This is a genomic window from Tepidibacillus infernus, from assembly GCF_048898065.1.
GTDB lineage: Bacteria > Bacillota > Bacilli > Tepidibacillales > Tepidibacillaceae > Tepidibacillus_B > Tepidibacillus_B infernus.
Genome location: NZ_JBLWFI010000001.1, coordinates 1845828 through 1892377 on the forward strand (window position 1 = coordinate 1845828; position 46550 = coordinate 1892377).

Below are 46550 nucleotides of genomic sequence, written 5' to 3' on the forward strand. Positions count from 1 at the left end.
CTTTCTGAGCGCATATTCCAATGTGATTGTGGTTTTGTGGCAGATAGAGATTGGAACGCTTCTATCAATATCAAGCGTGAAGGATTGCGACTGTTAGTATAATCATAAATAGAGCATGGAACAGGCTTTATAGCTAAGTAAATTTCGTACCGTTAGGTGCGATTACCTTAGAAGCCCCCACCTCTAAGCGAAACGTAGGTGGCGGGTAGTTCACTACGTCATCGTTCATTTGTACCCCCCTCTTTTTTAAGTTCATACTCGCGTTCGCCTATCTTTTTAAAAAGTCTATCTTTTCTCTTTTTCGCCATCTTAAACAAAAGAAGTTGTTTTTCTGGATCACGTTTTCTAAATGTCGAACTTGGTTTTCTTTCTAGTATAATATACCGATTATCGGTAATATTCGCTATGAATATTCTGAAAAAGCGAAAAAAAACACCTCATGCGGTGTTTTTTTCTTAATATGTATGGTGGAGGCGAGGGGAATCGAACCCCTGTCCGAAAATAACGCCACATCAGCTTCTCCGAGTGCAGTTACTTGATTTGGATTTGCTTATCCGACTGCCAAGTAACAAACGTTCGAATAAGCTAGTCTGATTGGTCTCTTCGGCCACCTACAGACGGAAGGCGAACCGCGTATCCCACTAAAGTTGAGCCCTAGTCACGCCACATGGGCGATGGAGTGGTAGAGCCGCAAGCTGAATTAAGCAGCTAATGCGAAGTTATTGTTAGTTTTGCCAGTTATTATTGGCTTTCGCGTTTTAACGAGGCCGCTGCCCCTCGACTCGCTACTGATGCTCGAACTATCCCCGTCGAATCCAAAACGCCCCCGTATTAGAGGTGAGAAGTGAATGATTAACTTCAACCACTTACTACATACTATAGTATATCATGATTGATATACTTTTAAAAGTTGAACCTTTTACCATCAATATTTTTGCTTTTCTCGCAGAGCACGCGCCATTTCGCGATTAGCATCTCTTTTTGCAATGTCATGCCTTTTGTCATACAATTTTTTACCTTTAGCTAAAGCTAAGTCTAATTTGGCAAACCCATTGCGTAAATATAGCTTAAGAGGAACTAAAGAATACCCTTGTTCTTTAGTCTTGCCAATTAATTTTCTAATCTCCTCTTTATGAAGAAGTAATTTTCTTGTTCTTGTCGGTTCATGATTAAACCGATTCCCATGTTCAAAAGGGCTAATATGCATATTATGGATAAAAACTTCCCCATTAGAGATACGAGCAAAGCTGTCCTTTAAATTAGCTTTTCCTGCACGGATGGATTTAATTTCGGTTCCAGTAAGCACGATCCCAGCCTCATAGGTATCCTCTATAAAATAATCATGGGTTGCCTTTTTGTTTTGTACGACAACTTTTCCATCCTTTTTCCCCATTTCGTGCTCACCTCTTACATATGATATCGTTAGAAAAATATTATATCAAAACCACAATGTAAAATCAAAAGGGAAACCGTTGTCCGTTTCCCTTCTTTTCATATTTATTCAAATCTAATTCTTCGTTATGATCGAGTTCTTTTCTTTTTTGCCTTTTTCTTTTTATCATTTTTCGCCACGATCACTTTACTTTCAGTTTTATCAGTAGATCGTTTCCCTTTTGGTTTTCTGCTGTTTCGTTTTCCACTCTCAATTAATTTAGGCCTTTTCATTTTATTGGCGGATTTTGGTTTCATATCTACAAGTTCAAAGTCAACTGTGTGCTCATCTAGATTTACATTCGATACACGAACCTTTACCGTATCGCCAATTCGGAATATTTTTCCTGTTCTCTCACCAATTAATGCATACTGTTTTTCGTGAAAATAATAGTAGTCATCGATTAAATAGCTGACATGGATTAAACCTTCAACAGAATTTTCCAACTCTACAAACATACCAAATGAGGTGACACTGCTAATCATTCCTTCAAATTCTTCACCAATTTTATCAAGCATGAATTCTGCTTTTTTCAAATCATCTGTTTCTCTTTCTGCATCAACCGCTACTCGTTCCCTTTCTGAGGAGTGTTCAGCAACAATTGGCATCATACTTTGCAAGTATGCATGTCTTTCTGGTGAAAGAGCTCCTTGTTCTAATACTTCCCGAATAATTCGATGGATCTGTAAATCAGGGTATCTACGAATTGGCGAAGTAAAATGGGAATAAAATTCGGTAGATAGACCAAAATGGCCTAATGGTTCTGCGTCATATCGTGCTTGCCTCATCGAACGTAAAAGTACTGTACTTATAATGGTTTGTTCTGGCGTATCTTGAATTTCCTCAAGGACGGTTTGTAATGCACGTGGATGAATTTGATTGCTTAACCCTTTTACCACATAACCAAAATTGGTGATAAACTCCGCAAAAGCAAATAGTTTATCTGGATCTGGATCTTCATGGACACGATATAAAAAGGGTACTCGTAACCAATAAAAGTGTTCTGCCACTGTTTCATTCGCTTTTAGCATAAATTCTTCAATAATTTGTTCGGCAATCGAGCGTTCACGTTTTCTTATCTCAATTGGTTTTCCTTCTTCATCAACGATGATTTTTGATTCCTCAAAATCAAAATCAATCGCACCCCGACTCATTCGTTTATTACGCAAAATAAGTGCTAAATCCCTCATCATTTTAAAATCATCGATCAGACCTTTATATCTTTCCATTAATTCTGGCGGTTCTTCTTCAAGTATTTTTCTTACATTGGTATATGTCATTCGCTCATTTGTACGTATAACGCTTGTAAAGATATCGTGATTCACAACTTCCCCGCGGGGAGTAATCTCCATTTCACAACTCATCGCTAAACGATCCACTTGCGGGTTTAAGGAACAGATACCATTAGATAACCGATGAGGTAACATAGGGATGACTCGATCTACTAAGTAGACGCTTGTTCCTCTAAAATAGGCTTCCCGATCTAAATGAGATCCTTCCTTTACATAATAAGAAACATCCGCAATATGTACTCCTAATAAATAATTTCCATTCTCTAATCGTTCAATAGAGACAGCATCATCTAAATCTTTTGCATCCTCACCATCAATCGTGACCATTTTTTTATTTCGAAGATCACGTCTATTCTTGATCTCATCTTCTGAAATCGAATCAGGTACTTTTTCTGCTTCTTGCATCACTTCATCGGAAAAAGCTTCTGGTAAGCCATATTTGCGAATAATCGATAAGATATCGACACCTGGATCATTTTTATGGCCCAAAATCTCAATAACTTCCCCTTCTGGACTCATTCTTCCTTCAGGATATTTAGTGATCCTAACAACTACCTTATGCCCTTCAACAGCCCCATTCACACCGGCTTTTGGAATAAAAATATCTTGGTAAATTCGCTTATCATCTGGAATGACAAAACCATAATATTCCCCTTCGGTAAAGGTACCTACAACTTGACGATTTGCTCGTTTTAGAATGCGTACGATTTCACCTTCCCTACGAGTACCAGAGGTTTTTAGGCTTATCCTTGCCAAGACATGGTCACCATTCATCGCACCATGCATATCGTTTAGGTGAATATAGACGTCTGATTCCCCTTTATCCTCAGGAATGACAAAACCAAATCCTTTTGGATGACTCTGTAACTTCCCTTTGATCAAATTCATTTTTTCAGGAAGACCATAGGTGTTTGCCCTTGTTCGTACAATTTCACCATTTTCCTCTAATTCATTCATCAATTTAACAAACTCTTTAAAATTTTGAGCACCTTCAATAGCGAAGACCTCTTCTAATTCTCTGATCGTCATTGGTTTATATAGTTTTTCTCGCATAAAATCTAAAATATTATCTTTCGTCGCTTGCATAACGTAACACCCCTATAATTGAGGAAGATTGTTGTATCCTATATTATTGACTAATTTGCGATATAAATAAGTAAAGATCCTCAAAAACTTTTTCCCTTTCTTGATCAATAGTCAAGATATGTGTTGATTGTTCATACCATTTGATCTCTTTTGTTGATGAGCTTATATGTCGATAAATATAATTTGCACTTTCAGGGATTACCGTTTCATCACGTTTTCCTTGCATAATGAAAACAGGGCAATGAACACGGGGTAAATCATGTTTGACTTCTTTTATCAAGCGATGGAGACTTTCTACACATTTTATTGGAGTCCGATCATAGCTTGCTAGATTTTCCTCAATCTGATCCACCTTTTTTCCCTTAACCTGATATGCTTTTATGTATTTAATCCACCTAGCAAAAGCCATCCGTTTGTCATGGACAAAAATGGGTGCTGCCATAGGAATCACTGCTAGTAATGGTTTTTCCATCGCTAATTTTAAAGATAAAATACCTCCCATCGATAACCCAATCGAAATTATCTGATCATATCCTTCGCTTTTCATAAACTCATAAGCTTCTAAGACACTATTCCACCAATCCTCTTGATTGGTTTTTGCCATCTCTTCCGGAGAAGTTCCATGCCCTGCTAATAACGGTGCATATACAGCATAACCCTTTTGCTGGAGAAAATCCCCTAATAATCTTATTTCAGCAGGAGAACCTGTAAATCCATGTATCAAGAGTAGCCCTATCCTTTTATCCCCTTGATAATAAAAAGGTTCTGGACTCTTTTTAGTGATTTTCATCAATACCACCTTCCTCATCGCCAAGTAAAAATTGACTTGCCTCCTCGATTACCAATTCTTTTTTTCCTCATCTCTGCAAACGATATGTCTCGATTTCGATAAAAAAATAAGTATCTTTTCCTGGAACTTTATGGTTTCATAGATGTATTGCCTCAAGGAATAAATCTCCATCTATCTTTAAGCGTTTACGAAACTTCTCAATAAAGCATTTAGGATTCATGTAGAAACTTGGAATTAAAAGAAAGTTACTTTCTTTTGTATTAAAAAAACAGCAAGAGTACCCTGCTGTTATCTTAGTGTATTCATATTTTCACACATCATCTATTGCACTTTCACAATGTAAGCAACAAGAATGGAAAGAATAATAAAGCCTACAGCTAACCCAATGGTTACTTTCTCAAGTACCGCATCTAGACCACGTGCCTTTTGTTTACCAAATAATTGTTCAGCTCCACCAGCAATACTTCCAGATAATCCAGCACTTTTACCAGACTGAAGTAGAACAGAACCTATTAACCCTAAAGACACAATGACTAATAGAATTTTTAGAAAAATGGCCACGATCAACACCTCCTTAAGGAGTTTAACATATGTAATTTAACATAAATCAGGACAAAGTTCAAGTTTTAATTCCAAGGTTTCTGACGATGAAAATAGGGAGACCAAAAACAGCCTCCCTACTTGGTATAAATTTGGGTTTTCCCCAAAAACTATTGACGCAATTGACGTAATACGGTTTGTAGGATACCACCATTACGATAGTATTCTACATCTACTACACTATCTAGGCGAGTTAATACTTCGAATTCGAATGTACTGCCATCTTCACGTGTTCCTACAACCTTTAGCATTTGGCCAGGTTTTACATCATTGTCTAAACCAAGAATATCAAAGGTTTCTGTGCCATTAAGATTTAAGGATTTCCAGCTTTGACCGTCGACAAATTGAAGTGGTAATACACCCATACCAACCAAATTACTACGATGAATTCGCTCAAAACTTTCAGCAATGACTGCTTTCACGCCTAAAAGGTTCGTTCCTTTTGCCGCCCAGTCACGGGAACTTCCAGTGCCATATTCCTTACCAGCTATAACGACCAATGGAATTCCAGAAGCTTGATACTTCATTGATGCATCATAGATCGACATCACTTCATCGTTTGGTAGATATTTGGTTACTCCTCCTTCTGTTCCTGGAGCAACTTGGTTACGAATACGGATATTTGCAAAAGTACCTCTCATCATCACTTCATGATTACCACGACGGGAACCATAGGAGTTAAAGTCTTTTGGATCCACTCCATGTTCAATTAAATACTTACCAGCAGGACTATCTTTCTTGATATTCCCTGCAGGTGAAATATGGTCTGTAGTCACAGAATCACCAAGTAAAGCAAGTACTCTTGCTCCTTTAATTTCTTGAATATCGTCAAGCTCTGGGCTTAACCCTTCAAAGAATGGAGGATTTTGAATATAGGTCGATCTTTCATCCCACTCATAAAGTTTTCCTTTTGGAACCTCAATTTTATTCCAACGCTCATTTGCTGTAAAGACTGAGCTATATTGTTTGCGGAAGATTTCTGGATTCATTGATTTAACGATCGCCTCTTGAATTTCTTGATTTGTCGGCCAAATATCTTTTAAATAAACAGGCTGATTGTTTTGATCATAGCCAATTGGATCTTTTGTTAAATCAATATCTACTGTTCCAGCTAACGCATAAGCAACAACTAATGGTGGTGAAGCAAGGTAGTTTGCTTTTACTTGTGCATGAACACGTCCTTCAAAGTTACGATTCCCTGAAAGGACAGAAGCAACCGTTAAGTCATTTTCTTCAATCGCTTTACTTACTTCATCTGGCAAGGGACCACTGTTACCAATACATGTAGTACAACCATAGCCAACAATATCAAAACCTAATGCTTTAAGGGATTCCATTACTCCAGCATTATTTAAATAGTCAGCAACGACTCTTGACCCTGGAGCTAATGAACTTTTAACATAAGCTGGTTTTCTTAGTCCGCGTTCAACAGCTTTTTTGGCAACAAGTCCTGCACCTAACATTACACTTGGGTTAGATGTATTGGTACAGCTAGTAATGGCAGCGATTACAACAGATCCAGTGCCCAACTGAGTCTTTTCGCCATTTGGATGAGATACTTCAACTGTTTTCTCAATGTCACTATCAGAAAGGCCTAAACCACCTTTATCAATCGGGTTACGAATCGCTTTATTCCATGCTTCCTTCATCTGAGCCAACTCAATGCGATCTTGAGGACGCTTTGGACCTGCTAAGCTAGGAACAACAGTAGATAGATCGAGTTCAAGCGTATCTGTAAAAACTGGGTCTTCCATTCCGTCAGTACGGAACAAGCCTTGTGCTTTTAAATAGGCCTCAACAAGATTAATTAACTCTTCATCACGGCCTGTTAGTCTAAGATAATTTAAGGTTTCATGATCTACTGGGAAGAATCCCATGGTTGCACCGTATTCAGGAGCCATATTTGCCACTGTTGCACGGTCAGCAAGACTAATATTACTTAATCCATCCCCATAGAACTCAACAAATTTTCCAACAACGCCTTTTTTACGGAGCATTTCGACAACAGTTAGTGCTAAATCGGTTGCAGTCGCTCCCTCTGCTAATTGACCTGTCAACTTAAAACCAATTACATCTGGAGTGACAAAATATAAGGGTTGGCCAAGCATTCCTGCTTCTGCTTCGATACCGCCAACACCCCAACCAACGATTCCTAAACCATCGATCATAGTGGTATGGGAGTCAGTACCCACTAAACTGTCAGGGAAAACAATCGTTTCACCATTTTCCTCTTTTGTCTGAACCACTTTTGCCAAGTACTCAAGGTTTACTTGGTGGATGATCCCAGTTGCTGGTGGTACAGCTCGGAAATTATTAAATGAATCTTGTGCCCAACGCAAAAATTTATATCTTTCTTCATTACGTTCAAATTCAATGTTCATATTGTATTCTAATGCATCTTCACTACCAAATCGATCTACCATGACAGAATGATCAATGACTAGATCTACAGGTACTAATGGGTTAATTTTTTCAGGATCCCCACCTACATCAGCCATCGCTTTGCGCATCGCTGCTAAATCAACGACTGCAGGGACACCGGTAAAATCTTGTAATACAATACGAGCTGGTTTAAATGGAACTTCTTTATCCTTTCCAGCCCCTTTGTCCCAATTTGCTAGTTGCTTTACATGTTCTTCTGTAATTGCTTTTCCATCAACTTGACGTACGGCTGCCTCAAGCAATACCTTGATGGAAAATGGAAGTTTGGATACCTGTCCTATTCCTTTTTCTTCAAGGGCTTTGAGAGAATAGTATTTGTACGTTTTATCTCCCACTTGCAATTCGGAACGAACAGAGAATACATCTTGGTTTGCCATAACCGCTTTCCCTCCCTGATTAAACTTTGTAAAGATTAGTTTTACTGTATGAAACTAAGTTTCTTTTCTATCTGTATCGACTATATTATACATGTTTTTTGGCAATTCGGACATATCTTTTTTTTCATAATTTTTATTTTTCCAATATTCTTTACGCTTTTATATCGTTTCTGTATAATTTTTATTAGTGAAAACTAAATTTTATACTATAAAACTTAGTACTTAATTGATAGTGATTGGAGCGAACGAAATGGAAGGGCAACCATCGGAAAAAAAATCAACGGTTCGGGCAGTAGAACGTTCATTAGATATTCTTATGTGTTTTGTGGACGAGACAGAATTAAGTCTAACTGAAATAGCAAAACGAATCGCTCTCCATAAAAGTACGGTATTTCGATTACTTCATACGCTAGAACAAAAAGGGTTTTTAATTCGAAATCCAGAGACAGAAAAATATCGTTTAGGCTATCGAATCTGGGAACTCTCTTCAAATCTAATGGGATTAAATGACCCTGCCACTCTTTTATTACCGGAAATGGAGCAATTAAGAGACTTACTTGGAGAAACGATTAGTCTATATGTTAGAGATGGTTATGAGAGGATTAGAATTCAGTCAGTAGAAGGAAATCAATCGATTCGTAGAGTTGCCCCAATCGGTGCAAGGATGCCTCTTTCCGTTGGAGCCTCGAGTAAAATTCTACTTGCTTATGAAGATTTAATAACTAAAGAAAGTCTTCTGAAGCAACTTGAAACATTGTATGGCATCAACACCAATCTCTTTAAACAACTTCTAGAAAAAACAAAACAAAATGGCTATGCTACTAGTTTTGAAGAACGAGAAACAGGAGCAGCCGCTATTTCCGTCCCCATTTTTAACCGTTCTGGCAAATTAGTTGCAGCCCTTTCAGTGTCAGGCCCAATCAATCGGCTAACTCTGACTAAAATGAAGGAAATGGTTCCAATCTTAAAAGAAACCGCCCTCAATATGGGAAAAAAGGTGAGATGATACTTGAGAAAAATCCCCTTTTTTAGATCTGCCTAATAAAAGGGGATTAAATAATCTGTTATCCTTCCATGGCCTGGACGCATAGGGCCTTTATACTTTATGTCGTAATATGCTTTCATGATTTAAAGCATATTATTTTCAGGATTTGCTCCTAATGGCCCTGTACACAAGGTTAAACCGTTATTTGGACTATCTACTAGATTGATCAAACGATCTAAATTTTCTTTATTCGTTATGATTCTAGGAAGGCCGAAAATAGACCAAGGTGGAGTAAAAATGATCTAAGGTAACCTTATCATCATCATCGCCATACCAACGAAAAGTCATTTTCAATACGATCACCCTCTTAGTAATTTATTATCCAAAAAAGATGACCTAATAACAGTTGGCTATTCAACCGATTATAGGTCATTATTTTACTCTATTAAATTATAGTAAGGCAGCTTTTTTTAAAATTTCGATTAATTCTTGCTTTTTCTCCTCACTTAATGGCCTAGCTGGAGGAAGTACATAAGTTGAGATATCCAACCCTCTTAACCGTGTAGCTTCTTTAACAACATTTACAAATGGAGAATCTAACTTATACATAAGAGGTAGATAGGCTAATCGTTGATGTAACTCAATTGCAGTTTGATAATCTTTATTTTGAAAAGCTTGATAAATTCCTACTGTTAATTCAGGTGCGAAGTTACCACTTGCTGAAATCGCTCCATCTCCGCCTAATGCTAGAGTGTTGAACAGATGATCATCAAATCCAGCAAGAACTGAAAAATAAGGATACTTTCCTTTCACTTTTAAGATCATTTCCCGAATATGTCCTGCAGTATCTACTGTTTCTTTAATTCCCATAATATTAGAATGTTTTTCAACTAATTTCATTACAATTTCAGGACTCAAATCTTGTCCAGTTAAATTTGGAAAGTTATAAAGAAGGATTGGAAGATCGACAGAATCTGCGATTTCACCATAATGAGCCAAAAGGTTTTCTTCAGTAAGTGGCCAATAATATGGGTTAATAATCACAACACCGTCTGCTCCTATTTCTTTACTATGTTGGCTTAAGGTAATGATTTCACGCGTATTGGTTCCACCTGTTCCGATTAAAACGGGTACTCTACCTTTTACATATTCTGTAGCAAAAGCAGCTACTTCTTTTCTTTCTTCAAAGGACATTTGGCTGAATTCGCCACCACTTCCTAAGAAAAATAGGCCATTAACACCTGAATCGATCATAAAATCAATTAATTTACCCATTCCTTGACGGTCCAATTTTAAGTTTTCATCAAAGATTGTTGACACCGGTGGGATAATACCATGGAATAACTTTTCTTTCATCATCTAATACACCTCTATATTACCTTATAATAGACTAAATAGCTTTTAATTCTTATGCAAACCATTCGAGTGGTATTGTAACTAATTGAGGGAATAACACTAATAAAAGTAAAACGAGGACTTGAACTAATAAAAACGGCCAAATTCCCTTCGTAATATCTATAATGCTAATTTTACTAATACCACATCCTACATATAAAACAGTACCAACAGGAGGTGTAATCAATCCAATAGATAAATTGATGACCATTAATAACCCAAAATAAACTGGGTCAATACCAACTTGTGTAACTACTGGTAATAGTACAGGTGTAAAAATTAAGATAGCCGGTGTTAAATCCATTACAGTTCCTACTAACATTAAGAACACCATAATGATTAACATTAAGATAGTCGGATTTGTTGTAAGACCTTGCATAAAGCTTCCCAATTCTGCAGGAACTTGAGCCACTGTAATTACATAAGCTGAAACAATCGCAGTGGCGGCTAGAAACATAACTACTCCAGTTGTTTTTGTTGTTTCAATAAAAACCTTAGATAAATCTTTGACTTTCATTTCTCGATAACCAAAACTAATAATTAAAGCATATACAGCCGCAACTACACCAGCCTCTGTTGGTGTAAATACGCCTCCACGTAATCCAATAATAATAATTAGTGGCAATAACAATGCCCAAAAAGCTCGTTTAAAAGCTCTCCATCTTTGAGCTGTGGTTGCTTTTTGCATCGTTTGACTATTATCTTTTTTAGCAACAAAATACCAAACGGTTACTAATCCACCTGCTAACAAAATCCCTGGGACAATCCCAGACATAAATAATCTTGTAATGGAAACGCCTCCAATAACTCCAAAAAGAATCATTGGAATACTAGGCGGAATAATCGTACCAAGTATACCAGTAGAAGCTACTAAACCAGTTGATCGGTTCACATTATACCCTTTTGACACCATCATCGGAATAAGAATAGCCCCAAGCGCAGCAGTATCTGCCACTGCTGAACCCGATAACCCTGCAAAAATAACTCCGGAAATGATCATTACATATCCTAATCCACCACGAATATGACCAACTAAAGAGCTTGCAAAATCAACAATCCTTCTAGAGACACCACCAACATTCATGATTTCCCCAGTTAAGATAAAGAAGGGAATCGCCATTAACGCAAAACTATTCGCACCATTAATGAGGTTTTCAGCAATAATTTGTGTATCAAAAATCCCTAACGCGAGCATCATAGCTATCGCACTGATTAACATAGAAATAGCAACTGGCACACCGATAAGTAAGAAGAAAAATAAGCTACCTAGAAATAACCAAATCATTTGCTATTTTCCCTCCTTTAACCTTGTAGTCGTATCAAGTTCTGTTTTTACCCATGGAGGAGGATCTTGAGTAAAGAATACAAAACGGATAGTTTGTACAATACTGATGCCAATCATTACAACAGCTGCAAATAAACCTGCTAAATAGATAATATTGATTGGAATTCCTGTTGCTGGTCCGGTAATTAATTCGTTTAATTTCATCATTTTTAATAGCCCATCAATAAATAGCCCTAAAACAATAATAATTAAAAGATTAGACACTAAATGTAATAACTTCTGAACACCCAATGGAACTCTACCTACTAGTAGATCTACTCCTAAATGACTTTTATCTTTTAATGCTACTATAGCACCTAAAAATACTACCCAAACAAATGCAAACCGGGCTATTTCTTCAGACCAGGTGAGCCCAGAATTAAATCCGTAGCGGAGAACGACATTTAGGAAGACAAGGATAACCATTAAGCCAAGTACTGAAATAATAATGGCATTTAAAATACCATTTAAAACTTTTAATAACTTCTCCATCTCGCCTCACCTCATTAAAAGGATAGTATTGCCATGGGAGAAACAATTTCCCATGGCAAATATATTTCTATTATTTTAAATCGCGAACTTTTTGAACGAATGCTTCTGCCCAATCGAATTGTTTATATAGATCTTGATATACAGGGTCCATTGCTTTAACCATTTGCTCCTTAAATGCTGCATCTGGAACGATAATTTCTAAACCTTTTTCTTTTAAGAAATCTTTTACTTCGTTTTCAGATTTTAATAGAAGTTCCCATTCATAATTTGCAGATTCTTGTGCAGCTTCTAAGATAATTTGTTGAGTTTCTTTGTCAAATCCATCAAATAGTTTCTTGTTCATTAAATAAACATTTGGGCTGAACATATGATTAGATTCTAATACACTTGTTTGAACTTCATAGAATCCAGATGCTTTTAAAGTTGCATATGGATTTTCTTGTCCATCGATAACCTTTTGCTCTAATGCTGTAAATACCTCTGATAATGGAAGAGGTTGAACGCTGGTTCCTAATGCTTTACCAGTGTTAACGAAGATTGGAATATTAGGCATTCTTAAACGGAATCCCTTAAAATCATCCATAGACTTGATAGAACGATTTGCAGAAATTACTCTAAATCCGTTAACAGTCCATGCTAAAGGTTCTACACCTAACTTTCTGAATTCTGCTTCGATTTCATCGCCAACTTCACCATCAAGCGCTTTTTTTGCATGATCATAGTTATCAAATAAGTAAGGCCACTCTACAGCACCTATTTTTGGATTAGCTGTTTGTAATCCCATACCTGTTATCGCCATTTCTACAGTTCCATTACGTACTCCATTTGTAAATTGTGCTTCATCACCAAGTTGGTTACTTGGATAGATCTCTACTACAACTTTACCATTTGTTTTTTCTTCAACGATTTTCTTAAACTTCTCTTTTAATGCTATATTTTGAGGATGATCTTCGGCAAAATAGTTGGCAATTTTTATTTTTTGTACACCATCTGATGTAGCCTTCTCTCCACCTGTTGTCCCTTGGCTACAAGCCACAGACACTAGCATTAAAACTGCAACTAAGCCTAATAATAAAAACTTTTTAAATTTCATTATTATTTAGCCCCCTTAAATGTGATAAAATTAAATTTGGTTTTTTATAGAACATTACTTTGAAGAATACCCTTGTTTGGAACCCTCCTTTCAAGTGATAAATCCTTTTCTTCAAGTAATGTTTTTTTAATTCTTTCTAGCTTTTTTTACTTCATCTACGAACTGGGATGCTTTCAATTCCAATTCACTTAAGTAAGACTTATCGATGTTTTTTCTGGTATTCACTAATGAACTTCCTATACCTGCAGCCACTCCACCGGCCTTGATGTATTCAGCAACATTGCTTAAATCCAATCCCCCTGTAGGCATTAATGGAATATGGGGTAATGGACCGTGTACATCTTTTAAATACTTTGGTCCAAATACATTGGCAGGAAAAACTTTTATGATATCAGCACCATTTTCGTAGGCTGTTACGATTTCAGTTGGGGTTAAAGCTCCTGGTATACTAATGACACCATAACGTTTAGCCAGACGAATCGTGTCTACATTTACTGTTGGAGAGAAAATGAATTTCGCTCCAGACATAATCGCAGCTCTGGCAGTCTCTGGGTCAAGGACCGTTCCAGCACCAACAATCAAATCCTCTCCCAATTCTTCAGACACTTTTTCAATAAGAGTTAAGACCTTTGGGGTTTCTACTGTGATTTCTAAAGTTTTTACACCACCATTTTTTAATGCTCTAGCAATAGGAAGAATGTTATTTGGATTTGCTCCTCGTATGATGGCTACTACCCCATTTTCCTTTATTTGTTGCAAAAGCTCCATTTTTGTCACTCCTAACGGTTTACATCGTTACTTTTTTCGGTATAGAGTTCTTCTAACTCTTCTCTTTCAGGTAAACCTTCTACGTCCCCATTAACCATGACCACAAATGCACCTACTGCGTTTCCTCTTCTAACTGCCTCGAATAAGTCAAGACCATCGAGTAAACCAGAGATAAATCCTGCAGCGAAGCCATCACCTGCACCTACTGGGTCTACTACTTGTTCAACAGGGAATCCTGGAACATATTGACTTTCATTTTTTGTAAAGTAATAAGCGCCTTTATCCCCAGCTTTAATAACTGCAATTGAGGCACCGTGCTGAATAAATAACTCTCCAAGCTTTTGAGGATTCTTTTCCCCAAACATAAATTCCCCCTCTTCAACACCGGGTAATATAATATCTGCTTGTGAAGCAATTTCTAGTAGAGTTGCTCTAGCTTTCTTTTCATCCCATAATTTTCTTCTTAAATTGGGATCAAACACGATTTGTACCGAATTCTTTTTCGCAATTTTAATCGCTTCAAAGACCATCTCATAACAACTTTCGCTTAAAGCAGGAGTAATGCCCGTAATATGAAGATATTTTGCTTGTGCAATATATTCTTCATTTAGGTCATCCTTATTCATTTTGCTAGCCGCAGAGTTTTTTCGGTAATAATAAACTCTTAAATCATTTGGCCTTCTAAACTCTTTAAAATAGAGACCGGTAGTTGCCAAAGGGTCTTCCTTAACATAACTAACATCGACACCCTCCCCGCGAATAAAGACAACCATTGCCTTGCCAAATTCATCTTTACCTACTCTACTAATCCAACCAACACGATGACCTAATCGAGATAATCCAATGGCAAAATTTGATTCTGCTCCAGCAAACTTTCTTGAAAACTCATTAGCATATCTCATTGGGCCACTTGAATCTGGGGTCATGAGAACCATTGTTTCTCCAAATGTTACTACATCCATAATAAGTCTCCCATTTCCAATTAAGCGTTAGCTAAATATTGATAAATAGATTCTGGAATAGGCACCCCATTTTTCAATCTTTCATCTTCATTGCGTTGTTCAGGTTCACCAGGTACCATCACTTTATTAAATCCTTCTGCTGGTTGTGATTCATGAATTTCATTGATCATTAGATCCATATTATTCAAGAATGAATCTGTATCCGTAAATACTGCTGGATTGATTGCAGCAACAAAATGACCTAATTTACGCATCTTGTTATATTCCCCATACATTGTGGTAATGTGTGGTCCAAAACCTGCACCTACAAGAATACCTGAAAAAATATCAACAACCATTGCTAACCCGTAACCTTTAGGTCCAGCAAAAGGTAGTAAGGCATTTACTTTTTCTGGATCGGTTGTCGGCTTACCATTTTCATCTACTCCCCAATCTGCTGGAATAGACTGGCCAACTTCTCTTGCATGAAGAACCTTTCCAAAAGCAACATTGCTAGTAGCCATGTCTAAAATGACTGGTTTGTTTTCTTTGGCAGGGAAACCAAAAGCAATTGGATTTGTACCAAAGAAAGGTTTAGCTCCGCCAAAAGGTACAACAACTTTGTCAGTATGAGTCATTGCAATCCCAATCATATTCTCCTGTACAGCTTGTTGAACAAAGTAAGATAATGCACCGCAATGGCTACTGTTGATAACTCCAACCATTCCAATACCACTTTTCTTTGCCATATTGATCGCATAATCCATAGCTTCTTTAGCAACCACATGCCCCATTCCATCATCACCATCAAAAATAGCTGAGGAAGGACCAGTTTCCTTTACACTAAATTTAGGATTTGGATTGATTCCACCTTCATTGATTCTTTTTACATAGTGTTCTGTTCTTAAAACACCATGGGAGTAAACCCCTCGTAAATTTGCATGAACTAGCACATCAGCAACAACACTTGCATGATCATTTGGTATGCCAGCATTACTTAATTTTTTCACCACAAAATTTTTTAGTTCCTCATGGGAGATAATGATATCTGCCATTTCTAATCATTCCTCTCTTGTATTTGTTTTTATTTGTAATTTTTATATTTTACTCTAAATTTGTATGTCGTTTACGCAATTCATCATTTAAGTCGGCATTTAAGCTTGTTTCACTTTGTAATAGATAAATGATAATCGCATCTAATAGAAGATGAACTGCCTGATCAAATTGATTGCCAAGAGGCTGAATCGTATCAGGTTCTTCAGGTCTACGATATTTTGTTGCAGCAGGAATTTTTAATATAAAGTCACTTATTCTAGCTATCTTAGAAGACTCATTTGTAGTTACAACTCCTACTTTTGCTTCAATTTTTTTAGCTTTTAAAGCAAACTGATAGATAGTATCAGTTTCACCAGAGCCGGTAATGGCAATAAGTACGTCCCCTTTTTCAATACTTGGTGTAATTGTTTCGCCAATCACGTAGACATGATACCCACTGTGCATTAGTCTCATAGCGAACGCCTTTGCCATAAAACCAGAACGGCCTTCTCCATAAACAAAAATACGATTTACTCTCTTTAGATAGTTAGAAAAAGATATGGCTTCTTCTTCCTTTACATTACTTAAAACATTCTCCATTTCCTCAACTATAGTGTCAATGAGCTTTCTCATAACTCTGATTGATCAACTCCCTTATTTTTAAGGCAACTTCATCAGGTTTTTTCGCCTTTGTGATTGCGCTTCCAATTATTAGAATATTAGGACTATTTTTTACAATGGTAGGTAAATTGTCTATGTTTATTCCACCTGCAACAGCAATTTCAAAACCAGAGATTCCTTTAACAAGATTAAAAATATTGTTATCTAAAGAACTTTCCTCCTGCATATCCTTGCCAATATGTAGAGATATAAGATTCACACCTAAGCCCTTTAATTCGTAGATTCTTTTCTTTCCTTTTATACCTAATAAATCAATCATTACTCTTTTATTAAACTGGTTTGCTATATCCAAGGTATCCTTAATCGTTTTGTCAGCTGAAAATGCCATGACTGTCGTAATATCAGCACCTGCCTCAAAAGCTTGAATGGCTTCATATTTCCCTGCATCGCAAGTTTTCATATCTGCCACTATTGTTTTTGAAGGGTAAGTCTTTTTCATTTCTCGAATAATGGCCATTCCGTATTCTTTAATGATCCCTGTACCAATTTCGATCCAATCAACCATGTTTGCTGTTTTCTCTACTAATTCAAAACATCGTTCTTTTGTTAATCTGTCTAAAGCTAGTTGGATCTTCATCTTTCCACAATTTCCATTTCCCCTAGATACGCTAAAACATCTTCGTAGTAAGGAAGCCCTTCATTGTCACCGGAAACGCTTACCACCATTGATCCAATCGCATTAGCGAATCTAAGTGTTTTTTGTAAATCCCACCCCTTGAGAACTCCATAGATAAAACCTGCGTCAAAGCCATCACCAGCACCAACCGTATCAACAACCTTGCGAGGTATTAAGGCTGAAACTTCAATATATTGATCACCGTATGAACCTATAGACCCTTTTTCTCCACGTTTAATGGCCACGTAGGATGCGCCGAACGACTTAAATTTTTTGATGACACGCTTCGCTTCTGTTTCACCTATTAAAAGTTCTGCTTCTTCTTCACCTGTTAAGACAATATCTACATATGGGAGAAATTGAGATAGTTTTTCTTTTGCTTTTTCTTTACTCCAAAGCTTTAAACGAATATTAGGATCAAAGGAAATAAGTAAACCATTTTGTTTGGCTAAGGTAATCGCTTTCATTATCACTTCAAAATTTTTTCCACCAATTGCTGGAAAAACTCCTGTAATATGCAAAAGTTTTGCTTGTTTAAAATAATCTTCATCAAGTTGATCAGGGGTAAGGCTAAATGTAGGAGAATCCCAACGATAATAAAATGTCCGACCACTGCCATCTTCCATAATCTCTTTAAAATTCAAAGAGGTAGGGAATCCATCAACAAGTTTAACCTGACAAATGTCAATTCCTTCTCCCCTAATCTTGTTAAGAATATAACGGCCAAATTCGTCATTTCCTAAACGACTAATCCAGCCTGTTTTTAATCCCAATCTTGCACAACCAATTGCAACGTTTAATTCGGCTCCTCCAATTTTCTTAGTAAACTTCTGTACAAATCTCATAGGACCTGTAGTTGACGGGTTGAAGGTTATCATTCCATCTCCTATAGTAATCACGTCCAACATGCTTTCACCACTTTCAGTAGAAATAATGCCGTGGTTCTACTAATCTACTATTTAATTTTTAATTAGCAGAATCACAGTTTATTTTAACAGTTAACAAGAACGTCTAATCATAAGCTTAGGCTCAAAACGATGAATATTGATTTCATTGATGTTTTCTTTGTCATCTATTTTGTCTAGCAAGAGTTTTGCAGCTTTTTTTCCCATTTCAAATGCAGGTTGAGAGATTGTCGTTAACGGTGGATCAAAAATATTAGCAAAGGGTACATCATCTACTCCAATAATTGCTAAGTCTTTTGGAATGGTTAAATGATTTTCTTTTAAGTAATTTAGAACCTCCATTAAAGCCAAATCGTTTCCTGCAAGTAAAGCAGTAGGTGGTTCTTTAAGGTTTAGCATTTCAGCTAGTCCGTCTTTAATTTTTTCAACTTCAAGTCCCTTAATATATTCATCCCTAATAGGTAGATGATGTTCTTTTAAAGCCTTAACAAAACCGTTAATCCTTTCTACCCTTGGTGTGATATTTCTTATTAAAGAAGTTGTAATAATACCTATTCGTTGATGACCCCGTTTTACAAAGTGTTCAACAGCCAAAAATGCAGCTTTCTCGTTATTTAAAAGAATAGAGTCTACATTTACATGGTCTACAAAACGGTCTACAAATACGATTGGGTAATTCTCATCTACCATAGATTGATATAATTCCAGATTTCCTCCAGTAGGGAAAATAATTATCCCATCTACTTGTTTTGCTCGTAGCATATTGATGTAATTTTCCTCTTTAATCGGGTCATCATCTGCATTACATACAATCACATGAAAATCCCGCTCTCTACATGCATCTTCAATTGAACGAATCACTTGTGTTGAAAATGAATGTAAAATATTCGCTACAATAACACCAATTGTAGATGTTCTTTTTTGTTTAAGACTTCTAGCTACGAAATTTGGTTGATAGCCAAGTTCTTTAATGGCATCCTCAATTCTTTGTTTCGTTTCATGTCCCATATAGTCATAACGTTTATTTAAATACTGTGATACGGTACTTTTTGACACACTAGCATGTTTGGCCACATCAGCCATCGTAACTCTCTTCATAAGAATCTCCTCTTAAGATAAACCGATTTACTAAATCGGTTTAGTAACTTCATGTCTCAATTATATGAAAATTGAAAGCGCTTTGCAATAATATTTTTTTTAATTTCTGAAAAAAGTTTTTAGGGAAAAGTTTATTCCTATTCATTTGTGGAAAAATTTCATCAAAAAAAGCGAGGATACCCTCACTTCTATAAGTGGTAAGAAAACCATAAAATGATAGCCAATCCGCTTCCAAAGACTGAACTAACAAAATTGACCAGATCATTATTCATCCATCGCCAGCCATGGTGATAGATAGTTTTCTTATGGCAATGTTCTTTCCTTTCTGTTACTTTCTTGCATACTTGACAAAGATAATGTTCTTGAACAGTTGCTCCCAATACACTATCAAATAGAGCACCGGCAACACCACTTATGCCTGTAATTAGCAAAAAAGGAACCGACCCGATGACTAAGGAACGATGTTCAATCCATAAGAGGAGCAATGCTATGATACTAATAAAGAAGGAACCACTAATAGAGCCAACCACGCCTAATGCAGAAACTGCTCCAGATGTCCCTTTCTCCACTCGTTTCCCATTTAAAATAAAACGTGGTCTTGTCTTACTTAATACCCCGATTTCTGTTGCCCAAGTATCTGCATTTACCGTGGCAATGGTGGCTACAAAACCAATATAAATCCAATCCTTTTGTAGAAAGTACCCAAGCATTGTTAGAACTGCAGCCCATCCACCATTAGCTAATGCTTGCCATACATCCCTTTTCCCCGTTTTTTCAAAAACTTCTGCGATCGGATCCTTTTCTCTTTTACGGTAGAAGGAAAGCAGACTTGAAGAAGCAAAAAAGAATATAATGAGAAGATACCAACTCAATTTTTGCCCAAAACCAAAAATACTTGTCCCTATTAAAATGGCACCAACTACTCCACTTCTAGACAATGCCTGTTTTTTAAAACCTATATATCCAACAATAAAGCTAAATAAAAATCCTAAGATAAACATTTCCATCTATTTTGTTTCTCCCTTCTCCGAGCCCACTCTTCTATTCCACTCTTTTTCTGTCAATCCCATTTCCCAATCTATCTCTATTCTTCTTTCCTACTTCATCCACCTTCTCTCGAATTGCTGCTACAATGATTCCTAGAACCAAATTATCAAATCCCCTCGTGATCACAATAAGAGGGATACCCCTTTGGCAACAATCTAAACAGTAAAAAAAAAGTCCGTGAAAATTGCAGCCAATGGAAAATAACTCTTTGTTTTTTTGCCTTTACACTTTACAATGAAAATACAGAGGTAATACATACAACTTTAGACAATACCCAGAGGAGAGTCGTCTATGAAAAAACTTGCTAAAACGAAAACCACTATTTGCCTGTTATTTCTATCTATCATCTTTATATTGACCTCTTGTTCTCCCAGTAATTTATCATCTAGCTTTATTTCTGACAAAAAAGATGTAGGAAAACAAGTAACCAGTAAAGAACAAGGCAATACAAATCAAGAACAAACTACTAAAGATGAAAATGATCAAAACAATGGAACCGACCAAAGTGAAAATATAGACCAACCTACAACCCCTGAGCCAACAAAACCAGCTTTTACCTTTGAATATCCAGATGCTGTTCGTGGAATCTATGTTACTGCCCATTCTACTGGAAGCTCCCGTTTCCCTAGCTTACTCTCTTTAATTGACAAAACCGAATTAAATACCATGGTGATTGATATTAAAGATGATTACGGCAATATTACATTTAAACCTGATCATCCAGCTTTTGAACCTTATAGTAAAACTATTATTAAAGATCCTAAGCAGTTAATAAAGACGCTTGAAGAACATAAAATTTACCCTATTGCGAGAATTGTTGTCTTCAAAGACTCTACCCTAGCAAAAATGAAACCAGAATTGTCCTTTATTGATAATGGTTCTGTATGGAAAAATGGTCGTGGGGAATCCTTTGTCAATCCATTTCTTAAAGAGGTTTGGAAACATAATGTTGAAATCGCCAAAATGGCTGTTGAATTAGGCTTTCAAGAAATTCAGTTTGATTACGTAAGATTCCCTGAAGGCTTTGAAAAACGCGATAAAACACTAACATATTCAATGGGTGAATACAAAGGTCGTAAACCAACTAAATTTATCGAAATAGAAAAGAACTATCAAAAACAACTTGAAGATTACAATCAAAAGTTAGAAGAATTACAAGCAGGTTATGATCAATTGGTTGAAGAACAAAACCAATTAAAAACAACACAAGCAACAGAAACAGAAATTAAAAAACTAGATGAAATGATTACAATAAAGGAACAAGAATTAAAAGAGTTACAAAGTAAAAAACCAATTGGTCCTGTGTTTACAGATCGTGAGCGAGCTACTCAATTACGTGTAGATGCAGTTACTGATTTTGTCACATATGCAAAGAAAGAATTAGAACCTTACAACGTGAAAGTAAGTGTTGACATTTTTGGCTATTCTGCTACCCTACCTGAAGCACCAGGAATTGGCCAAAACTTTAGTAAAATTAGTAGCAATGTAGATGTGATTAGTTCAATGATTTATCCTTCCCATTGGGGACCAGGTTATTTTGGAATTAGTAAACCCGACTTATACCCATACCAATTAGTTACTGAGTATACAAAAAAGGAAAATGAGGTTTTAGGTAAATTAGGGGATAAGAAACCTGTTTCCCGCCCTTGGATTCAAGATTTTACTGCTTCATGGCTAGGAAAGGGAAATTATAAATCCTATGGCAAAAAAGAGATTGAAGAACAAATTAAAGCTTTAAAAGACAATGGAATTAATGAATTTTTAATTTGGAATGCTTCGAACAAATATACACCAAACGTAGATTATACACCGTAGGCAAACCCAAAAACAACAAAACGAAACCAATTATAGGCTCGAAGAAAGACATGGATGACGGAGCAGATTTGCAAAATACAATTCTCTATTATTATTCCAAACCATTTAAATCAACTTGATTTGGCAAAACAAATTTATAATTTTCTTGTTCAAGCTTGTTTAAAATTTGATCTAATGCTTTGGCAGTGACCTCTTTATCATGCATTAAGATATTTGCTCCATCATGGATCGTCGAAACTGTCTGTTTTACCACATCTTCAGGATTTTTTAACTCCCAATCTAAAGAACCAACACTCCAATTCATCGGTTGCATCTTCTCTTCTTTTAACACCTTATAAGTTTCTTCTGAATAAATGCCAAATGGTGCTCGGAAGTACTGAGGTTTTTCCCCTGTAATACTTACAATTAAATCATTCAATTTGACAATCTCATTCCTAGTTTGTTCTGGAGTCAGCTTTCTTAAATTATTATGTTCCCATGTATGGTTGCCAATGAGATGACCGCGTTTTTGGATCTCCAATAAATTGTTTTTAAACTTTTCTGCTTTCTTCGGGCTTGGTTGATAATTGTACCCGTAATTAAAACCATTAATAAACCAGATAGCTTTTGCGTTATATTTATCTAATACATTTAATATTTCTATTGTATTGTCTCCAACTGGCCCATCGTCAAAAGTAAGTAAAACGATCTTTTGTTCTGTTGGTTTATTTGCTTGGATTTTAAATGTTTTTGGATTGACGACATAAACATTTTGATCAGTTTGCGTTTGTTGATTTACTTTTTGGTCTTTTCCTTGATTACTAGCCTGATTATTTTCTTCTTCAGTTACTTGATTTGTTTGTTCATTTATTTGTCCTTTGTCCGTTTCTACTGTTGAATTCTCATTTTCCTTCGGTTGAACTGGAGCTATCGTGTTGTTAGAGCAGGCAGACAAAATCAGGGTAAAGAGTAGGATAAAAAGTAGTAGATGTTTTTTCATGGTGTTTCTCCTCTCAACTAAGTATGTATGTGTTGTCTACTCTATTTTAGCACAAGGAAGTATTTCCCATTGTAAAAATTTTAATGATTTTTTCATTATATAAATGAAAAAGAGTAGCACTTGAAAAATGCTACTCTTTGAGATGTTACCTTGTTGTAATGTTCATTAAAATTTTAAATTATAAAATGCTTGTTTACCACCAAAACGGCTGATGTAGGATAATTCATCTTCGATACGAAGTAATTGATTGTATTTTGCCACACGGTCAGTACGGGAAGGTGCACCTGTTTTAATTTGCCCTGCATTGGTTGCAACGGCAATATCAGCAATGGTGGAATCTTCAGTTTCACCAGAACGGTGGGAAATTACTGCTGTGTATCCTGCCCGTTTTGCCATCTCAATGGCATCGAAAGTTTCAGTTAATGTCCCAATCTGATTGACTTTAATAAGAATGGAATTACTTGTTCCCATTTCAATCCCTCTAGCTAAACGTTCGGTATTTGTAACAAATAGATCATCGCCAACCAATTGGACTCTTTTACCTAAACGTTCAGTAAGCTTTTTCCACCCTTCCCAATCATCTTCAGCAAGACCATCTTCGATTGAAATGATTGGGTATTTGTTTAATAAATCTTCATAGAAGTCGATCATTTCGTCAGTGGTTTTTACGACACCTTCACCTTCCAAATGATACTTACCATCTTTGTAAATCTCAGTTGAAGCCACGTCTAATGCAAGATAAACATCTTCGCCTGCTTTATAGCCTGCTTTTTGAATCGCTTCAAGAATGGTTGTAATGGCTTCTTCATTCGATGAAAGGTTTGGTGCAAAGCCACCTTCATCACCAACTGCAGTATTTAAACCTTTTGCTTTCAATACTAATTTTAAGTTGTGAAAAATTTCAGCACCCATCCGTAATGCTTCACGGAAGTTTTCAGCACCAACTGGCATAACCATAAATTCTTGAATATCTACGTTATTATCTGCGTGTTTACCACCATTTAAAATATTCATCATTGGTACAGGAAGGGTTTTTGCATTAAATCCACCTAAGTACGTATACAAAGGAACCCCTAATGCATCAGCAGCTGCTCTAGCAACAGCTAAAGAAACACCAAGAATTGCATTTGCTCCTAGTTTCCCTTTGTTAGGTGTACCATCTAATTGAATAAGAAATTCATCAATGCCCACTTGGTCAAGCGCATCCATACCAATAACCTCAGGTGCAATAATGTTATTTACATTTTCAACGGCTTTAAGTACCCCTTTACCAAGATAACGGTCTTTGTCCCCATCTCTTAATTCTACCGCCTCATGGGCACCAGTAGATGCACCTGATGGAACAATCGCTCTACCAAAGGCACCAGATTCTAAGACCACTTCAACTTCTACCGTTGGATTTCCGCGTGAATCTAATACTTCGCGTGCATAAACATCAGCAATAATTGTCACAATCATACACTCCCTATAAAATAATTGATTTTCCTGTCATCGCCTCAGGCTGTTTTATCCCCAATAACTTTAACATCGTTGGTGCTACATCTGCAAGTACCCCACCATCACGTAATTCAACACCTTTTTTCGTTAAGATAAAAGGTACTGGATTTGTTGTATGTGAAGTAATTGGATTTCCTTTGTCATCAATCATGTGATCAGCATTTCCATGGTCAGCAATCACAATGGTTACTCCCCCTTTTGCTAGGATTGCCTCCACTACTCTACCCAAATTCTCATCTACCGCTTCGATTGCCTTGATGGTGGGTTCCATCTTTCCTGAATGGCCAACCATATCTGGGTTTGCAAAATTGAGAATGATCACATCATGGTTTTCAGCTTCTATTTCTTTTACAACTGCATCAGTCACTTCATAAATACTCATTTCAGGTTTTAAATCATAAGTTGCAACCTTTGGTGAAGGAATTAAAATCCTTGTCTCACCTTCAAATTCAGCTTCACGACCTCCACTAAAGAAATAGGTGACATGTGGATACTTTTCAGTCTCGGCAATCCGTAATTGCTTTAATCCTTCACGACTTACGATTTCTCCAAAGGTATCATCTAAGTTCGTAGGCTTATATGCGACATAGCCTCCTACTGTCTCACTAAAATGTGTAAGAGTCACATAATATACATCTTTGGGGAAACTAGGACCTCGATCAAATCCGCGAAAATCACTGTTCGTAAACACTTGCGAAATTTGAATCGCACGGTCTGGTCTAAAATTAAAGAATATTACTGCATCTTCTGATTCAATTAATCCTACTGGTTTATCATTATCATCTACAATGACTATAGGCATAACAAATTCATCAAATACGCTTTTTTCATAGGACTCGCGAATTGCCTTGATTGGATCTGTATAATGTGGGCCATCTCCATAAACCATGGCACGATAAGCCTTTTCAGTTCGTTCCCAACGCTTATCACGATCCATTGCATAATAGCGCCCTTGAATGGTTGCGATTTGTCCAACTCCAAGTTCATTCATTTTTTCTTGAAGCTGGCGAATATATTCAATCGCACTATCTGGTGCAACATCACGTCCATCAAGGAATGCATGAACAAAAACTTGCTTTACCTCTTCCTTTTTTGCTAATTCTAATAGAGCAAATAAATGATCGATGTGACTATGCACACCACCATCAGATACTAAGCCATACAAATGCAACTTTTTGTTTTTTTCTTTTACGTGCTTTATTGCATTGAGAAAAACTTCATTTTGGAAGAAAGTACCTTCTTCAATTGACTTTGTGACTCTTGTTAATTCTTGGTATACGATCCGCCCTGCGCCAATATTTAAATGACCTACTTCCGAGTTTCCCATCTGCCCATCTGGTAAGCCAACAGACAACCCACTCGCTCCAAGTTGAGTATGTGGGAATTCACTCCAATATCGATCAAAATTAGGTTTTTTTGCTTGAGCTATCGCATTTCCATTAACTTCATCACGTAGTCCAAACCCATCTAAGATGATAAGTGCTACTGGTTTTGGTCGAGTCATCTCGGGTTCACTCTCCATTCTATTGTTCGTTTGTTTTCGCACCCTTAACTAACGCCATAAAGGAGTTAGGTTCTAAACTTGCCCCTCCGACCAATGCTCCATCAATGTCTGATTGAGCCAGAAAAGACACTATATTCTCTGGTTTCACACTTCCCCCATATTGTATGCGAACCTCGTTAGCCACTTGTTGATCATATTGATCAGCAACGACTGAGCGAATATAGCTAATCACTTCATTTGCATCTTCTGCTGAAGAAGACTTTCCTGTGCCAATAGCCCAAATTGGCTCATAAGCTATTACGAGTTGTTTTACCTGTTCCGAGGAAAGTCCAACTAAAGCTTTTTCCGTTTGTTCTTTCACGATTTCTTTTGTTTTACCTGCTTCTCTTTCTTCTAACTTCTCTCCGACACAAACGATCGGTGTAATTCCATGCTTATAAGCAGCATGAACTCTTTTGTTTACCGTTTCATCTGTTTCACCAAACATTTCTCGACGTTCAGAATGACCGATAATGACATATTGAACATCTAACTCTTTTAGCATCAAAGGGCTAATTTCACCGGTAAAAGCTCCATTGTCTGCCCAATGGATGTTTTGAGCCCCAATTTTAATTTGACTTGGAAGAGAATCCTTTAATATAGCTAAATCCGTATAGGGCACACATAATACTGCTTCAACACCGTCAACAGAGAAATCTTTGACTTGCTCAATAAAAGATTTCGTCTCAGCTCTATTTTTATTCATTTTCCAGTTTCCTGCAATAATTGGAGTGCGCATTTGATCACCTATTCCTTATCATTTAATGCTACAACACCTGGTAGTTCTTTACCTTCCATAAATTCCAAGGAAGCACCGCCACCAGTAGAAATATGAGTCATTTGATCGGCTAAACCTGCTTTTTCAATCGCTGCAGCAGAATCACCACCACCGATAATGGTCGTCGCATTTGTATCTGCCATTGCTTGAGCAATTCCATTTGTACCTTTAGCAAATCGATCCATTTCAAAGACCCCCATTGGTCCATTCCAAACCACTAATTTGGAATTTAGAATCACCTCACGATATAATTCTACTGTTTTTGGACCAATATCTAGAGCTTCCCAATCAGCCGGAATTTCTTTAATATCCACGATTTTTGTATTTGCTGTTTCGGAAAAATCATCAGCAACAACTGCGTCTACTGGCATCAAAAAGCGGACATTATTTTCCTTTGCTTTTTCGATAAAAGACTTCGCCAAATCTATTTTGTCTTCTTCTAATAGAGATTTTCCGATCTCATATCCTTGTGATTTGATAAAGGTATAAGCTAATCCTCCACCGATGATTAGGTTATCTACCTTCTCTAATAGATTTTCAATTACTCCGATTTTGTCCTTTACTTTTGCACCACCGATAATGGCTGTAAAAGGACGCTCAGGGTTGGATAAAGCCTTACCTAAAAACTCGATTTCCTTCTCCATTAAAAATCCTGCCACTGCTGGAAGATATTTAGCAATTCCTTCAGTTGATGCATGTGCACGATGTGCTGCACCAAATGCATCATTTACATAGACATCAGCAAGTTCTGCAAAAGCTTTGGCTAATTCAGCGTCGTTTTTCTCTTCTCCTGGATAAAAGCGGACATTTTCAAGAAGAACAACATCGCCTTCATTCATCTGATTGATCAAAACTTTTACATCGTCACCAACTGCTTCATCAGTTTTCTTTACTTCTTTACCCAGTAGTTCAGAAAGCCTTCTCGCAACAGGGGTAAGCCGCATTTCCTCTACTACTTTACCTTTTGGACGGCCTAAATGGCTAGCTAGGATTACTTTACCACCTTGTTCCATGATATATTGAATCGTCGGAAGTGCTGCACGGATACGTGTGTCATCAGTAATCACCCCATCTTGTAATGGGACATTAAAATCGACTCGACAAAAAACCTTTTTTCCTTTTAGATCGATATCACGAACCGTCTTTTTGTTCATATGTATCCCTCCTATATGCAGGAAGAGGAGAATTTAATCATTCTCCCCTTTAATTGTTAAAACCTGACTCTTACTTTTCTCTGATTAAATACCTTTTTTTGCAATATATGCAGCTAAATCGACAACACGGTTAGAATATCCCCATTCATTATCATACCAAGAAACCACTTTAACCATGTTTCCTTCCATTACCATGGTTGACAAAGCATCAATAGATGAGGAATGTGGATCATGATTATAGTCAATCGATACTAATGGTTCTTCGGAGTATTGTAAAATACCTTTTAGTTCTCCCTCTGCAGCTGCCTTCAATGCTCCGTTTACTTCTTCAACGGTAACATTCTTATCTAATTCAGCAACTAAGTCAACAACAGAGACGTTAGGAGTTGGTACACGCATTGCGAATCCGTTTAATTTTCCTTTTAATTCTGGTAATACAAGAGCAACTGCTTTAGCAGCACCTGTCGTTGTCGGAATAATCGATTCAGCTGCTGCACGAGCACGACGATAATCCTTATGTGGTAAGTCTAAAATTTGTTGGTCATTGGTATAAGAGTGTACAGTTGTCATTAAACCGCGTTTAATACCAAATTTCTCATGAAGAACTTTGGCAAATGGTGCTAAACAGTTTGTTGTACAAGAAGCATTTGAAATCACATGGTGGTTTGCAGGGTCATATTTTTCTTCGTTAACTCCCATTACAATTGTGATATCTTCATTTTTTGCTGGTGCAGAGATAATCACTTTTTTAGCGCCTGCTTCTAAATGTTTTGCTGCATCTTCACGATTTGTAAAACGTCCAGTTGATTCAACGACTAATTCTACTCCAAGCTCTTTCCATGGTAATTGCGCTGGATCTCTTTCAGCAACAACTTTTACTAATTTACCATTTACTTTAAAGCCACCTTCAACGACTTCGACGGTTGCATCCAGTTTACCGTGAACTGAATCATACTTTAATAAATGAGCTAGCATCTTTGCATCGGTTAAATCGTTCACAGCAACAATTTCAATTTCAGGATGATTTAGAGCTGCTCTAAAAACATTTCTTCCGATTCGGCCAAAGCCGTTAATACCTACTTTAAGCATAATATTTCCTCCTCATTCTGTTTTTTATTGTTATTATGAAGAAACAATACTTTTCTAATCACCGACAAAAGTGATGAAAAGTAAAGTTTCAAATAAACAAGCAAGCAAGCAAAAAACTAAAATGTTTAAATGCAACTTATATTTGTTGTAAAATCTCTCTAGCTGCTCCCTCATCAGTTACTAAAATGGGTTTTAAATTATGTCTAAGTACAGAAAGAATGGGATTGGCTTTACTTTTACCACCAGCAACAGCAATCATGTGAGGAATATGCTGTAGATCATCTAGGGTAAGACCAATGGTTTTCATTTTATAGACAATTTTACCTTCTTGATCAAAGTAATAACCAAAAGCTTCACCTACGGCATGTTTTTCTTCTAGTAAATCTAGAATTTCCTTTGGTACATTTCGCCGAATTGCCATAGTGTTAGCTTGCCCTATCCCGTGAATAACCATTCTTGAAGAACGTATAACACTGAGTAATTCCTTTACATAATCCTCATTCATTAAAGAATGATAAGTACTTTCACTTAATTGTTCTGGCACATGGAGTAAACGATAAGAACCGTTGGTTTTTTTTGCCATAGTCGATACCAAGGTATTTGCTAGGTACTCGTGATTCTCTCCCATTCCTCCTCGCGCAGGAACAAATAAGACAGAAGGCAATGGCGGTTGTTCAGGCATCATATAAGCGACCTCCGCAATTGTTGATCCTCCGGTTAAAGCCACAATATCCTTTTCATTTACCAATTGTCGAATAAGCTGAGCAGCAGCTCTTCCCATTTCTTTTTTAACCAATTCGTCTTCATCTGCGTTCCCTGAAATAACAACCACTTCAGGAAGCTGCAATTTTTCTTTTAATTGCTGTTCCAATTGATAAAGACCAAATAAATTTTTGATATATGGGGATACTTCTTCTAGAACTTCGTATCCTTCTTGACTTACTTTCATGCCACTTGTTTCTACATCGATTAAACCTTGTTGTTTCAAAAAATCAATTTCGGCTCTCAATATTCGTTCAGTAAAACCTAAAGATTGAGACAAACTTCGTCTTCCTATCGGTTGCATCAAGGATATATGATGTAGAACCTTATAACGTTTTTGCATTATTTCAAGTACATCTGGTACTAATTTCATTTGGAGTTGTAATAAATCCAAGACGAATACTCCCCTTTGGTCTAAAATAGTCCCACCTTTACATATTATGTCCCGCAGACTCCAAAAAAAATTCACTTCCCTTATATAATCATAACGAGAAATGAATAAAATCGCAACCCCATTTTCAAAATCTTTTACGTTTGGAAGAAGACAAGATACCTAGTTCATCCCGATATTTGGCTACTGTCCTTCTTGAAATTTCAATCCCTTCTTGTTGTAATAACTCCACAATTTTTTGGTCAGATAGTGGTTTTTGTTTATTTTCCCCATCGACCACTTTCTTTATTAATTTCTTAACATTTTCAGCGGATGTCACTTCACCACTACTTGTTGCTACCCCAGTATTAAAGAAATATTTTAGCTCAAAAATACCAATCGGGGTCTGAACATATTTTTGATTGGTAGCTCTACTTACTGTAGATTCATGGACACCAATTTCTTCTGCAATTGTTTTTAATGTTAAAGGTTTTAACTGTTTCGTTTCAAAAAACTGCCTTTGATATTTTAAAATGGCATTTGTTACTTTATATAAAGTATTACGCCTCTGTTCAATACTTTTAACTAACCATTCTGCTGCATTAAGTTTGTCTAATATATATTTACTTGCTTCTCCTTCTTGCCCATGAGTTTGAATGTATTGCCTGTAGTATGAGTTAATTTTAAGCCTTGGTACTAAGGTATCATTTACAATGACGATATATTCCCCCTCTATCTTTTCAATTGTAATATCAGGAAGGATATATCGAGCTGTTCCATTTTGAAAACCATAGGCTGGTGAAGGATTTAATGTTTTAATTAAATCAGCACATTGTTGCACCTCAAGCAAACTAATCCCGAGGGCTTGTGCGATTTTTTGAAACCTTTTCTCTCCTAAGTCAGTTAGATGATGACTAACGATTTTAATCGCTTTCTCATCAATCGGATCCATCTTCTTTAATTGGAGTAACAGGTTCTCTTGTAAATTTCTTGCCCCCACACCTACAGGTTCTAAAGAATGGAGTTGAGTTAGAGCTTGTTCAATTTCAGATAGATTTACTTGAAGTTGTTTGGCTAAATCAGTTAATGGAATTGTTAAATACCCAGAATCATCTAAATTACCAATAATAAATTTCAAAATGTGAAATTGTCTATTGTCAATCGCTAAAAAGCGTGCTTGTTCTAACAAATATTCTTCTAAAGTAGCTGTAGGAGTCGCAATGCGATCCCAAATATTAAACTCCTCCTCATCAGCCTTCATAACACCAAATGATTTACGGCTGTTTTGGTAAAAAAACTCGTAGCGTTCCATTTCTTTATCTTCTATATCAAAAACAGGGTTTTCTACAATTTGTTGATGTAGATATTCTGTTAATTCTATGGCTGGAAATTGCAGGATCGTGATCGCTTGACGCAATTCAGGTGTCATGATTAACTTTTGAGTTTGTTGTTGGTATAAACCATAACCTAGTTGCATGATGATCCCCTACTATCTTGATTTATTTGCTTTATAAAGGTATAATATAATTTGCATTTGCGCTCGTAGCTCAGTTGGATAGAGCACTGGCCTCCGGAGCCAGGTTTTGCGGGGGTTCGAGTCCCTTCGAGCGCACCATTGAAAATTCTTCGCACTACGTCGATTGTACATCATTGTTCGAGAAAGATTGTTGTGCCCTTTAGGGTGCACCATTATTAATTCAAACCTTCAATGGAAGGTTTTTTTATTTTCCTTTTTTAAAAACGTATTCAAAAATACTACCTAAGTTTATTTTAACAGAAAACGGGTAAACTAAGTGAAGGAAAATGATTGAAACATATTGTTTGACCTTTTTTGACCATTGAGGTATGATATGAATAGGTTGAGCATATTTTATTGATGATGATTCATTGAGAGGAGGACTTTAGATTATGAGTTACTTTATTCCTTATGTCATTGAACAAACAAACCGTGGGGAAAGAGCCTACGATATCTATTCCAGGTTATTAAAAGATCGAATTATTTTCTTAGGAAGTCCAATTGATGATGCGGTAGCAAACTCAGTTGTTGCCCAACTTCTGTTTTTGAATGCTGAAGATCCTGAAAAAGATATTAATTTATATATCAATAGCCCTGGTGGATCGATTACAGCGGGTATGGCTATTTATGATACGATGCAATTTATTAAACCAGACGTATCCACAGTAGCCATTGGTATGGCAGCATCAATGGGAGCCTTCCTATTAACTGCAGGTGCAAAAGGAAAACGTTATGCTTTACCAAATGCAGAAGTGATGATTCATCAGCCTTTAGGTGGTACACAAGGGCAAGCAAGTGATATTGAAATCCACGCAAAACGAATCATCGAGATGAAGAAAAAATTAAATGAGATTTTGGCAGAACGTACAGGTCAACCTCTAAAAAAAGTGGAAAGAGATACAGACCGTGATAATTTCTTAACTGCTGAACAAGCCAAAGAATATGGTCTAATTGATGACATCATTACCACCATTCCGAAATTAAAATAAAAGGGTTTGTATATTCCAACGCGCTCCGTTGTCCGTGTATTTCTCTTAATGAAAAATAAGGTAAGAAATACACTCCCAAAAGTCGCTGCTTATGGAATATACAAACCCCGAAATGATAGAGGAAAGCGCCACAGGCTATTTTCATGTGGCGCTTTTTTTCATATCATCTATTCATTTTCAAAATTAAATAATGATGTACTTAAGTACCTTTCTCCAGTGTCTGGTGCAATCACAACAACATTTTTTCCTTTGCCAAGACGCTTTGCGACTTGTTTTGCTGCATAGACTGCGGCACCAGAAGAGATTCCTATCAAGATCCCTTCAGTTTGTGCTATTTCTCTTGCTGTATTAAAGGCTTGTTCTGTTGTCACTTGAATGATCTCATCATAGATTGCAGTATTTAAAGTATCAGGTATAAAACCAGCACCTATCCCTTGAAGCTTATGTGGACCTGGATTTCCTCCAGATAAAACTGGAGAATCTGTTGGTTCAACTGCTACAATATGTATAGTTGGATTCTTTTCCTTTAAGACTTCCCCAACTCCTGTAATGGTTCCACCTGTTCCAATCCCTGCAACAAACCCATCAATTTTGCCATCCATTTGCGAATAAATTTCTTGGGCAGTATTTAATCGATGAGCTTTTGGATTGGAAGGATTTTCAAATTGCCTAAGTAGAAAATATCCATGTTTTTTAACCAATTCGTTTGCCTTTGTTATGGCCCCTTTCATTCCTTCTGCCCCAGGGGTAAGCACCAACTTCGCACCATACGCGCGTAACAAATTTCTTCTTTCTATACTCATCGTATCTGGCATCACAAATATAGCACGATATCCTTTTGCAGCAGCAACCATTGCTGCACCAATTCCCGTATTCCCACTGGTAGCTTCAATAATCGTATCTCCCGGTTTGATTTTTCCTTCTGCTTCGGCATCTTCGATCATTTGTAGAGCAATCCGATCTTTTACGCTTCCACCAGGGTTAAAAGATTCTAATTTAACAAAAATATTGGCATCGTCATCTCCAACATGCTGCAATTTAACTATTGGAGTGTTCCCAATCAATTCCGAGATATTTTTTACAACATTCACGTTTACAAGTCTCCTTTTTTATAGTTTGAGGTTATTAGTATAGTAAGACTTCTATGATTCTATGTCAATTTCATGACCTCCTTGGAAGCACAATCCGAAAACTTTCGTGGATCCCATGGATATGAAAAATGAGCTATGACGATTTCATCACAGCTCATTACATTTTTAATACCTTAGCTTTCTTTACTTAATAAAGTCGCTAAGTTTTCTACAGCTTGCTCTTCATCGGAACCATCGGCAATAATCGTGATTTCTGAACCACTGTTAATGGCCAAGCTCATAATTCCCATAATACTTTTTGCATTTACTTTCTTATCTTCTTTTTCTACGAAAATATCTGAGGAAAACTTGTTTGCTTCCTGAACAAATAATGCTGCAGGTCTTGCATGTAAACCCGTCTTTAATTGAACTGTTACTTTTTTAGATATCACAAAAATCCCTCCAATTAGATCCATTTTCTATATTATACATGGAATTACAAAAATATTACAAATCTGCTTTAAGTTTATTTGCAATTTCTTCTATTTTTCTTAAACGATGATTGATTCCTGACTTACTTACTTTTCCACTAGGAATAAGATATCCCAGTTCAGCGAGGTTTAATTCTGGATATTGTAATCGAACTTCGGCTACCTCCTTTAATTTTGTGGGAAGGTTTTCAAGTCCCATTATTTTATCAATCAATCGAATATTCTCTATTTGTCTCATTGCTGCACCAACTGTTTTGTTTAAATTGGCTGTTTCGCAATTTACAAGACGATTTACGGAATTTCTCATATCTTTTACAATACGTATATCCTCGAATTTGAACAAAGCTTGATGTGCGCCAATAATATTTAAAAACTCCGTTATTTTCTCCCCTTCTTTAATGTACATAAAATAACCCTTTTTTCTTTCAATCCACTTTGCATTTAAGTCGAATTCATTCGCTAGTTGGCACAAATCTTCAATATGCTCTTGATAGCTAGAGGAAATCTCTAGATGATAAGAGGCACTTTCAGGATGATTCAGAGATCCACCTGCAAGAAAAGCACCTCGCAAATAAGATCGCTTACAACATTCATTTTGGATAATCTCACGCTTAATACCGGGATAAAAGGAAAATCCCTCTTCTACAATCGCTAACTTTTTTAGCACCATTTCTACTTGCTGAGGAACTCTAACCACATAAATGTTGTTCTTTTTCAATCTCATTTTTTTTCGAACCAATAATTCAGCATGAAGGTGAAAGATTTGCTTAATCATCGAATAAATTTTTCTTGCAATTGCAGCATTTTCGGTCAAAATATCCAATACAACCTTTTGATTCGTTAATTGAACACTACCGTTCATTCTAACAAGAGCGGATAGTTCAGCAATCATGCAAGAATCATCTTCACCATTTACATAGGTTAATTCTTTTTTTGTTTCGGCGGCAAAGGACATTGTGACCACCTCAATCCTGAATCCTCAATTGCCAATTTAATTACTTCGTTATATTTGATGATGCAAGATTTGTATAATACTTTTGCTAAGTTTCTCAGCATCATGTCTTAAATAGGTATGATAATTAACAAAAGATTCTGCAACGACACGATAACCTGCTTGTGTAAGAAGTTGTTTATCAGAAGCCACTGGAATTGCATTCTCTGCCCGATATTGTTGCTTAATCTCTTCAGAGATTTCCCCTTCATTAACGATAACATAATCGATAAATTTTTGGCCAACATGTTCTTCAATCGCATTCACATGATCAACGGCAGAATAATGATCTGTCTCACCAGGTTGGGTCATCACATTACAAATATATATTTTTTTAGCTTTCGTTGAAAGAACTTCTTCCCTTATGCCATTAACCAAAAGATTCGGAATAACACTCGTATATAAGCTTCCAGGCCCGATGACGACAGCATCTGCTTGCTGAATAGCCAATATCGCATCTTCTAACGGTTTTACATCAGTAGGATTGATAAAAACTCGCTTAATCCCTCGATTTTGTGCGGCTAAGGGAATATTAGATTCCCCATTTATGATGGTTCCATCTGTTAATTCTGCAGATAAATGAACCTTTTGCAGGGTTGCAGGTAAAACCTGTCCTTTTACAGCTAAAACACGACTTAGTTCCTTAATAGCCAATACAAAATCCCCAGTTATTTCTTGCATCGCTGCAATCAATAAATTGCCTAAACTATGTCCAGCTAGCCCCTCACCTTGTTGAAAGCGATGCTGCAATAATTTTTCTAGTAAAGGCTCAGTATTTGCTAACGCAATCAAAACGTTACGAATATCTCCCGGAGGAAGCATATTTAATTCTGATCTTAACTTTCCAGAACTTCCTCCATCATCAGCGACGGTTACGACTGCTGTTAAGTCTAAGTTTTGTTTTTTTAAACCTCTTAACATCACAGATAGGCCGGTTCCTCCACCAATCACGACTACCTTAGGTTGTAATTCTCCCATTTCACACCTCTATTTACGATCCTTCTCTATGTCTCGATGATTTGTACTTACATGCCATTCGGATTGTAAAAACTTCGCAATGTATTCTGTGATGGCAACAGAACGATGCTTACCACCAGTACAGCCAATTCCGATCACAACCTGACTTTTTCCCTCTTGTTGGTATTTAGGAACTAGGAAGGTTAATAAATCCATCAGTTTATTTAAAAACTCTTTTGTTTCAGGCCACTTCATCACATAATCATAAACCGGTTGATCTAAACCTGTTTGCGGACGAAGGGAATCGATATAATGGGGATTTGCTAAAAAACGAACGTCAAAGATCAGATCAGCATCAATTGGCACACCATATTTAAAACCAAACGACATCATGTTTACACTAAACCGATTTTGGTCAATGTCAGAAAATCTTGTGATCATTTTCTCTTTTAATTCGCTGGGTTTTAAAAGACTTGTATCAATAATTTGACTTGCTTTCCCCTTTAACTCGTCTAACAGTTTACGTTCAGCCGTTATCCCTTCAATTGGTGATGATTCATTTAATAGCGGGTGGCGGCGTCTCGTTTCCTTATACCTTCTGACCAATGTTTTATCATCTGCATCTAAAAACAAAATTTGATAATACAGTTTATCAGATTGTTCTAAAGCTTCTAGTGCATCAGACAAGGTTTCGAAAAATTCTCTACCTCTTAGGTCAATCACCAGTGCAGCACGATTGATTTTTCCACCTGATTGCACCATTAAGTCAACAAACTTAGGTATTAAAACAGGGGGTAGATTATCCACACAGTAAAAACCCAAATCTTCCAAACTTTGGATGGCTACCGTTTTCCCAGCACCTGACATACCAGTAATAATAATTAAATGAAGAGGTCGAGATTCACCCATTTAGAGTCACATCCCTTAATTTTAAAAAATTCGACTTAATTTATATATTATAATGTTTTTTTCGTCAATTGAAAACTAAGAGAATCATTTTACCAAAATCAGTGAACTGTATGCAGGTAATTCAATCTCTACTTGATGATCTTTATCCTTTACCTTTGTTGAAGAATCACTCATGAATAAGGCTTTTTTGTATTCAGCTTCTTTTCCCGTAAGTGTTAAGAATTTTGGTTCCTTGCTTATATTGTGAATCATTAACATCGAATCTTCATTGAGAGATCGTTTGAATGCAACGATTCCTTTTTCACTGACATTAACTTCTTCTACTTCCCCTTTGATCAGTACATCATAGGACCTACGTAAATGGATCATCGTTTTATAATGATTCAATAGTGAATTCTGATCATTTAATTGGGCTTCAACAGATGGTGCATCTTCCCCTGTATTATAAAAGGATCTCTCCCAATTAGTTTGGCCTTTGCCCTCTTGAGCGTTATACCATTGCAATGGTTCACGAATATATTCATCCGGTTTTTTTCCTTGCATGCCAATTTCTTCACCATAGTAGATGAAAGGTGTTCCCGGTAAGGTAAATAGAATAGAGGCTGCCATTTTTGCGTGCTCAACATTTCCATTTAATTGACTCATCACTCTATCCATATCATGGTTCGTAAGGAAAGTAGAATCAATATAGTCTTTAGATTGACTTTGGTAATACTTTCTTACGCGTTCTAGATAAGTAACAACCCCTGCATCATCCTCCATTTGAACAGAAGAAATGATTTTACTAGATAAATCAAAATCAAAGGCAGAATGTAGGCCATCTTTTAAATAAGGTGCAACAACTGTTGCTGGTGCCCATACTTCTCCCACAAGGAATACATCCTGCTTAGCATGTTGCATTTCCTTGCGAAATTCTTGCCACCACGCATAATTTTTCTCTTTTTCCTGATCAGGATAGATATGTTTTGCAGCATCTAGTCGAAAACCGTCAACACCTATTTCAGTGAGCCAATATTTGCCTACCTTCTCAATTTCTTTTCGCACTTCTGGATTGTTAAAATTCAAATCAGGCATTCCTTCCCAAAAGACTCCATAATATTTGTTGTCTCCAGCTCCATGCCAAACTTCTTGACCCCATTCCCCACGTTCAGAAAGGTTTGTCTTGTCATCAGCCCAAAGATACCAATTCCGATATTTACTATCTTTAGAAGAAAGAGCATCCTTAAACCATGGGTGTTCTTTACTTGTATGATTCACAACCAAATCCATAATGACCTTAATATTACGGTCATGCGCTTCTTTAATAAATTGTTTAAAATCTTCCATTGTTCCATAATCCGGATTAATACCATAATAATCAGTGATATCATATCCATGGTAACTAGGTGAAGGATTGATCGGCATTAACCAAATCCCCTCTACCCCAAGCTCCTTTAAATAATCTAGCTTCTCTGTCATTCCTCTAATATCACCAATTCCATCCCCATCAGAATCATAGAACGATCTTACAAAGATCTCGTAAAAAACAGAATTAGGCCAAGCGCTACCCAATTGATCAGTTGGTTTTATTACATTTTCTGGGCTTGCCTCTTTCATCCCAACCCATAACATTAAAGATGAAAAGCCGATCACTATTACCGATATAAAAATTGAAATTGCTAAAAAAACTTTATAACGTTTAGACAAATTCATTACCCCCTTAAAAGCAGTTATGGAATTGTATTTTGCCTTTTTTTCCTTGTGTTGTAAAATACATTTTGTACACAATGTAGAATAAAATCGTGCCCAAACGATTTGTTCGAACACGATTTTAAGTTAAAGCAATATGATGATTAACCTTTATTTGCCCCAGCTGTAACACCTTCAATCAAATATTTTTGAAGGAACAAGAATAAAAGCGTGATTGGTATAGCAACTAGAACAGCCCCTGCGGCAAAATTCGTAAACTCTGTGTTTCCTCGGCCCGTTACCATTTCATATAGACCAATGGCCAATGTTTTATTCTCATTGGAACGTAGAACCAATCGAGCGAAAATAAAATCCATCCAAGGCCCAATGAAATTGGTTAAGGCGATAAAAGTTAGAATTGGGAAAGATAACGGCATCATCACCTTGAAGAAAATCTGGGTATGTGTCGCACCATCAATCTTAGCTGCCTCTTCAAGGCTTCTAGGTAAGCCATCAAAATAGCCTTTCACCAACCAAGCACCAAACGGGATAGAACCCCCTGCATAAACAAGGATTAATCCCCAGTGATTATCTAGTAACCCCATCTGTAATAACAAAATATAAATCGCAATCATTCCCATAAATCCGGGAAACATCTGTAGCACAAGCATAGCCATTAATCCTTGACGACGTCCTGGAAAACGAAAGCGAGAAAAGGCATATGCCGCTGTTACAACAAGGAACGTAGATAAAATCATATTTGCAGTTGCTATTTTTAAGGTATTCAAATACCATTTTGTATAATCTGTTTCAGTTAACATATGTTTGTAATGGGTTAATGACAAGTTATCCGGAATAAATTTAGTGCTAAATAAAGTATCTCCTGGATTTAACGATCCGATTATTATCCAAACTATAGGATAAAGAACAAAAATTGATGTAACGATCAAAATGGTATAAATCAACGTGACAACTAGGCGTTCTCTTAATCTCTCATTTTTTATCATTGTATCATATCCTCTTCTTTAAATGCTTTTGTTCTACTGAAGTTCCAAATCGATAATGAAGCAACTACAAGGAATATGATGATTGAAACAACAGAAGCCATGTTAAATTGGTTTTGATCAAGGGTTAATTTATAAATCCAGCTAATTAAGATATCCGTCGAACCAGCAAAACTATAATCTGATCTAGCTGGACCACCACCCGTTAGTAAATAAATTAAGTTAAAGTTATTGAAATTATGGGCAAAAGACATAATCAGTAAAGGTGTAGTTGCTAACATGACCAATGGAAAAGTAAGTTTCCAGAATTTTTGTGGACCAGTTGCTCCGTCTACATCAGCGGCTTCATACATTTCTTTGTCAATTCCAGTTAATACCCCTGACATTAAAGCCATCCAATACGGGAATCCAAACCAAATATTTACTACAACTAAGGAAACTTTAGCCCAAAAAGGATCAGATAACCATGGAATCATGGGTAAGCCGATTTCAACAAGCATTTTATTTATTGGACCAAATTCACCATTAAAAATATTGCGGAAAATCAATATTGCAATAAATTGAGGGATCGCCCATGGCAAGATATAAATGGTTCTCCAAAATCTTTTCATTTTTACTTTTTTATAATTGATCATCACTGCATATATTAATCCTACAAAAAAGGTTGAAATCGTAGCAATAATAGACCAAATTACGTTCCAAATCGCAACGCCATAAAAGGTATTGCTCCAAGATTTTAATTTAAACAGATCAATAAAAGACTTAAATCCTACCCAATCCACCAATGATTTAGGTGGCAAATGATGTGGTCCAGAATAGTTAGTAAAAGCAATTAGAATACCAAACAAAAGAGGTAAAACGGTTAAAAACAAAGTGAATATTACAGCAGGAGTTAATAAAAGATAAGGATATCCTTTTTCTTTTGCAAATGCCAAAGTCATCTTAAAATTATGAACGGTTTCACCTAAATCTCTTAATTTACCATTATTGTAAGCATCACGAATATTCTTGTAATAAATAAAAAGAAAAATGAAAGCTAGTATAAGAAAAATAATCCCTTCAATCATTAAGAAGATTGAATGATCTCCTTGCACAACAACACGTCCACGTGATCTTTGTTGAATCGTTTCCCCTAAGGTAAAAAGCCCCCACATACCATGCATGAAGGGTTTTGTCCAAAAAACCAATACATAAAGCTCTAATAAAGCATATAATATTCCTTTAACATATTGTCTATTATAAATTTGGCCTAAGCCCATAAATATTACGGATAGCCAAGCCCCTCGTTTCGCATGCTTCGTCTTATAGGTAGCCTGGTTGGTTTGCAAACTCATCGTTGCATCGCCACCTTTCCAATGAAATAGGTTGTTTAGTGGAAGAGTCAATGCCTTCCAAAAAAGCATTGACTCTTTATTTTACATTAAAGCTTATTTGTTTGCGTCTTGGGTTGCTATCGCATCTTTGATTTGTTGAACACCTTTATCTAAGGTCTCTTTAACATTTGCTCCTTCATTCCAAATAATGCTTAAGGCAGATCCCATTGGCTCCCAAACAGAAGGCATTTGTGGAATATTAGGCATTGGAACAGCATATTGAGCTTGTTCTAAGAATGCAGATGCAATTTCATCATTTTTAATTTGTTCATTATCTAATAATGCTGTACGTGGAGGTAACATACCTGTCATTTCAAAGAATTTTAAGAGATTTTCTTCACTTGTAGCAAATTGAGCTAATAGTGAAGCAGCATTTGGATATTTTGTATAAGCATTTACATAAAGAGCACGAATTCCTGAAAAGCTTGTTGGGTGCTCACCATTATCTAATTTTGGTAAAGGCATAACCCCAAAGTTTACACCTGCTTGGCGGTGCGCATCAACAGCCCAAGGACCGTCTAAGTTAAACATCAATTTTCCTTCATTAAATAAGGATTGTTTAATATCATAGGTAATATCTTCATTTTTTAAAGGTAAAATTTCATTATGAATACGTTGTAACAATTCTCCAGCTTTTACAGACCCTTCATTGTTTAAGCCAATATCGGATGGATCAGTGTTATTATTGCCAAATACATAACCACCATAACCACCCATTAAGGAGTAGACAAAGTAGAAGTTACTTACTTCCATCATAAAGCCATATTTCTTAGCATTTTTGTCAGTAAATTCTTTTGATTGGGCAATTAACTCATCCCAAGTTTCAGGTAGTGTCTTAACTAAATCTTTATTATAAAATAAACCATAGGTTTCGATAGCTGATGGATAACCATAAAGCGTACCCTCAAAAGTTGTACCTGTAATCGCAGCATCCATATAGTCTTTTTTGTACTCTTCTGGCCAGAAGTTTTCCATCACTAAGCCAGCAGATACTAATTCCCCTAAATGGTCATGTGGTGCAGCAAATACGTCAGCACCTAATCCAGCAGGTCCATCTGTTTGTAATTTTTTAGGTGCATCTGTGTGGCCAACTTCTTCAAATTTGACTGGAACTCCATATTTCTTTTCAAATTCTTGCGCTACAAATTTTGCCCATTCGCCAACTGCTCCACCAGATTCCCAAAGAACTAATTTTGCTCCTTCTTCAGGTTTAATCTCTTCCGTTGCTGCTTGATTTTGCTGATCATCTGCTGGTTTTGTTGTTGGCTCTTCCTTCGTACCGCTGCCACATGCAGCGAGTGAAAGGACAAGAGCGAACACAAGCATTAAACTTAAAAACTTTTTCATCTTGACCCCACCTATCCTTTTTAGTTTTTTTGAATAATGCTTTTTAAGAACCTAGGATATTAAAAAGCATTATTCTCTTTAACAAAAGCCTAAAGGCTTTTGTTATTAAAAACGCTTTCATTGGAACTGAAAAAATATAAGTAATCTAGGAAAACGATTGCACAAACCTATAAAAAAATTTAAACTCGGTTTAAACGAAACTGTAAGGCAAACGTTTTCATAGCTTTATTATAAATCAAGTTTGTCTATTTGGGAAGGTTTATTATTATAAAAATTTATTCCAACTTTTAATTCTTTATCACACTTTTATAATAATTATCATGTATATTAAAATTGTCCCTTAAAGCCCCCACTTTAAGGAAAAGGAATCACATCAAACAAAGAAGCCATACATTATTGTATAGCTTCGCCCTTTTTCTTCTTATTCTTTAATCAGAAAAAGACTCGGATGACCGGAGCGCGCTGTAAAACGAAATTTCCCTATAAGAAGCGAAAAAGCGATGCCGCTCCGATCATCCCTGCATCATTTCCAAGCTGTGCAGGAACAATCTCCATAGAATCTATGATATTTTTCAATCCATGTTCATGAAAAGCCTGTTTAATCGGATTAAACAAAATATCTCCTGCCCTAGATACACCACCACCAATAATCATGATTTCTGGGTCTAATAAGTTAGCAACCGTTGCTAGTGCTTTACCTAATAATGATCCCGCACGATTCACAATTTGCATAGCTTCGTGGTCACCAAGTTTCGCTGCATCAATCACACTTTTCGCCGTGATTTCATCCATTTTATCTACATATTGTTCTGTTAAGAGTGATGGCCTTCCTTGTGTAACGACCTCTTTTGCTTTACGAATCATTCCTGTTGCAGAAGAAACTGTTTCTAAACAGCCATAATTACCACATCCACACTGAATTCCTTCATCTGAAATAGGAATATGTCCCAACTCAGCAGCCATCCCTTTCTTTCCATGAAGAATCTTTCCGTCTATGATGATTCCACCACCAATTCCTGTACCGATCGTTGCCATTACGATATGTTTATAGCCTTTTCCTGCACCTACCCATGCTTCCCCAAGCGCAGCGATATTCGCATCGTTTTCAATTTTAACAGGAATATTCAGTTTTTCTTCAAGCTGTTTTTTTATGGCCACATCTTTCCACCCTAAGTTGGGAGCTAAACGAACAATTCCTTGTTCCATATCTAGTAACCCGGGAATTCCAATTCCTATTCCTTGGACTTGGTCAAGGGCAAAGCCCTGATCTTGAACTAAGGTTTTTGCATATTGAACCATATCTTCGATGATGGCATTTACGCCTTCTTTTGTTCTTGTTGAGATTTCCTGATGGGATAGTAGCTCTCCTTCTGTGGAAACAAGTCCCATTTTTATGCTTGTTCCTCCAAGGTCAATTCCGATTAAGATCGTTTGCTTTGACATCTTTCATCACCATTTCTTTATCTATTTTTGACCATCATACAATTGAACGTCGATTTTAGTCAATGCATGACTCAAGTTTTAATTGGTTCTAAGAAGTGATCAATCGAATAAGAAATTAATTGATAATCAGGTGTATATACAAATTTTCCAGTTATGGTTTCACTAGAGTGTAAAATATGCTTTAAGTAAATATTATCTCCATGAGCCTTTGGTAATTGGAGAACTTCTTCAATTGGCTTCCACTCTAGATTTCCTTCCTTACAAAAAGGATTGAGTTCACCTGAAAAGCGGTCTGCATAGTAAGTAAACATCATCCACTCTTCGACAATCTCTTCTTTATCTTTTATAACAATGGTAAATACCCCTCTTAATTGAGGGTTTTCTAAATGTAAATGTGTCTCTTCGTAAAACTCTCTATTGATCGCTTCCTGAATACTTTCATTTGGCTCCATCTTTCCACCAGGTACTACCCACCAACCTCTTTTAGGCTTTTGTAGCATTAAAATTTGGTTTCCTTTTTTTAAAATACAATTGGTTACTCGTTTCAAAATCTTCAACCCCTTCGGGAATTCTATTACATAAGCGCGTTGCAAAACATAATTCCCTTTTTCTTGACACCTCAGAATTGTATTTTACATAAGCAAGCGACCTTCAGTAATGCCTTTTTCTCCTTTTCTTTTAATCAGAAAAAGGCATGGATGACGGAGCAGCGTTGTAAAATACAATTCCCTCTATTATATTAACAGTTTTTTTAACGTAACACAAAAAGGGCATGGTAAGTTTACCATGCCTAAAAAATATATATCTATAGAAAAGGGGGTCAATTCATATTCTTAGTATAATCCCATAATATTTCACTTATGTTACAAACGGATTAAAAGTTTGTTACATCTTTACTTTTCTAACTCATCATTTATTTTATCAATATAGTGTTGTGCTTGCATTGCAGCAATGCTTCCATCCCCTGTAGCCGTAACCACTTGGCGAAGCGTTTTTTCTCTTACATCACCTGCAGCAAAAATACCTGGAATTTTTGTTTCCATCACATTATTGGTTAAAATATAGCCTGCCTCATTAGTAATTCCTAAGTTTTTAAATGGTTCTGTAAGTGGCACCATTCCTACATAAATAAAGACTCCTTGGCAAGGAAAGTCTATTTCCTCTCCTGTCTCTTTATTTTTGATGCGCACGCCTTCTACACGATTTTCCCCTTTAATCTCTTCAACGGTTGAATTCCAAATATATTCGATTTTTTCATTTCTAAAAGCACGATCTTGGAGAATTTTTTGTGCCCTAAATTCATCACGACGATGAACAATCGTTACTTTTGAAGCGAATTTTGTAAGATAAACAGCTTCCTCAACAGCTGAATCTCCGCCACCAACAACCACTAATTCACGTCCCTTAAAGAATGCACCATCACAGACTGCACAATAAGATACCCCACGACCTGCTAATTCGGTTTCACCTGGAACTCCTAGCTTACGTGGTTGAGCACCAGTTGCGATAATCACTGTTTTAGTCTTTATTTCTTTATTGCTCAATTTAACTGTTTTGTATGGATGTCCATCCACAATTTCTTTCACATCACCATAAGCATACTCAGCACCGAATTTCTTTGCATGATCTAACATTTTGTTAGATAAATCTGGCCCAAGAATACTTTCATACCCAGGGTAATTCTCAATTTCTTCTGTATTGGCCATTTGTCCACCAGGGATTCCACGTTCAATCATAACCGTGGAAAGATTTGCTCTTGATGTATAAACAGCTGCCGTCATACCTGCAGGCCCAGCACCAATAATGACAACATCATATACTTTTTCTTCACTCATTTGTTAAACCTCCCTCATTTATATAAATATAAAATTTTAAATTAGAAGAACATCTTATATATTAACGATTTTTTATTTATTTGTCGAGTACCCATGGGGGTATAAGGGTAGTTATTATCCAAATCTAATAGCTTTGCTTTATATTCCCTATAAACTAGGTTTCCCAGAAAAATGCAAGATAACCCAGAAAAGTGTGTAGATTTACTCATGTAAGGATTCATGATAAGTGAACTACCCGCTACCTACGCTTCGCTTAGAGGTGGGGGCTTCTAAGGTAATCGCACCTAACGGTACGAAATTTACTTAGCTATCGAGCCTGTTCCATGCTCTATTTATGATTATACTAACAGTCGCAATCCTTCACGCTTGATATTGATAGAAGCGTTCCAATCTCTATCTGCCACAAAACCACAATCACAATGGAATATGCGCTCAGAAAGAGATAGAGACTCCTTTACTTGACCGCAACATGAACAAGTTTTGGATGATGGAAACCACTTATCTATTTTGATAAGCTTTTTCCCCTGCTCCTCTAACTTGTATTGGAGAAAGGTGGTGAACATGCCCCAGC

The 46550-nt window shown here is 36.5% G+C and carries 42 protein-coding genes, 1 tRNA gene, 1 other RNA gene and 1 pseudogene; 5 read left to right on the top strand and 40 right to left on the bottom strand.

All coding sequences use genetic code 11. From position 1 onward, the window contains the following. Positions 1-102 (top strand): zinc ribbon domain-containing protein (locus TEPIDINF_RS09325; RefSeq protein ID WP_421692159.1); only part of this gene is annotated, 102 nt, incomplete at its 5' end. 363 nt (positions 103-465) lie between these two features. Here the strand turns inward: TEPIDINF_RS09325 and ssrA are convergent. The 6 genes from ssrA to acnA form a co-directional block, all read right to left on the bottom strand. After that, positions 466-828: a transfer-messenger RNA gene (ssrA, locus tag TEPIDINF_RS09330) on the bottom strand. A 97-nt stretch (positions 829-925) separates the two neighbouring features. Continuing rightward, positions 926-1393 carry an SsrA-binding protein SmpB gene (smpB, locus tag TEPIDINF_RS09335; RefSeq protein ID WP_421691834.1) on the bottom strand — a complete coding sequence of 156 codons (468 nt, stop codon included), beginning with the start codon at positions 1391-1393 and terminating at the stop codon, positions 926-928. A gap of 125 nt (positions 1394-1518) precedes the next feature. Continuing rightward, complete coding sequence (gene rnr / locus TEPIDINF_RS09340) at positions 1519-3810, bottom strand: ribonuclease R (protein WP_082732493.1); 2292 nt, start codon at positions 3808-3810, stop codon at positions 1519-1521. Positions 3811-3853: 43 nt separating this feature from the next. Beyond that, positions 3854-4600, bottom strand: a complete 747-nt coding sequence (locus tag TEPIDINF_RS09345) for an alpha/beta hydrolase (protein ID WP_068725997.1) — start codon at positions 4598-4600, stop codon at positions 3854-3856. A gap of 321 nt (positions 4601-4921) precedes the next feature. Further along, a complete protein-coding gene (gene secG, locus TEPIDINF_RS09350; protein ID WP_068726000.1) occupies positions 4922-5161 on the bottom strand; it encodes a preprotein translocase subunit SecG in 240 nt (79 codons plus the stop codon). A gap of 149 nt (positions 5162-5310) precedes the next feature. Further along, positions 5311-8019, bottom strand: a complete 2709-nt coding sequence (gene acnA / locus TEPIDINF_RS09355; RefSeq protein WP_068726002.1) for an aconitate hydratase AcnA — start codon at positions 8017-8019, stop codon at positions 5311-5313. Between the two features lie 250 nt (positions 8020-8269). Between acnA and TEPIDINF_RS09360 the strand changes: the two genes are divergently transcribed. Then, positions 8270-9025 (top strand): IclR family transcriptional regulator, encoded by a 756-nt coding sequence (locus TEPIDINF_RS09360; RefSeq protein ID WP_421691835.1) that lies wholly within the window; start codon positions 8270-8272, stop codon positions 9023-9025. 128 nt (positions 9026-9153) lie between these two features. Here the strand turns inward: TEPIDINF_RS09360 and TEPIDINF_RS09365 are convergent. The 13 genes and pseudogenes from TEPIDINF_RS09365 to TEPIDINF_RS09425 form a co-directional block, all read right to left on the bottom strand. Next, a pseudogene (locus TEPIDINF_RS09365) lies at positions 9154-9294 on the bottom strand (mannonate dehydratase); the annotation flags it as partial. A 160-nt stretch (positions 9295-9454) separates the two neighbouring features. Then, entirely contained in the window at positions 9455-10363 is a 909-nt protein-coding gene (locus TEPIDINF_RS09370; protein WP_421691836.1) for a dihydrodipicolinate synthase family protein, read from the bottom strand. Positions 10364-10412: 49 nt separating this feature from the next. Further along, a complete protein-coding gene (locus TEPIDINF_RS09375; RefSeq protein WP_421691837.1) occupies positions 10413-11684 on the bottom strand; it encodes a TRAP transporter large permease in 1272 nt (423 codons plus the stop codon). Between the two features lie 3 nt (positions 11685-11687). Next, the gene (locus TEPIDINF_RS09380; RefSeq protein ID WP_421691838.1) at positions 11688-12215 is read right to left on the bottom strand and encodes a TRAP transporter small permease; all 528 of its coding nucleotides are present in this window, start codon (positions 12213-12215) and stop codon (positions 11688-11690) included. Positions 12216-12285: 70 nt separating this feature from the next. After that, entirely contained in the window at positions 12286-13308 is a 1023-nt protein-coding gene (locus tag TEPIDINF_RS09385) for a TRAP transporter substrate-binding protein (RefSeq protein ID WP_421691839.1), read from the bottom strand. 126 nt (positions 13309-13434) lie between these two features. Beyond that, on the bottom strand, positions 13435-14076 hold the full coding sequence (locus TEPIDINF_RS09390) for a bifunctional 4-hydroxy-2-oxoglutarate aldolase/2-dehydro-3-deoxy-phosphogluconate aldolase (RefSeq protein ID WP_421691840.1): 642 nt from the start codon (positions 14074-14076) through the stop codon (positions 13435-13437). Between the two features lie 11 nt (positions 14077-14087). Then, a complete protein-coding gene (locus TEPIDINF_RS09395) occupies positions 14088-15038 on the bottom strand; it encodes a sugar kinase (protein WP_421691841.1) in 951 nt (316 codons plus the stop codon). 20 nt (positions 15039-15058) lie between these two features. Next, on the bottom strand, positions 15059-16072 hold the full coding sequence (allD, locus tag TEPIDINF_RS09400) for an ureidoglycolate dehydrogenase (protein WP_421691842.1): 1014 nt from the start codon (positions 16070-16072) through the stop codon (positions 15059-15061). 49 nt (positions 16073-16121) lie between these two features. Next, complete coding sequence (gene hxlB, locus TEPIDINF_RS09405; RefSeq protein WP_421691843.1) at positions 16122-16685, bottom strand: 6-phospho-3-hexuloisomerase; 564 nt, start codon at positions 16683-16685, stop codon at positions 16122-16124. After that, positions 16669-17310, bottom strand: coding sequence for a 3-hexulose-6-phosphate synthase (hxlA, locus tag TEPIDINF_RS09410; protein ID WP_421691844.1), 642 nt, complete (start codon positions 17308-17310; stop codon positions 16669-16671). The genes hxlB and hxlA overlap by 17 nt, the downstream gene beginning before the upstream one ends. After that, positions 17307-18257 carry a sugar kinase gene (locus tag TEPIDINF_RS09415; protein ID WP_421691845.1) on the bottom strand — a complete coding sequence of 317 codons (951 nt, stop codon included), beginning with the start codon at positions 18255-18257 and terminating at the stop codon, positions 17307-17309. The genes hxlA and TEPIDINF_RS09415 overlap by 4 nt, the downstream gene beginning before the upstream one ends. 90 nt (positions 18258-18347) lie before the next feature. Further along, positions 18348-19352, bottom strand: a complete 1005-nt coding sequence (locus tag TEPIDINF_RS09420) for a LacI family DNA-binding transcriptional regulator (RefSeq protein ID WP_421691846.1) — start codon at positions 19350-19352, stop codon at positions 18348-18350. Positions 19353-19540: 188 nt separating this feature from the next. Beyond that, entirely contained in the window at positions 19541-20359 is an 819-nt protein-coding gene (locus TEPIDINF_RS09425; RefSeq protein ID WP_421691847.1) for a DUF92 domain-containing protein, read from the bottom strand. A 331-nt stretch (positions 20360-20690) separates the two neighbouring features. Between TEPIDINF_RS09425 and TEPIDINF_RS09430 the strand changes: the two genes are divergently transcribed. Beyond that, complete coding sequence (locus TEPIDINF_RS09430) at positions 20691-22214, top strand: putative glycoside hydrolase (protein WP_084818897.1); 1524 nt, start codon at positions 20691-20693, stop codon at positions 22212-22214. Between the two features lie 91 nt (positions 22215-22305). On the opposite strand, the gene TEPIDINF_RS09435 is transcribed toward TEPIDINF_RS09430, so the two are convergent. From TEPIDINF_RS09435 to rpoN, 8 genes are all read right to left on the bottom strand, one after another. After that, positions 22306-23193, bottom strand: coding sequence for a polysaccharide deacetylase family protein (locus TEPIDINF_RS09435; protein ID WP_421691848.1), 888 nt, complete (start codon positions 23191-23193; stop codon positions 22306-22308). Positions 23194-23358: 165 nt separating this feature from the next. Next, positions 23359-24651 carry a phosphopyruvate hydratase gene (gene eno / locus TEPIDINF_RS09440; RefSeq protein ID WP_421691849.1) on the bottom strand — a complete coding sequence of 431 codons (1293 nt, stop codon included), beginning with the start codon at positions 24649-24651 and terminating at the stop codon, positions 23359-23361. Between the two features lie 7 nt (positions 24652-24658). Next, a complete protein-coding gene (gene gpmI / locus TEPIDINF_RS09445; RefSeq protein ID WP_069800907.1) occupies positions 24659-26194 on the bottom strand; it encodes a 2,3-bisphosphoglycerate-independent phosphoglycerate mutase in 1536 nt (511 codons plus the stop codon). Between the two features lie 19 nt (positions 26195-26213). After that, positions 26214-26972, bottom strand: coding sequence for a triose-phosphate isomerase (tpiA, locus tag TEPIDINF_RS09450; RefSeq protein WP_068726043.1), 759 nt, complete (start codon positions 26970-26972; stop codon positions 26214-26216). A gap of 8 nt (positions 26973-26980) precedes the next feature. Continuing rightward, entirely contained in the window at positions 26981-28165 is a 1185-nt protein-coding gene (locus TEPIDINF_RS09455) for a phosphoglycerate kinase (RefSeq protein ID WP_421691850.1), read from the bottom strand. Positions 28166-28249: 84 nt separating this feature from the next. After that, entirely contained in the window at positions 28250-29257 is a 1008-nt protein-coding gene (gap, locus tag TEPIDINF_RS09460; protein ID WP_068726046.1) for a type I glyceraldehyde-3-phosphate dehydrogenase, read from the bottom strand. A 133-nt stretch (positions 29258-29390) separates the two neighbouring features. Continuing rightward, entirely contained in the window at positions 29391-30389 is a 999-nt protein-coding gene (locus TEPIDINF_RS09465) for a sugar-binding transcriptional regulator (RefSeq protein WP_069801076.1), read from the bottom strand. Positions 30390-30534: 145 nt separating this feature from the next. Next, positions 30535-31863: an RNA polymerase factor sigma-54 gene (gene rpoN / locus TEPIDINF_RS09470; protein ID WP_421691851.1), complete on the bottom strand. Its 1329-nt coding sequence runs from the start codon at positions 31861-31863 to the stop codon at positions 30535-30537. 59 nt (positions 31864-31922) lie between these two features. Here rpoN and TEPIDINF_RS09475 point away from each other — a divergent pair. Both TEPIDINF_RS09475 and clpP read left to right on the top strand, forming a co-directional pair. Next, positions 31923-32001: transfer RNA gene (locus TEPIDINF_RS09475), tRNA-Arg, on the top strand. A 293-nt stretch (positions 32002-32294) separates the two neighbouring features. Further along, on the top strand, positions 32295-32891 hold the full coding sequence (gene clpP / locus TEPIDINF_RS09480; RefSeq protein ID WP_068726051.1) for an ATP-dependent Clp endopeptidase proteolytic subunit ClpP: 597 nt from the start codon (positions 32295-32297) through the stop codon (positions 32889-32891). A gap of 167 nt (positions 32892-33058) precedes the next feature. Here the strand turns inward: clpP and cysK are convergent, their stop codons facing one another. The 13 genes from cysK to TEPIDINF_RS09545 all read right to left on the bottom strand — a co-directional run. Beyond that, positions 33059-33982, bottom strand: a complete 924-nt coding sequence (gene cysK / locus TEPIDINF_RS09485; protein ID WP_068726054.1) for a cysteine synthase A — start codon at positions 33980-33982, stop codon at positions 33059-33061. Between the two features lie 173 nt (positions 33983-34155). Beyond that, on the bottom strand, positions 34156-34413 hold the full coding sequence (locus TEPIDINF_RS09490) for an HPr family phosphocarrier protein (RefSeq protein ID WP_235589103.1): 258 nt from the start codon (positions 34411-34413) through the stop codon (positions 34156-34158). 55 nt (positions 34414-34468) lie between these two features. Beyond that, positions 34469-35407: a DNA-binding protein WhiA gene (gene whiA / locus TEPIDINF_RS09495; RefSeq protein ID WP_069800915.1), complete on the bottom strand. Its 939-nt coding sequence runs from the start codon at positions 35405-35407 to the stop codon at positions 34469-34471. 48 nt (positions 35408-35455) lie between these two features. Continuing rightward, positions 35456-36421 (bottom strand): gluconeogenesis factor YvcK family protein, encoded by a 966-nt coding sequence (locus tag TEPIDINF_RS09500; protein ID WP_421691852.1) that lies wholly within the window; start codon positions 36419-36421, stop codon positions 35456-35458. Between the two features lie 9 nt (positions 36422-36430). Continuing rightward, a complete protein-coding gene (gene rapZ, locus TEPIDINF_RS09505) occupies positions 36431-37309 on the bottom strand; it encodes an RNase adapter RapZ (protein ID WP_068726066.1) in 879 nt (292 codons plus the stop codon). Between the two features lie 84 nt (positions 37310-37393). Beyond that, complete coding sequence (locus TEPIDINF_RS09510) at positions 37394-38995, bottom strand: alpha-amylase family glycosyl hydrolase (protein WP_421691853.1); 1602 nt, start codon at positions 38993-38995, stop codon at positions 37394-37396. Between the two features lie 146 nt (positions 38996-39141). Beyond that, on the bottom strand, positions 39142-39984 hold the full coding sequence (locus tag TEPIDINF_RS09515; protein ID WP_068726069.1) for a sugar ABC transporter permease: 843 nt from the start codon (positions 39982-39984) through the stop codon (positions 39142-39144). Further along, the gene (locus TEPIDINF_RS09520; RefSeq protein ID WP_068726071.1) at positions 39981-41315 is read right to left on the bottom strand and encodes a carbohydrate ABC transporter permease; all 1335 of its coding nucleotides are present in this window, start codon (positions 41313-41315) and stop codon (positions 39981-39983) included. Before TEPIDINF_RS09520 ends, TEPIDINF_RS09515 begins: the two co-directional genes overlap by 4 nt. Before the next feature lie 93 nt (positions 41316-41408). Then, positions 41409-42701 carry a sugar ABC transporter substrate-binding protein gene (locus TEPIDINF_RS09525; RefSeq protein WP_068726074.1) on the bottom strand — a complete coding sequence of 431 codons (1293 nt, stop codon included), beginning with the start codon at positions 42699-42701 and terminating at the stop codon, positions 41409-41411. 480 nt (positions 42702-43181) lie between these two features. Further along, the gene (locus TEPIDINF_RS09530) at positions 43182-44144 is read right to left on the bottom strand and encodes an ROK family glucokinase (protein WP_068726078.1); all 963 of its coding nucleotides are present in this window, start codon (positions 44142-44144) and stop codon (positions 43182-43184) included. 71 nt (positions 44145-44215) lie between these two features. Further along, positions 44216-44692, bottom strand: a complete 477-nt coding sequence (locus TEPIDINF_RS09535; RefSeq protein ID WP_421691854.1) for an NUDIX hydrolase — start codon at positions 44690-44692, stop codon at positions 44216-44218. Positions 44693-45037: 345 nt separating this feature from the next. After that, positions 45038-45979 carry a thioredoxin-disulfide reductase gene (gene trxB, locus TEPIDINF_RS09540; protein ID WP_421691855.1) on the bottom strand — a complete coding sequence of 314 codons (942 nt, stop codon included), beginning with the start codon at positions 45977-45979 and terminating at the stop codon, positions 45038-45040. Between the two features lie 338 nt (positions 45980-46317). Then, positions 46318-46550: zinc ribbon domain-containing protein (locus TEPIDINF_RS09545; protein WP_421691605.1), on the bottom strand; the 233-nt coding region annotated here is incomplete at its 5' end.

Bases quoted from the DNA above. Each gene is read 5' to 3' on its own strand.
- hxlA (WP_421691844.1), bottom strand. From the start codon at position 17,310: ATGAAGATCCAACTAGCTTTAGACAGATTAACAAAAGAACGATGTTTT.
- clpP (WP_068726051.1), top strand. From the start codon at position 32,295: ATGAGTTACTTTATTCCTTATGTCATTGAACAAACAAACCGTGGGGAA.
- tpiA (WP_068726043.1), bottom strand. From the start codon at position 26,972: ATGCGCACTCCAATTATTGCAGGAAACTGGAAAATGAATAAAAATAGA.
- TEPIDINF_RS09420 (WP_421691846.1), bottom strand. From the start codon at position 19,352: ATGAAGAGAGTTACGATGGCTGATGTGGCCAAACATGCTAGTGTGTCA.
- allD (WP_421691842.1), bottom strand. From the start codon at position 16,072: ATGGCAGATATCATTATCTCCCATGAGGAACTAAAAAATTTTGTGGTG.
- TEPIDINF_RS09515 (WP_068726069.1), bottom strand. From the start codon at position 39,984: ATGATAAAAAATGAGAGATTAAGAGAACGCCTAGTTGTCACGTTGATT.
- TEPIDINF_RS09425 (WP_421691847.1), bottom strand. From the start codon at position 20,359: ATGGAAATGTTTATCTTAGGATTTTTATTTAGCTTTATTGTTGGATAT.
- gpmI (WP_069800907.1), bottom strand. From the start codon at position 26,194: ATGACTCGACCAAAACCAGTAGCACTTATCATCTTAGATGGGTTTGGA.
- TEPIDINF_RS09345 (WP_068725997.1), bottom strand. From the start codon at position 4,600: ATGAAAATCACTAAAAAGAGTCCAGAACCTTTTTATTATCAAGGGGAT.
- TEPIDINF_RS09385 (WP_421691839.1), bottom strand. From the start codon at position 13,308: ATGAAATTTAAAAAGTTTTTATTATTAGGCTTAGTTGCAGTTTTAATG.
- TEPIDINF_RS09395 (WP_421691841.1), bottom strand. From the start codon at position 15,038: ATGGATGTAGTAACATTTGGAGAAACAATGGTTCTCATGACCCCAGAT.
- TEPIDINF_RS09525 (WP_068726074.1), bottom strand. From the start codon at position 42,701: ATGAAAAAGTTTTTAAGTTTAATGCTTGTGTTCGCTCTTGTCCTTTCA.
- TEPIDINF_RS09435 (WP_421691848.1), bottom strand. From the start codon at position 23,193: ATGAAAAAACATCTACTACTTTTTATCCTACTCTTTACCCTGATTTTG.
- rpoN (WP_421691851.1), bottom strand. From the start codon at position 31,863: ATGCAACTAGGTTATGGTTTATACCAACAACAAACTCAAAAGTTAATC.
- TEPIDINF_RS09390 (WP_421691840.1), bottom strand. From the start codon at position 14,076: ATGGAGCTTTTGCAACAAATAAAGGAAAATGGGGTAGTAGCCATCATA.
- TEPIDINF_RS09415 (WP_421691845.1), bottom strand. From the start codon at position 18,257: ATGTTGGACGTGATTACTATAGGAGATGGAATGATAACCTTCAACCCG.
- TEPIDINF_RS09465 (WP_069801076.1), bottom strand. From the start codon at position 30,389: ATGAAATTAGTACCAGATGTACTTGAAATAATGCAAAAACGTTATAAG.
- TEPIDINF_RS09375 (WP_421691837.1), bottom strand. From the start codon at position 11,684: ATGATTTGGTTATTTCTAGGTAGCTTATTTTTCTTCTTACTTATCGGT.
- trxB (WP_421691855.1), bottom strand. From the start codon at position 45,979: ATGAGTGAAGAAAAAGTATATGATGTTGTCATTATTGGTGCTGGGCCT.
- eno (WP_421691849.1), bottom strand. From the start codon at position 24,651: ATGATTGTGACAATTATTGCTGATGTTTATGCACGCGAAGTATTAGAT.
- rapZ (WP_068726066.1), bottom strand. From the start codon at position 37,309: ATGGGTGAATCTCGACCTCTTCATTTAATTATTATTACTGGTATGTCA.
- whiA (WP_069800915.1), bottom strand. From the start codon at position 35,407: ATGTCCTTTGCCGCCGAAACAAAAAAAGAATTAACCTATGTAAATGGT.
- smpB (WP_421691834.1), bottom strand. From the start codon at position 1,393: ATGGGGAAAAAGGATGGAAAAGTTGTCGTACAAAACAAAAAGGCAACC.
- TEPIDINF_RS09530 (WP_068726078.1), bottom strand. From the start codon at position 44,144: ATGTCAAAGCAAACGATCTTAATCGGAATTGACCTTGGAGGAACAAGC.
- hxlB (WP_421691843.1), bottom strand. From the start codon at position 16,685: ATGAGAAAGCTCATTGACACTATAGTTGAGGAAATGGAGAATGTTTTA.
- rnr (WP_082732493.1), bottom strand. From the start codon at position 3,810: ATGCAAGCGACGAAAGATAATATTTTAGATTTTATGCGAGAAAAACTA.
- TEPIDINF_RS09360 (WP_421691835.1), top strand. From the start codon at position 8,270: ATGGAAGGGCAACCATCGGAAAAAAAATCAACGGTTCGGGCAGTAGAA.
- TEPIDINF_RS09380 (WP_421691838.1), bottom strand. From the start codon at position 12,215: ATGGAGAAGTTATTAAAAGTTTTAAATGGTATTTTAAATGCCATTATT.
- TEPIDINF_RS09455 (WP_421691850.1), bottom strand. From the start codon at position 28,165: ATGAACAAAAAGACGGTTCGTGATATCGATCTAAAAGGAAAAAAGGTT.
- TEPIDINF_RS09520 (WP_068726071.1), bottom strand. From the start codon at position 41,315: ATGAGTTTGCAAACCAACCAGGCTACCTATAAGACGAAGCATGCGAAA.
- acnA (WP_068726002.1), bottom strand. From the start codon at position 8,019: ATGGCAAACCAAGATGTATTCTCTGTTCGTTCCGAATTGCAAGTGGGA.
- TEPIDINF_RS09500 (WP_421691852.1), bottom strand. From the start codon at position 36,421: ATGGGAGAATTACAACCTAAGGTAGTCGTGATTGGTGGAGGAACCGGC.
- TEPIDINF_RS09370 (WP_421691836.1), bottom strand. From the start codon at position 10,363: ATGATGAAAGAAAAGTTATTCCATGGTATTATCCCACCGGTGTCAACA.
- TEPIDINF_RS09430 (WP_084818897.1), top strand. From the start codon at position 20,691: ATGAAAAAACTTGCTAAAACGAAAACCACTATTTGCCTGTTATTTCTA.